Origin of the sequence: Pseudoxanthomonas kaohsiungensis (assembly GCF_010211765.1) — a bacterium.
Lineage (GTDB): Bacteria > Pseudomonadota > Gammaproteobacteria > Xanthomonadales > Xanthomonadaceae > Pseudoxanthomonas > Pseudoxanthomonas kaohsiungensis.
On sequence record NZ_PDWO01000010.1, the window covers coordinates 1 to 56,832 of the forward strand.

48 protein-coding genes and 3 tRNA genes (1 of these 51 only partly in view) are annotated in these 56,832 nt (G+C 70.3%); 33 read left to right on the forward strand and 18 right to left on the reverse strand.

From position 1 onward, the window contains the following. Positions 1 to 25: 25 nt before the first annotated feature. Both CSC66_RS17705 and CSC66_RS11295 read right to left on the reverse strand, forming a co-directional pair. Positions 26 to 157 (reverse strand): hypothetical protein, encoded by a 132-nt coding sequence (locus CSC66_RS17705; RefSeq protein ID WP_274381868.1) that lies wholly within the window; start codon positions 155 to 157, stop codon positions 26 to 28. A 163-nt stretch (positions 158 to 320) separates the two neighbouring features. Then, positions 321 to 1,538 carry an MFS transporter gene (locus tag CSC66_RS11295; RefSeq protein ID WP_202935637.1) on the reverse strand — a complete coding sequence of 406 codons (1,218 nt, stop codon included), beginning with the start codon at positions 1,536 to 1,538 and terminating at the stop codon, positions 321 to 323. A gap of 94 nt (positions 1,539 to 1,632) precedes the next feature. Here CSC66_RS11295 and CSC66_RS11300 point away from each other — a divergent pair, with 94 nt between their 5' ends. The 4 genes from CSC66_RS11300 to obgE all read left to right on the forward strand — a co-directional run bounded on the left by CSC66_RS11300 (position 1,633) and on the right by obgE (position 4,489). Further along, positions 1,633 to 2,550 (forward strand): LysR family transcriptional regulator, encoded by a 918-nt coding sequence (locus CSC66_RS11300; RefSeq protein WP_162377500.1) that lies wholly within the window; start codon positions 1,633 to 1,635, stop codon positions 2,548 to 2,550. Between the two features lie 122 nt (positions 2,551 to 2,672). Then, on the forward strand, positions 2,673 to 2,981 hold the full coding sequence (gene rplU, locus CSC66_RS11305) for a 50S ribosomal protein L21 (protein WP_162377501.1): 309 nt from the start codon (positions 2,673 to 2,675) through the stop codon (positions 2,979 to 2,981). A 19-nt stretch (positions 2,982 to 3,000) separates the two neighbouring features. Beyond that, a complete protein-coding gene (gene rpmA, locus CSC66_RS11310) occupies positions 3,001 to 3,261 on the forward strand; it encodes a 50S ribosomal protein L27 (RefSeq protein WP_052633028.1) in 261 nt (86 codons plus the stop codon). Between the two features lie 172 nt (positions 3,262 to 3,433). After that, positions 3,434 to 4,489, forward strand: coding sequence for a GTPase ObgE (obgE, locus tag CSC66_RS11315; protein ID WP_162377502.1), 1,056 nt, complete (start codon positions 3,434 to 3,436; stop codon positions 4,487 to 4,489). Positions 4,490 to 4,598: 109 nt separating this feature from the next. On the opposite strand, the gene rpsT is transcribed toward obgE, so the two are convergent. Then, positions 4,599 to 4,868, reverse strand: a complete 270-nt coding sequence (gene rpsT / locus CSC66_RS11320; protein ID WP_052633033.1) for a 30S ribosomal protein S20 — start codon at positions 4,866 to 4,868, stop codon at positions 4,599 to 4,601. Between the two features lie 131 nt (positions 4,869 to 4,999). Here rpsT and murJ point away from each other — a divergent pair, with 131 nt between their 5' ends. The 5 genes from murJ to ispH all read left to right on the forward strand — a co-directional run bounded on the left by murJ (position 5,000) and on the right by ispH (position 12,266). Continuing rightward, positions 5,000 to 6,610 carry a murein biosynthesis integral membrane protein MurJ gene (murJ, locus tag CSC66_RS11325; RefSeq protein WP_162377503.1) on the forward strand — a complete coding sequence of 537 codons (1,611 nt, stop codon included), beginning with the start codon at positions 5,000 to 5,002 and terminating at the stop codon, positions 6,608 to 6,610. A 100-nt stretch (positions 6,611 to 6,710) separates the two neighbouring features. Then, a complete protein-coding gene (locus CSC66_RS11330) occupies positions 6,711 to 7,754 on the forward strand; it encodes a bifunctional riboflavin kinase/FAD synthetase (protein WP_162377504.1) in 1,044 nt (347 codons plus the stop codon). A 5-nt stretch (positions 7,755 to 7,759) separates the two neighbouring features. Further along, a complete protein-coding gene (gene ileS, locus CSC66_RS11335; protein WP_162377505.1) occupies positions 7,760 to 10,606 on the forward strand; it encodes an isoleucine--tRNA ligase in 2,847 nt (948 codons plus the stop codon). Positions 10,607 to 10,608: 2 nt separating this feature from the next. Continuing rightward, positions 10,609 to 11,130, forward strand: coding sequence for a signal peptidase II (lspA, locus tag CSC66_RS11340; RefSeq protein WP_162377506.1), 522 nt, complete (start codon positions 10,609 to 10,611; stop codon positions 11,128 to 11,130). A 185-nt stretch (positions 11,131 to 11,315) separates the two neighbouring features. Continuing rightward, positions 11,316 to 12,266 (forward strand): 4-hydroxy-3-methylbut-2-enyl diphosphate reductase, encoded by a 951-nt coding sequence (gene ispH, locus CSC66_RS11345; RefSeq protein ID WP_162377507.1) that lies wholly within the window; start codon positions 11,316 to 11,318, stop codon positions 12,264 to 12,266. A gap of 113 nt (positions 12,267 to 12,379) precedes the next feature. Here ispH and CSC66_RS11350 read toward each other — a convergent pair whose 3' ends face one another. Beyond that, positions 12,380 to 14,722: a DUF3772 domain-containing protein gene (locus tag CSC66_RS11350; protein ID WP_162377508.1), complete on the reverse strand. Its 2,343-nt coding sequence runs from the start codon at positions 14,720 to 14,722 to the stop codon at positions 12,380 to 12,382. Between the two features lie 167 nt (positions 14,723 to 14,889). Next, a tRNA-Thr gene (locus CSC66_RS11355) sits at positions 14,890 to 14,965 on the reverse strand. 151 nt (positions 14,966 to 15,116) lie between these two features. Between CSC66_RS11355 and radA the strand changes: the two genes are divergently transcribed. Together radA and CSC66_RS11365 are read left to right on the forward strand one after the other, a co-directional pair. Next, a complete protein-coding gene (gene radA, locus CSC66_RS11360; protein WP_162377509.1) occupies positions 15,117 to 16,520 on the forward strand; it encodes a DNA repair protein RadA in 1,404 nt (467 codons plus the stop codon). Continuing rightward, on the forward strand, positions 16,517 to 17,098 hold the full coding sequence (locus CSC66_RS11365) for a hypothetical protein (RefSeq protein WP_162377510.1): 582 nt from the start codon (positions 16,517 to 16,519) through the stop codon (positions 17,096 to 17,098). Before radA ends, CSC66_RS11365 begins: the two co-directional genes overlap by 4 nt. Positions 17,099 to 17,146: 48 nt before the next feature. Here CSC66_RS11365 and CSC66_RS11370 read toward each other — a convergent pair whose 3' ends face one another. After that, a complete protein-coding gene (locus CSC66_RS11370; RefSeq protein WP_162377511.1) occupies positions 17,147 to 17,935 on the reverse strand; it encodes a cytochrome C assembly family protein in 789 nt (262 codons plus the stop codon). A gap of 229 nt (positions 17,936 to 18,164) precedes the next feature. Between CSC66_RS11370 and ffh the strand changes: the two genes are divergently transcribed. The 7 genes from ffh to CSC66_RS11405 all read left to right on the forward strand — a co-directional run bounded on the left by ffh (position 18,165) and on the right by CSC66_RS11405 (position 23,328). Continuing rightward, positions 18,165 to 19,538, forward strand: coding sequence for a signal recognition particle protein (gene ffh / locus CSC66_RS11375; RefSeq protein ID WP_162377512.1), 1,374 nt, complete (start codon positions 18,165 to 18,167; stop codon positions 19,536 to 19,538). Between the two features lie 43 nt (positions 19,539 to 19,581). After that, positions 19,582 to 20,406: an aminotransferase class IV gene (locus CSC66_RS11380; protein ID WP_162377513.1), complete on the forward strand. Its 825-nt coding sequence runs from the start codon at positions 19,582 to 19,584 to the stop codon at positions 20,404 to 20,406. A 122-nt stretch (positions 20,407 to 20,528) separates the two neighbouring features. Continuing rightward, positions 20,529 to 20,789 (forward strand): 30S ribosomal protein S16, encoded by a 261-nt coding sequence (gene rpsP, locus CSC66_RS11385; protein ID WP_162377514.1) that lies wholly within the window; start codon positions 20,529 to 20,531, stop codon positions 20,787 to 20,789. A gap of 53 nt (positions 20,790 to 20,842) precedes the next feature. After that, complete coding sequence (gene rimM, locus CSC66_RS11390; protein WP_162377515.1) at positions 20,843 to 21,373, forward strand: ribosome maturation factor RimM; 531 nt, start codon at positions 20,843 to 20,845, stop codon at positions 21,371 to 21,373. An 81-nt stretch (positions 21,374 to 21,454) separates the two neighbouring features. After that, the gene (gene trmD, locus CSC66_RS11395) at positions 21,455 to 22,222 is read left to right on the forward strand and encodes a tRNA (guanosine(37)-N1)-methyltransferase TrmD (RefSeq protein WP_162377516.1); all 768 of its coding nucleotides are present in this window, start codon (positions 21,455 to 21,457) and stop codon (positions 22,220 to 22,222) included. Positions 22,223 to 22,377: 155 nt separating this feature from the next. After that, positions 22,378 to 22,785, forward strand: coding sequence for a 50S ribosomal protein L19 (gene rplS / locus CSC66_RS11400; RefSeq protein ID WP_162377517.1), 408 nt, complete (start codon positions 22,378 to 22,380; stop codon positions 22,783 to 22,785). Positions 22,786 to 22,923: 138 nt separating this feature from the next. Continuing rightward, the gene (locus CSC66_RS11405) at positions 22,924 to 23,328 is read left to right on the forward strand and encodes an RNA-binding S4 domain-containing protein (RefSeq protein WP_162377518.1); all 405 of its coding nucleotides are present in this window, start codon (positions 22,924 to 22,926) and stop codon (positions 23,326 to 23,328) included. 124 nt (positions 23,329 to 23,452) lie between these two features. Here the strand turns inward: CSC66_RS11405 and CSC66_RS11410 are convergent, their stop codons facing one another. Beyond that, the gene (locus tag CSC66_RS11410) at positions 23,453 to 24,058 is read right to left on the reverse strand and encodes a DUF937 domain-containing protein (RefSeq protein ID WP_162377519.1); all 606 of its coding nucleotides are present in this window, start codon (positions 24,056 to 24,058) and stop codon (positions 23,453 to 23,455) included. Positions 24,059 to 24,227: 169 nt separating this feature from the next. Then, entirely contained in the window at positions 24,228 to 26,468 is a 2,241-nt protein-coding gene (katG, locus tag CSC66_RS11415; RefSeq protein WP_162377520.1) for a catalase/peroxidase HPI, read from the reverse strand. A 319-nt stretch (positions 26,469 to 26,787) separates the two neighbouring features. On the opposite strand from katG, the gene CSC66_RS11420 reads away from it, so the two are divergent. The 3 genes from CSC66_RS11420 to CSC66_RS11430 all read left to right on the forward strand — a co-directional run bounded on the left by CSC66_RS11420 (position 26,788) and on the right by CSC66_RS11430 (position 28,746). Further along, complete coding sequence (locus CSC66_RS11420) at positions 26,788 to 27,480, forward strand: helix-turn-helix transcriptional regulator (RefSeq protein ID WP_162377521.1); 693 nt, start codon at positions 26,788 to 26,790, stop codon at positions 27,478 to 27,480. A 202-nt stretch (positions 27,481 to 27,682) separates the two neighbouring features. Further along, complete coding sequence (locus tag CSC66_RS11425) at positions 27,683 to 28,327, forward strand: glutathione S-transferase family protein (protein ID WP_162377522.1); 645 nt, start codon at positions 27,683 to 27,685, stop codon at positions 28,325 to 28,327. Between the two features lie 14 nt (positions 28,328 to 28,341). After that, positions 28,342 to 28,746: a GFA family protein gene (locus CSC66_RS11430; RefSeq protein ID WP_162377523.1), complete on the forward strand. Its 405-nt coding sequence runs from the start codon at positions 28,342 to 28,344 to the stop codon at positions 28,744 to 28,746. 482 nt (positions 28,747 to 29,228) lie between these two features. Here CSC66_RS11430 and mutS read toward each other — a convergent pair whose 3' ends face one another. Beyond that, positions 29,229 to 31,790 carry a DNA mismatch repair protein MutS gene (gene mutS, locus CSC66_RS11435; RefSeq protein WP_162377524.1) on the reverse strand — a complete coding sequence of 854 codons (2,562 nt, stop codon included), beginning with the start codon at positions 31,788 to 31,790 and terminating at the stop codon, positions 29,229 to 29,231. 406 nt (positions 31,791 to 32,196) lie between these two features. Further along, entirely contained in the window at positions 32,197 to 33,156 is a 960-nt protein-coding gene (locus CSC66_RS11440) for a TerC family protein (protein WP_162377525.1), read from the reverse strand. A 362-nt stretch (positions 33,157 to 33,518) separates the two neighbouring features. Between CSC66_RS11440 and CSC66_RS11445 the strand changes: the two genes are divergently transcribed. From CSC66_RS11445 to CSC66_RS11495, 11 genes are all read left to right on the forward strand, one after another. Next, positions 33,519 to 34,730 (forward strand): dipeptidase, encoded by a 1,212-nt coding sequence (locus CSC66_RS11445; RefSeq protein WP_162377526.1) that lies wholly within the window; start codon positions 33,519 to 33,521, stop codon positions 34,728 to 34,730. 78 nt (positions 34,731 to 34,808) lie between these two features. Beyond that, a complete protein-coding gene (locus tag CSC66_RS11450) occupies positions 34,809 to 35,858 on the forward strand; it encodes a cation diffusion facilitator family transporter (protein ID WP_162377527.1) in 1,050 nt (349 codons plus the stop codon). A gap of 203 nt (positions 35,859 to 36,061) precedes the next feature. Continuing rightward, positions 36,062 to 38,608 (forward strand): TonB-dependent receptor, encoded by a 2,547-nt coding sequence (locus CSC66_RS11455; RefSeq protein ID WP_162377528.1) that lies wholly within the window; start codon positions 36,062 to 36,064, stop codon positions 38,606 to 38,608. 777 nt (positions 38,609 to 39,385) lie between these two features. Further along, positions 39,386 to 39,883 carry a CinA family protein gene (locus CSC66_RS11460; RefSeq protein ID WP_162377529.1) on the forward strand — a complete coding sequence of 166 codons (498 nt, stop codon included), beginning with the start codon at positions 39,386 to 39,388 and terminating at the stop codon, positions 39,881 to 39,883. Positions 39,884 to 39,917: 34 nt separating this feature from the next. After that, positions 39,918 to 41,600, forward strand: a complete 1,683-nt coding sequence (gene ubiB / locus CSC66_RS11465) for a 2-polyprenylphenol 6-hydroxylase (RefSeq protein ID WP_162377530.1) — start codon at positions 39,918 to 39,920, stop codon at positions 41,598 to 41,600. 49 nt (positions 41,601 to 41,649) lie between these two features. Then, entirely contained in the window at positions 41,650 to 42,303 is a 654-nt protein-coding gene (gene lexA, locus CSC66_RS11470; RefSeq protein WP_162377531.1) for a transcriptional repressor LexA, read from the forward strand. Positions 42,304 to 42,487: 184 nt separating this feature from the next. Beyond that, positions 42,488 to 43,516 carry a recombinase RecA gene (gene recA / locus CSC66_RS11475; RefSeq protein ID WP_162377532.1) on the forward strand — a complete coding sequence of 343 codons (1,029 nt, stop codon included), beginning with the start codon at positions 42,488 to 42,490 and terminating at the stop codon, positions 43,514 to 43,516. Positions 43,517 to 43,643: 127 nt separating this feature from the next. Then, positions 43,644 to 44,186: a recombination regulator RecX gene (gene recX / locus CSC66_RS11480; RefSeq protein ID WP_162377533.1), complete on the forward strand. Its 543-nt coding sequence runs from the start codon at positions 43,644 to 43,646 to the stop codon at positions 44,184 to 44,186. Positions 44,187 to 44,323: 137 nt separating this feature from the next. After that, positions 44,324 to 46,972 carry an alanine--tRNA ligase gene (alaS, locus tag CSC66_RS11485; RefSeq protein WP_162377534.1) on the forward strand — a complete coding sequence of 883 codons (2,649 nt, stop codon included), beginning with the start codon at positions 44,324 to 44,326 and terminating at the stop codon, positions 46,970 to 46,972. A gap of 179 nt (positions 46,973 to 47,151) precedes the next feature. After that, a complete protein-coding gene (gene csrA / locus CSC66_RS11490) occupies positions 47,152 to 47,358 on the forward strand; it encodes a carbon storage regulator CsrA (RefSeq protein ID WP_162377535.1) in 207 nt (68 codons plus the stop codon). Between the two features lie 80 nt (positions 47,359 to 47,438). After that, positions 47,439 to 47,531 (forward strand) — tRNA-Ser (locus CSC66_RS11495). 269 nt (positions 47,532 to 47,800) lie between these two features. Here CSC66_RS11495 and CSC66_RS11500 read toward each other — a convergent pair. Then, the gene (locus CSC66_RS11500) at positions 47,801 to 50,272 is read right to left on the reverse strand and encodes a hypothetical protein (RefSeq protein ID WP_162377536.1); all 2,472 of its coding nucleotides are present in this window, start codon (positions 50,270 to 50,272) and stop codon (positions 47,801 to 47,803) included. Positions 50,273 to 51,273: 1,001 nt separating this feature from the next. Between CSC66_RS11500 and CSC66_RS11505 the strand changes: the two genes are divergently transcribed. After that, the gene (locus tag CSC66_RS11505) at positions 51,274 to 51,828 is read left to right on the forward strand and encodes a DUF4136 domain-containing protein (protein ID WP_162377537.1); all 555 of its coding nucleotides are present in this window, start codon (positions 51,274 to 51,276) and stop codon (positions 51,826 to 51,828) included. Between the two features lie 65 nt (positions 51,829 to 51,893). On the opposite strand, the gene CSC66_RS11510 is transcribed toward CSC66_RS11505, so the two are convergent. The 7 genes from CSC66_RS11510 to CSC66_RS11540 all read right to left on the reverse strand — a co-directional run. Then, positions 51,894 to 51,970 (reverse strand) — tRNA-Arg (locus CSC66_RS11510). 40 nt (positions 51,971 to 52,010) lie between these two features. Beyond that, positions 52,011 to 52,874 carry an alpha/beta hydrolase family protein gene (locus CSC66_RS11515; RefSeq protein ID WP_162377538.1) on the reverse strand — a complete coding sequence of 288 codons (864 nt, stop codon included), beginning with the start codon at positions 52,872 to 52,874 and terminating at the stop codon, positions 52,011 to 52,013. Next, the gene (gene thiD, locus CSC66_RS11520) at positions 52,871 to 53,692 is read right to left on the reverse strand and encodes a bifunctional hydroxymethylpyrimidine kinase/phosphomethylpyrimidine kinase (protein ID WP_162377539.1); all 822 of its coding nucleotides are present in this window, start codon (positions 53,690 to 53,692) and stop codon (positions 52,871 to 52,873) included. Before thiD ends, CSC66_RS11515 begins: the two co-directional genes overlap by 4 nt. A gap of 50 nt (positions 53,693 to 53,742) precedes the next feature. Continuing rightward, positions 53,743 to 54,450, reverse strand: coding sequence for a YoaK family protein (locus tag CSC66_RS11525; RefSeq protein WP_162377540.1), 708 nt, complete (start codon positions 54,448 to 54,450; stop codon positions 53,743 to 53,745). Positions 54,451 to 54,466: 16 nt separating this feature from the next. Beyond that, positions 54,467 to 55,867: a PhoH family protein gene (locus tag CSC66_RS11530; protein ID WP_162377541.1), complete on the reverse strand. Its 1,401-nt coding sequence runs from the start codon at positions 55,865 to 55,867 to the stop codon at positions 54,467 to 54,469. Positions 55,868 to 56,012: 145 nt separating this feature from the next. After that, positions 56,013 to 56,489, reverse strand: coding sequence for a peroxiredoxin (locus tag CSC66_RS11535; protein WP_162377542.1), 477 nt, complete (start codon positions 56,487 to 56,489; stop codon positions 56,013 to 56,015). Between the two features lie 21 nt (positions 56,490 to 56,510). Next, a protein-coding gene (locus CSC66_RS11540) for a glycine cleavage system transcriptional repressor (protein ID WP_202935638.1) crosses the window boundary here: on the reverse strand, positions 56,511 to 56,832 show its 3' portion. It continues 254 nt past the right edge of the window; 322 of the gene's 576 nt are visible here — the last part of the coding sequence; its start codon lies beyond the right edge, outside the window; the stop codon is at positions 56,511 to 56,513.

Below are 56,832 nucleotides of genomic sequence, written 5' to 3' on the forward strand. Positions count from 1 at the left end.
CCACGTGGCTGCCGTGGCCCTTGCACTAGATCCGTGAGAAGGCCAGCGCCTGCGTGCCGGAGCCGGACCAGCCGGTGTCCGCGAGCAGCTTTTCGCCGGGCGGGTTGCGATCTATGTGCTTGAGGTTGTGGGTAGCGGCGCCGCGGATGGGGCTCATGTCCATGGCAATCGGGCAGGGGTTCCGTTGGGGGGCGGGGGAGGCCGTGCAGGACGACCAATCGATCAGCCTACCGGCCTCCCGATTTGGGGGCAATCACACCGGTTGCCAACCCTTGCCGGACCGGCGCTTCCGCTAAGGGCCGGAGCTGCCCGCCGCGTCCTCAGGCGCAGCCGCTGCCGTGCACGGGCAATGGCTGCGGCGCGCGCCGGGCCAGTGCCAGGCTCCACAGGGCCACGGCGAGCGCCGAGGCCGGGACCAGCGCGGCCACCCAGGGCAGGGAGGCCAGGCCGCCGCCGTGCGAGATCACCGCGCCGCCGAGCCAGGCGCCGAAGGCATTGCCGAGATTGAAGGCGCCGATGTTCAGGCTCGACGCCAGGCTTGGCGCATCCCCGGCCTGGCGCAGCACCCACAGTTGCAGCGGCGGCACGGTGGCGAAGGCGGCCGCGCCGAGCAGGCCGGTCGCCAGCACCATCGCCCACGGCAGGTGCAGGGCGAAGGCCATGCCGGCCATCACCAGCGCCAGCAGCGCCAGCGACGAAAGCAGGGCGGCTTCCAGGCGCCGGTCCGCCAGCCGCCCGCCGAGCAGGTTGCCGGCGATCATGCCGACGCCGAACACCAGCAGGATCGGCGACACCGCCGCTTCGGCGAACCCGGTCACTTCGGTGAGCAGCGGCTGGATGAAGGTGTAGACGGTGAACATGCCGCCGAAGCCCAGCACCGTCATCAGCAGGCCCAGCAGCACCTGCGGCCGCGCCAGCACGCGGAACTCGTCGCGGAACGCCGGCGCCGCGCGTTCGCCACGGTCGGCGGGCACCAGCGTGGCGATGACCAGCGTGGCGACCACGCCGATCGCGGCGACCGCCCAGAACGTGGCGCGCCAACCGGCCTGCAGGCCCAGCCAGGCGCCGGCGGGCACGCCGAGCAGGGTGGCCACGGTCAGGCCGGTGAACATGATCGAGATCGCCGACGCCTTGCGGTCTTCGCCGACCAGGCCGGTGGCGACCACGGCGCCGACCCCGAAGAACGTGCCGTGGGCGAGCGAGGTGACCACGCGCGCGGCCATCAGCACCGCGTAGTTCGGCGCCAGCGCGCAGGCGAGGTTGCCGAGGGTGAAGACCACCATCAGCGCCACCAGCACGGTCTTGCGCGGCATCCGGCCGGTCGCCGCGGTCAGCAGCGGCGCACCGAAGAAAACGCCCAGCGCATAGCCGGAGATCAGCAGCCCGGCGGCGGCGATGGAGACCCCCAGGTCGGTGGCGACCTGGGTCAGCAGGCCCATGATCACGAATTCGGTGGTGCCGATGCCGAACGCGCCGGCGGTGAGGGCGTACAGCGCGACCGGCATGCGGGAGCGGGGGGCGGCGGACAGGGAGGCCATGGCGGGACGGGTCCAGAGGGAGCGCCAGCCTGCGCCTTCCCTGTTATTCGAAAAACAGCGAACATGCCAATTCAATTTCAATGGGAAATTGATAATGGACCGAGTCGGCGACCTGGCCCTGTTCCTGCGCGTACTCGATCTGGGTTCGATCACCGCTGCCGCGCGCAGCCTGGACCTGTCGGTGGCGGTGGCCAGCCAGCGCCTGAAGCGGCTGGAGCGGGACCTGGGCGTGCGCCTGCTGCACCGGACCACGCGGCGCCTGCATCCGACCCCGGAAGGTGCCGAGCTGGCCCAGCGCGGCCGCCTGCTGGTGGAGGAGATCGAAGCGCTGGGCGCCGGCCTGCGCGAATCGGCGCAGCAGGTCGCCGGCACGCTGCGGGTCACCGCCTCGGCCTCCTTCGGCCGCCAGTACATCGCCCGGCTGCTGCCGGAATTCCTCGACCTGCATCCGCGGTTGCGGGTCAGCCTCGACCTGGACGACCGTTACGTGGACCTGGTCGGGGCCGGCTTCGACCTGGCGATCCGCATCGGCGCCCTGGGCGATTCCTCGCTGGTATCGCGGCAGCTGGCGGTCAACCGGCGGCTGCTGTGCGCGTCCCCGGACTACCTGGCGCGACGCGGCGCGCCGGCCACGCCCGCCGACCTGGCCGGCCACGACTGCGTCCTGCTGACCGGGCGGGATGGCCGCCAGGACGTCTGGACATTGCAGGGTACGGACGGACAGCGGATGGAGGTCCGGGTCGCCGGCCGCTTCGAGAGCAACTACGGCGAGGCGCTGCGCGACGCCGCCCTGGCCGGGCTGGGCATCGCCCTGCACTCGACCTGGCATGTCCACGAGGACCTGCGTGCCGGCCGGCTCCTGCCGGTCCTGTCCGGCTTCCCGGTCCCGTCCAGCGGCATCCATGCGGTCATGCCGGGTCGGCGCCAGGTCCCGCCCCGGGTCCGGGCCTTCGTCGAGTTCCTCGCCGGGCGGTTCGCGCCGCCGCCCTGGGAACCGGCCGGGGCAGGCTGAACAGCCGGACCGGCGGGGTGGGGGATGGTTGCGCGTAACCGACTGAATTCCCTATAATCCCGCTCCTGTCCGTCCTCGATGGCGGCAGAGCGACCACAATAACTACAGAGGAATGCCTGGTCATGTACGCAGTTCTGGTAACCGGCGGTAAGCAATACCGCGTGGCGCAGGGCGAAACGCTCCGCGTCGAGAAGCTCGAGGCCGATGCCGGCAGCGAGATCAAGTTCGACAACATCCTGATGCTGGGCGACAGCGACGGGATCAAGATCGGCGACGCGCTCAAGGGCGCGAGCGTGACCGCCAAGGTCGTGGCCCATGGCCGCGCCGACAAGGTCCGGATCATCAAGTTCCGCCGCCGCAAGCACCACATGAAGCGGCAGGGCCATCGCCAGCACTACACCGAAATCGAAATCACCGGCATCGCCGGCTAACTGCTAAGGAGAATCCGTCATGGCACACAAAAAGGGCGTAGGCTCCTCGCGCAACGGCCGCGATTCCAACCCGAAGTACCTGGGCGTCAAGATCTTCGGCGGCCAGGCCGTCGAGGCCGGCAACATCATCGTCCGCCAGCGCGGCACCCAGTTCCATCCGGGCGCCGGCGTCGGCCTGGGCCGCGACCACACGCTGTTCGCGCTGGTCGACGGCAAGGTCGAGTTCGGCACCAAGGGTGCGGCCAAGCGCCGTACCGTCAGCGTCGTCGCCGAAGCCTGATCCCCATGCCGCGCCCGGCGCGGCACGGTCCAGGCTGGGTTGGCGCAACGAAGGCCCCGCTCCGGCGGGGCTTTCCATTTCCGGCGGCCGCCTCCCATGGCGCGCCGCCGTCCGCGGCCGCCGCTAGACTGTGCCGGCCGCCGGCATCCCCCACTTTCCGGTCACCGCTCCCATGAAACTCGTCGACGAAGCTGAAATCGAAGTGATCGCCGGCAACGGCGGCAACGGCTGCGTCGGTTTCCGCCGCGAGAAGTTCATCCCGCTGGGCGGGCCGGACGGCGGCGACGGCGGCAGCGGGGGCAGCGTCTGGCTGGTCGCCGACGAGAACCTCAACACCCTGGTCGATTTCCGCCACGAGCGCAGCTTCCGCGCCCAGCGCGGCGAGAACGGCATGGGCCGGCAGATGTACGGCAAGGGTGGCGAGGACAAGGTGGTCACCGTCCCGGTCGGCACCGTGATCACCAACGTCGATACCGACGAGGTGATCGGCGACCTGACCCGCCACGGCGACCGCCTGCTGGTGGCCCGCGGCGGCAAGGGCGGGCTGGGGAACATGCACTTCAAGAGTTCGGTCAACCGCTCGCCGCGCCAGGCCACGCCGGGCGAGGCGGGCGAGCAGCGCACGCTGAAGCTGGAGCTCAAGCTGCTGGCCGACGTCGGCCTGCTGGGATTCCCCAACGCAGGCAAGAGCACCTTCATCCGCGCGGTCTCGGCGGCCACCCCGAAGGTCGCCGACTATCCCTTCACCACGCTCTATCCGAACCTGGGCGTGGTCAGCGTCGAGGCGCACCGCAGCTTCGTCATCGCCGACATCCCGGGGCTGATCGAGGGCGCGGCCGACGGCGCGGGCCTGGGCGCGCAGTTCCTGCGCCACCTGCAGCGCACCCGGTTGCTGCTGCACCTGGTCGACATCGCGCCGATGGAGGGTGGCGTCGAAGGCGTTTCGCCGGCCGAACAGGTGCGCGCGATCGAGCGCGAGCTGGGCAAGCACGATCCGGAGCTGCTGGCCAAGCCGCGCTGGCTGGTGCTGAACAAGGCCGACCTGATGTTCGAGGACGAGGCCGCCGAGCGTGCGGCGCAGATCGTGGCCGAACTGGGCTGGGAGCAGCCCTGGTTCCTGGTCTCGGCGCTGGGCCGCGAAGGCACCTGGCCGATCATGCTCGAGGTGATGGCGTTCCTGGACCGGCAGCGGGTGGCCGAACTCGAAGCGCGCGACGAGGCGCACTGAGTCCGTGCTCGGGATCGGGGTAGGACAGACGACGAAAAACCCGGCCGGAGCCGGGTTTTTCGTTGCGCCGATGATTCGCGGTCGCGGCCCGCAGGCCGGCGTGCGCGGATCAGGCGGCCTTGATCGCCTTGATGCGGGCGGTCAGGCGGCTCTTGTGGCGGGCGGCCTTGTTCTTGTGGATCAGGCCGCGCGAGCTGAAGCGGTCCAGCAGCGGCTGGGCGACGGCGTAGGCGGCCTCGGCGCCGGCGGCGTCGTTGGCGTCCAGGGCCTTGAGGACCTTCTTGACGGCGGTGCGGAGCTGCGAACGCTGGGCGGTATTGCGCGCGTTGCGCACGACCGTCTGCTTGGCGCGCTTCTTGGCGGACTTGATGTTGGCCACGGCGGTGGATTCCTGGAAAACTGTTGCGGATACGGTGTGGTGGGATACAGCGAACGCGAAATTATGGCGGATTCAATCACTTGGGTCAACAACCCCGGCCGGGGGCAGGCCCGGCCGGGGGAGGTCGGCCGATGAGCGGCCACCGCCTGCTGCGCTCGACCTCGGTCATCTCGGCCATGACCTTCCTGTCGCGGGTGTCCGGCCTGGTGCGCGACCAGGTCTACGCCCATGTGTTCGGCGCCGGCGGGGCGATGGACGCCTTCTTCGTCGCCTTCCGGGTGCCGAACTTCATGCGCCGGCTGTCGGCCGAGGGCTCGTTCTCGATGGCCTTCGTCCCGGTGCTGGCCCAGTACCGGGAAAAGCGCACCCACGCCGAGGTCAAGCAGCTGGTGGATCGGGTGGCCGGCACCCTCTCCGCGGCGCTGCTGGCCATCACCGCGCTGTTCCTGGTGCTGGCCCCGCAGATCGCCCGGGTCCTGGCGCCCAAGTTCGACGCCGGCCAGCAGGCGCTGCTGGCGCAGCTGCTGCAGGTCACCTTTCCCTACGCGCTGTTCATCTCGCTGGCCTCGCTGGCCGGCGGGATCCTGAACAGCTACCGGCGGTTCGCCATCCCGGCGCTGTCGCCGGTCCTGCTGAACCTGGCGATGATCGCCGCGGCGCTGTGGCTGGCGCCGCTGATGGGCGGCTCGGTGGTGGCGCTGGGCTGGGGCGTGTTCGCCGCCGGCATCCTGCAGCTGGCCTTCCACGTGCCGTCCCTGCTGAAGCTGGGCCTGCTGCCGCGGCCGCGCTGGGGCACGGCGCACGAGGGGGTGCGGCGGATCATGAAGCTGATGGTGCCGACCCTGTTCGGCGCCTCGGTGGTGCAGTTCAACCTGCTGCTCAACACCTGGGTGGCCGCGATCCTGGTCAGCGGCAGTGTCAGCTGGCTGTACTACAGCGACCGCCTGCTCGAGTTTCCGCTGGGCATGTTCGGCGTGGCGATCGGCACGGTGATCCTGCCGCACCTGTCCTCGCGCCACGCCGCCACCGACCCGGAAGGGTTCTCGCGCGGGCTCGACTGGGGCCTGCGCCTGTGCGTCCTGATCGGCGTGCCGGCGGCGCTGGGCCTGATCCTGTGCGCCGGTCCGCTGGTGGCGACCCTGTTCCAGTACGGCCGCTTCGGTGCCGACGACGCGCGCATGAGCGCCTGGAGCCTGATGGCCCAGTCCACGGCGGTGCCGGCCTTCCTGCTGGTGAAGGTGCTGGCCCCGGCCTTCTACTCGCGTCAGGACACCCGTACGCCGGTGCGCGCGGCGGTGGTCTCGGTGCTGGTCAATGCGGCAGCGACCCTGCTGCTGTTCGCCGGGCTGGTGTTCGCCACCGACGCCGGCCGCGCGGCGCTGGACGCCAATGCCGGCAGCCCGCTGCGGGCACTGGCCTCGATCGAGGGCGCGCATGCGCTGCTGGCCCTGGCCATCGCCATCGCCGGCTGGGTCAACGCGCTGCAGCTGGCGTGGCTGCTGCGCAGGGCGGGCGTGTACCAGCGCCAGCCGGGCTGGGGGCGGCTGCTGCGGCAGGTGGCCGTGGCGGCGCTGGGCCTGGTGGTCCTGGTGCTGGCCCTGCGCGGTGTATGGCCGGACTGGAGCGGCTGGAGCTGGTGGGCGCGCGGCTGGCGGCTGTCGCTGCTGGTCGGCGGCGGCGCGGCCGTCTACGTCGGGCTGCTGCTGCTGCAAGGGCTGCGCCCGCGCGACCTGCGCGGCTGAAGGCCGAAACGGCCAGGCGCCTCCCGCTATACTTCGGCGTTCGGTCCCGGACCGGCGCCGTGTCGGCGTCGCGGGCGCTCCAGCGATCATGACCAGATAGATGAGCAGGCTGTTCCGTGACGTCGATGGCGGGTCCTTGTACCCGCGCGGCAGCGTGGTCTGCATCGGCGCCTTCGACGGCCTCCACCTGGGCCACCGGGCGCTGGTGCGCCACGCGGTGGCGCGTGCGCAGTCGCTGGGCCTGCCGGCGGTGGCGCTGAGCTTCGAGCCGTTGCCGCGCGAGTTCTTCGCCCGCGACACCCCGCCGCCGCGGCTGACCCTGCCTCGCGACCGGGTCCAGGCGTTGCTCGGCCTGGGCATCGACCGGCTCGGGCTGCTGCGCTTCAACGCGGCATTGGCGGCGATGCCGGCCGAGGCGTTCGTCCGTCGCGTGCTGGCGGGGCGCCTGGGCGCGCGCGAGGTGTGGATCGGCCCGGAGTTCCGGTTCGGCAACCGACGCGGAGGCGACCTGGCCTTGCTGCAGGACATGGGCCAGGCGCTGGGCTTCGCCGCGGGCGAGATCGAACCGGTGCACGTGCACGGTGAGCGCGTGTCGAGCACGCGCATCCGCGAGGCGTTGCGCGCAGGCGATTTCGACAAGGCCGCCGCGCTGCTTGGTCGCCCCTACGCGATCGGCGGCCGGGTGGTGCGCGGCCGCCAGCTGGGCCGCACGCTGGGCTATCCCACCGCCAACCTGCGCTTTCCCAAGACCCCGGCGTTGTCCGGGATCTACGCGACCTGGGTGCATGGCGCCGGTCCGCGGCCGTTGCCGTCGGTGTCCAGCTTCGGCACCCGGCCGACGGTGGAGGGTGTCGAGCCGCTGCTGGAGGCCCACCTGTTCGATTTCAGCGGCGACCTGTACGGGCGCCACCTGCAGGTCGAGTTCGTCGCCAAGCTGCGCGACGAGGAAAAGTTCGCCGACCTGGAGTCGCTGACGGTGCAGATGCACCGCGATGCGGCGCAGGCGCGCAGCCTCCTTGCCGGCACCGCTGCTCCTTTCCCGTCGGATGTACAGGCGGGTGCGGATCCCGAGACCGCCAAACCCTTCCCCGACGCCACGCACGACGACGTGGCTTTCCCAACCAACGCCGCCGCGCGACGGTAGATGCCGTGACCCAAGACTACAAAGCCACCCTCCACCTGCCGGCCACGGATTTCCCGATGCGCGGCGACCTGCCCAAGCGCGAGCCGGACACCCTGGCGCGCTGGGAGGCCGACGGCCTGTACGCGCAGCTGCGCGCCAACGCCAAGGGGCGGCCGCTGTTCGTGCTGCACGACGGCCCGCCCTACGCCAATGGCGCCATCCACCTGGGCCATGCGGTCAACAAGATCCTCAAGGACATCATCGTCAAGTCCAAGTACCTGGCCGGCTTCGACGCGCCATACATCCCCGGCTGGGACTGCCATGGCCTGCCGATCGAGATCGCGATCGAGAAGAAGTTCGGCAAGGTCGGGGTCAAGCTCGACGCCACCGAGTTCCGGCAGAAGTGCCGCGAGTACGCCGAATCGCAGATCGAGATCCAGCGCAAGGACTTCAAGCGCCTGGGGGTGATCGGCGACTGGGACAACCCGTACAAGACGCTGAACTTCCGCTTCGAGGCCGACGAGATCCGCGCGCTGGCCAAGATCGTCGACAACGGCCACCTGACCCGCGGCGTCAAGCCCGTGCACTGGTGCTTCGATTGCGGCTCGGCGCTGGCCGAGGCGGAGATCGAATACCAGGACAAGGTGTCCCCGGCGGTCGACGTGGCCTACGCCGCGCGCGATGCGCAGGCGGTGGGGGCGGCGTTCGGGGTGCAGGTGCCGGCGGACGTCGAGGTCGCGATTCCGATCTGGACCACTACGCCATGGACGCTGCCGGCGTCGCTGGCGATCTCGCTCGGGCCCGACCTGGAATACGCCCTGGTCGAAGGTCAGGCGCATGGCGGCCAGCGTCGCTGGCTGGTGCTGGCCGACGCGCTGGCCGAGCGCGCGCTGCAGCGCTACGGCATGGCCGGTGTCACCGTGCATGGCCGGATCAAGGGCGCGGCGCTGGAAAACCTGCTGTTCGCCCATCCCTTCTACGATGACCGCGACATTCCGGCGATCCTCGGCGACCACGTGTCGGCCGACGACGGCACCGGCGCCGTGCACACCGCGCCCGGCCACGGCCAGGACGACTACGTGGTCGGCAAGGCCTATGGCCTGATCGACAAGTACACCGCCGCGCAGCTCAATCCGGTCGACGGACGCGGCGTGTACCTGCCGTCGACGCCGCCCGCGCACGGCGTGGAACTGGCCGGCCTGCACATCTGGAAGGCCAACGACACGATCATCGAGGTGTTGCGCGCCAGCGGCGCGCTGCTGGCGGCGACCAGGCTCGAACACAGCTATCCGCACTGCTGGCGGCACAAGACGCCGATCGCGTTCCGCGCCACGCCGCAGTGGTTCATCTCGATGACCCAGGCCAACCTGCGCGCCGACGCGCTGGCCGCCATCGAGACGGTGAAGTGGTATCCGGAGTGGGGCAAGGCCCGCATCGCCGGCATGGTCGACGGCCGCCCGGACTGGACGATCTCGCGCCAGCGCACCTGGGGCGTGCCGATCGCGCTGTTCGTGCACCGCGAAACCGGCGAGCCGCATCCGCGCAGCACCGAACTGATGCGCCAGGTCGCCGACAAGGTGGAGCAGGGCGGCGTCGATGTCTGGTACACGCTGGACCCGGCCGAACTGCTCGGCGCCGAGGCGGGCGACTACGACAAGATCACCGACATCCTCGATGTCTGGTTCGATTCGGGCGTGACCCACGAAGGCGTGCTGCTGGAGCGCGGCCTGGGCAAGCCGGCCGACCTGTACCTGGAGGGCTCGGACCAGCACCGCGGCTGGTTCCAGTCCTCGCTGCTCACCGGCGTGGCCATCGACAAGGCGGCACCCTACAAGCAGTGCCTGACCCACGGATTCACCGTGGACGAGCACGGCCGCAAGATGTCCAAGTCGCTGGGCAACGGCATCGAGCCGCAGGACATCATGAAGACCCTGGGTGCGGACATCCTGCGCCTGTGGATCGCTTCGGCCGACTACAGCAACGAGATGTCGCTGTCGCAGGAGATCCTCAAGCGCAATGCCGATGCCTACCGGCGCCTGCGCAACACCGCGCGCTTCCTGCTGGCCAACCTGCACGGCTTCGATCCGGCGCGCGACCTGCGCCCGCTGGAAGACATGGTCGCGCTGGACCGCTGGATCGTGCATCGCGCCTTCGAGGTGCAGGAGAAGATCAAGGACGCGTACGCGCGCTACGACTTCGCCGGCATCGTGCAGGCCCTGCTGAACTTCTGCAGCGTGGACCTGGGTTCGCTGTACCTGGACGTCACCAAGGACCGCCTGTACACGATGGGCGAGGATTCGCGCGGCCGGCGCAGCGCGCAGAGCGCGATGTACCGCATCGCCGAGGCCTTCGTGCGCTGGATCGCGCCGGTGCTCAGCTTCACCGCCGACGAGCTGTGGGGCTACCTGCCGGCGACCACCGAAAGCGGCGCGCGCGCGGGCAACGTGCTGTTCGCCACCTGGTACGAGGGCCTGGCTCCGCTGCCGGCCGATGCCCAGCTGGGCGCGGCCGATTTCGATCGCCTGCTGGTCCTGCGCGAGCAGGTGGCCAAGGTGCTCGAGCCGATGCGCGCCAACGGCCAGATCGGTGCGGCGCTGGAAGCGGAGATCACGGTGACCGCCGGTGCCGACACCGCCGCCCATCTGCAGCCGCTGGCCGAGGAGCTGCGCTTCCTGCTCATCAGCGGCGACGTTACGGTGGTGGCGGCACAGACGGACGACATCTTCGTCAGTGCCCAGCCCACGACCAAGGCCAAGTGCGTACGCTGCTGGCACCACCGTGCGGACGTCGGCGTGGACGCGTCGCATCCGGAGCTGTGCGGGCGCTGCGTATCCAACATCCAGGGTCCCGGCGAGGATCGCAGGTGGTTCTGAGCATGAAGACGACGCGACCCAAGCCCAATGCGATGTCCTGGCTGCTGCTGTCGGCGGCCATCATTGTCGCCGACCAGTGGACCAAGGCCTGGGTGCTGTCCAGCCTGCCCGAGTACACCGCCGTGCCGGTGATTGACGGCTTCTGGAACTGGTACCGCACGTACAACACGGGCGCGGCCTTCAGTTTCCTGGCCGACGCCGGCGGCTGGCAGGCCATCTTCTTCACCGTGCTGGCGTTCGCCATCTGCGGCCTGCTGGGCTGGTGGCTGTGGCGCACCCCGCGCGGCGACTGGCGCCAGGCGCTGCCGTATTCGCTGGTGATCGGCGGGGCGCTGGGCAATGTCATCGACCGCCTGGTCCACGGCCACGTGGTGGATTTCATCCAGTGGCACTGGCGCGGGCATTACTGGCCGGCATTCAACCTGGCCGACGCGGCGATCGTGGCCGGGGCCGTCGGTATCGCCTTGTTCGGGGTGTTCGACGGCAAGCGCAAGCCGTCGGCAGCGGGGAAGGCGGGGAAGTAAGCGCGGCCGGCTCGCCGGCAGCATTCCTCACAACCCCGCCGGCCCGGCGTCGCCTCCGCGTACGGGCCTGGGCCCTTCGGGGCGGCGCCGCTGGCTGGCGCCGGGTGCCGCTTCGCCCGCCGGGAGGAGCGCCTCTCCCACCCATTCAGCCCAGTGGCATGGCTCTCTTCGGTAGACTGGATTCCATGGACGTCATCCTCGCCAACCCCCGCGGCTTCTGCGCCGGCGTCGATCGCGCGATCGAGATCGTCAAGCGCGCCATCGAGACCCTGGGCGCCCCGATCTACGTGCGCCACGAAGTGGTGCACAACCGTTTCGTGGTCGACGACCTCAAGGCCCGCGGCGCGGTGTTCGTCGAGGAGCTGGACGAGGTGCCGGACAACGCCACGGTGATCTTCAGCGCCCACGGCGTCTCCCGGGCGGTGCGCGAGGAAGCGGACCGGCGCGGGCTCAAGGTGTTCGATGCGACCTGCCCGCTGGTGACCAAGGTCCATCTGGAAGTGTCGCGCCATTGCCGGGCCGGCCGCGACGTGGTGCTCATCGGCCACGCCGGACATCCGGAAGTGGAGGGCACCATGGGCCAGTGGAGCCGCGAGGGGGCCAGCGGCCGCATCTACCTGGTCGAGGACATCGACGACGTCGCCACGCTGCAGGTTGGCCAGCCGGAGAACCTGGCCTACACCACCCAGACCACGCTCTCGGTGGACGACACGCGCGGGATCATCGAGGCACTGAAGGCGCGCTTCCCGGCGGTCCAGGGGCCGCGGCACGACGACATCTGCTACGCCACCCAGAACCGCCAGGATGCGGTGCGCGAGCTGGCCGGGCGCTGCGACCTGGTGCTGGTGGTCGGCTCGCCGAACAGCTCCAACTCCAACCGGCTGGCCGAGCTGGCCCGGCGCGAAGGCGTGGAGTCGTACCTGATCGACGGCGCGCACGAGATCGACCCCGCGTGGGTGGCCGGCAAGCGCCATATCGGCCTGACCGCCGGGGCCTCGGCGCCGCAGGTGCTGGTCGACGGCGTCATCGCACGCTTGCGCGAGCTGGGCGTGCAGGGCGTGAGCGAGCTGGATGGCGAGCCGGAAGACATGGTCTTCGCCCTGCCCAAGGAATTGCGGCTGCGCCTGGTGTCGTAGAGCGGGGCTTGCCCCGCTGTTTGCCTCTTCGCCACGCGGGAGCAGCGGGGCAAGCCCCGCTCTACCACGTCACCGGCGACCACGGCCCCGCCGAAGCGGGCGACCGACCGCAGCTACACCATCCGGATGTTCAGCTCGCGCAGCTTGCGCAGGATCTCGAACAGCAGCGCGCTGCGGGTTGCCGCCGCCTGGCGCGGCGTGGCGACGAAGCCGGTCGCGCTGAACATGACCTGGCCCTTGTCGGAGATGCCGTCAATCAGAACGCTCGGCGCCGGCGCCTCGAGGATGCCCGGGTGTTCGCGGAATGCCTCCAGCAACAACTCGCGCACCAGGTCCGAGTCGGTCGTCAGCGGCATCGGCAGCACGATCTTCACCAGGCCCTCGGCATTGGAGAAGGTGCGGTTGCGCACGGTCTTGGTGATCAGCTCGGAATTGGGCACCAGCACCGTGGTGCGGTCGCCGGTCTGGATCTCGGTCGCGCGCACGTTGATTCGCCGGATGTCGCCCTCCGCATCGCCGACCACCACCCAGTCGCCGACCTTCACCGGCCGCTCCGCCAGCAGGATCAGGCCGGAGATGAAGTTCTGCACGATCGCCTGCAGGCCGAAACCGATACCGACCGACAGCGCGCTGGCGATCCAGGCGATGCGCTCCAGGCCCACGCCGATGGCCGCCAGGGCCATGGCCACCGCCAGCACCATGGTGGCGTAGCCGAACAGGGTGACGACCGAGGCACGCATGCCCTCGTCCATCTTCGTGGTCGGCAGGTAGCGGCGGGCGAGCCAGCGCTTGACCAGGTGGAAAACGCCGGTCGCCAGCAGGAACACCCCGATCGCGCGGACGACATTGGCCGGGCTGAGCACGAGCTGGCCGATGGTGATGCCGCGGGCGAGGCCGAGCGCGCGCTCGACCAGGCCCTCGCCACTGGCCCCATAGGGCATGGCGAGCGCGATCAGGCCCAGCAGCACCAGTAGCGTGCGCAGCAGGGCCGAGGCGACCACCGCGATGCGCTCGACATGGCGCGGGTCCAGTCCGAAGCGGTCGTTGATCCGGCGGCCGGCCACGCCCTTGGCGCCGAGCAGCGCGCACACCAGGTCGTCGATGAAGCGCATGCTCAGGTACAGCGTCGCCAGGACCACGCCGGCCCACAGGATCTGCAGGGCGATGAAGCCGGACAACGCCACGTGGCCGGTGAGCAGGCCGATCAGGCAGATCGATACGCCGACCCAGCCGATGCTGATGGCGACGTTGATCCACGGGCGGAAATGCGGCTTGGCCGTGGCCGGCGGCGATTCGCCTGCGGGTGCCGGCGCCCGTTCCGAGCGCGATTGCAGGCGATGCACGCGGACCAGTGCCAGCAGCACCACCGAAGTGGATGCCAGTGCCGCCAGCGCGGTGAAGGCGACGGCCAACGGCAGACTGGCATTGACCAGCTCGGCCAGCGCCTGAGGGAAGCGGGCGATCACGATCGCGAGCGCGGCCGCCAGGGGCAGCGGCCGCAGCGCACGCGCACCGGCATCGGAGATCGCAGGCAACCGCCACGAGGGGCTGCGGACGGCGAGCAGCACCGCGCCCAGCGTGGTCACGAAGGTCGCGAACACCAGCAGCCCGCCGGCGAGATCGGCCAGCTGCGCGACCGCCGGCGGGGCGTCCGCCGGCAGCAGGGCCGCCCGCAGGAGGCCGACGATCCACAACGCCGCCAGGGTCGAAAGCAGCAGCCGCGCCATCGCCGGTGCCGACCGGCGCAGCGGCCCGGCGGGGATGTACCTGCCCACCAGGCGCGGCACGCGGCGTGCGCCGAACCAGCCGATCGCCACGGCGACCAGGACCGCCAGCGCCAGGTAACCGAGCGACCTTTGCGGGCTGGCGCGCCAGTGCGTGGCCACCGCCTGGCTGGCGTCACGCCAAAGGGCGCCGAAGCGCGCTTCGTCGCGGGCTTGGCTGTCGGCCAGGTCGCGCCACAGGCGAGGACTCCACGGCGGCGTGGTCCGCACCGACAACCTCTGGTGGAAGCTGTCCTGGCGCGCGGCGGCGATGCGGTCCAGCAGCTGGGCGCTTTCCACCGAGGCCAGCCGGGCCTGGCGCAGTTCCGCGTCCACCTGGTTCCGTTGGCGCTGCAGGTCGCGGCGCTCGCGCGTGACTTCGGCCGCTTCCTGGCCTTGGCCGGCCGGGCTTTCGCCAAGCTCGGCCAGGCGTGCGTCCAGGCTCTGCAGCTCCGGGCTGCGCTCGGCGATGGTCTGCTCGGCCTGGCCCTGGATCTTCAGTACGGCCTCGCGCGTCTCCTGCAGTGCACGGTCGTCGTCCTTCCCCTTCTGCTCGTCGAGCCGGGCGCCGATCTGTTCCAACTGCTGGCGGGCCCGTTCCAGCGATGGCGCCTGCGCCGTCGCCGGCCAGGTCCAGGCCGCCAGCAGCAGCATCGTCAGCAGGGCCGGCAGGATCGGGAGGCGGTAGCGCATGCGTTACGCGGGAGGCGGGGGAAGGGGGGCTAAGTTAGCACCGCCCCGGTGATCCCCCGTGCAGGGATCGGGTTCGCCGGCGCCGCGGGGCACGCGCCGGCCGGTGCATGGGGCTGGCCGCCCCAGGAACGACAAGGCCCCGCCGAAGCGGGGCCTTGTCGCGCATCTGGTGCCGGAAACAGGAGTCGAACCTGCGACCTACGCATTACGAATGCGCCGCTCTACCAACTGAGCTATTCCGGCGTTGCCGGGCCGCGCGGGCGCGTCCGGGGGCGGAATTCTAACGGTTCGCGGACGGGCAGGCCAGCGGAACGATGCCGGCGGCGCTCGAGTCTCGCCAGTGGAGACGGTGCACCGCTACATTGGCCTCCCGCTTTCCCTGTCCGCCGGTACCGTGGCCAAACTCTCATCCAAGTCCGCCGCCCGCACCGCCTACGTCTGTGGCGAGTGCGGCGCCGAATACACCAAGTGGCAGGGCCAGTGCGGCGAGTGCGGCGCCTGGAACACGCTCTCGCAGGTGGTGCTGGAGCCGGCCGCCGCTGCGGGCGCCGGCGCCGGGCCGGCGGCAGCGCGGCGTTCCGGCTGGGCCGGCAAGGTCGATCCGCCCAAAGTCACCGCGCTCAAGGACGTCAGCCAGGCCGCCGAAGTGCGCGTGTCCACCGGCATCGGCGAGCTGGACCGGGTGCTGGGCGGGGGGCTGGTCGAGGGTGCGGTGGTACTGGTCGGCGGCGACCCGGGCATCGGCAAGTCGACCCTGCTGCTGCAGGCGCTGGCGAAGATGGCCGCGCAACTGCCGGCGCTCTACGTCACCGGCGAGGAATCGCTGGCCCAGGTCGCCGGCCGCGCCGTGCGCCTGGACCTGCCGCTGGACAACCTGCAGGCGCTGGCCGAGACCGGCATCGAAGCGATCCTGCAGCACGCCTCGGCAGCGCAGCCGAGGCTGATCGTGGCCGACTCGGTGCAGACCCTGTGGACCGAAACCCTGACCGCCGCCCCCGGTTCGGTCAGCCAGGTACGCGAGAGCGCGGCAAGGCTGGTGCGCTACGCGAAGGAGACCGGAACCGCCGTGTTCCTGGTCGGCCACGTGACCAAGGAGGGCGGCATCGCCGGCCCGCGCGTGCTCGAGCACATGGTCGACGCGGTCCTGTATTTCGAGGGCGAGAGTGGCAGCCGATTCCGGGTACTGCGCGCGTTCAAGAACCGCTTCGGCGCGGTCAACGAGCTGGGCGTGTTCGCGATGGGCGACAAGGGGCTGAAGGAAGTGCCCAATCCCTCGGCGATCTTCCTGTCCGGCAGTTCGCAGCAGCCCGGCAGCTGCGTGATGGTCACCCGCGAGGGCACCCGGCCGCTGCTGGTGGAAGTGCAGGCGCTGGTCGATGCCTCGCCGCTGTCGAATCCGCGCCGGGTCGCGGTGGGCCTGGAGCAGAACCGGCTGGCGATGCTGCTGGCGGTGCTGCACCGGCACGGCGGCGTGGTGGTCGGCGACCAGGACGTGTTCGTGAACGTGGTCGGTGGCATCCGCGTGCAGGAAACCGCGGCCGACCTGCCGGTGCTGCTGGCGGTGCTGTCGTCGCTGCGCGACCGGCCGCTGGCGGACAAGACCGTGGCCTTCGGCGAGGTCGGCCTGTCCGGCGAGATCCGGCCGGTGCCCAATGGCGAGGAGCGGTTGCGCGAGGCGGCCACGCACGGCTTCCGTCGCGCGATCGTGCCGAAGGCGAACGTGCCCAAGGCCGCGCGCTTCAAAGACATGGAAGTGATCGCGGTCGAGCGCCTCGCCGACGCGCTGGAACAGGCGTGAGCCACGCGGCGCCGCCGGCGGCGCCCGCGCGGTGGTGGGTGCGCTGGCCCTCGCTGCTGCTGCATCCGTTCGCGGTGTTCGCGTTGCTCACCCTGGTCGCCGCATGGCGCCTGGACCCGGCTGCGCTGCCGCGCGCGATGGCGGGCATGGCGGTGGTGGTGGCGATCGTGTGGGCGTTCGCGTGGTGGCGCTGGCGCAGCGGGCGCTGGAGCACGGTCGATGCTTCGCGCGCGCAGGAGCGGCCGCTGCTGTATGCGATCGCGCTGTCGCTGGCCGGCGCCTACTGGCTGTGGATCGGGGGCCGCGCCTCGGCGATGTCGACCGGAGTGCTGTCAGCCATCGCCATGCTGTGCATCGCCGGGCTGGCCAACCGCTGGATCAAGCTGTCGCTGCACATGGCCTGCCTGGTGTTCGCCGGCGTGGTGCTGCTCGGCCTGTGGCGACCGCTGGGCCTGGTGTTGCTGGCCTGCGTGCCGCTGCTGGCCTGGTCGCGGCTGCGCCTGGCCCGCCATACGTGGGTCGAGGTGCTGGGCGGTTCGGTGCTGGGTGCGCTGGCCGGCGCACTCCTGCTCCCGTAGAGCGGGGCTCGCCCCGCTGCTGGCGCATCCCGGAGCGGGTCGCCGCGGTCAGGGCCGGCCCAGCACCAGCTCCAGCACGAACTTGCTGCCGAAGAACGACAACAGCAGCAGCGCCATCGCGGTCAGCGTCCAGTGCACCGCGCGCACCCCGCGCCAGCCGTAGCGCCAGCGGCCCAGCAGCAGGCCGCCGAACACCAGCCACGACAGCACGCTGAGCACGGTCTTGTGGACCAGGTGCTGGGACAGGAAGTCTTCGACGAACAGCACGCCCGTCAGCAGGGTCAGGGTCAGCAGCAGGAAGCCGACGGCGATCGTGCGGAACAGCACCGTCTCGAGCTGGGTCAGCGGCGGCAGGGCGCGCAACCAGGCGTGGAACTCACGCCGGCGCAGCGCGCGTTCCTGCAGCCACAGCATCGTCGCCAGCAACGCGGCGATGGCCAGGGTGGCGTAGGCCAGCAGTGCCAGCCACGCGTGCAGCTGCAGGCGCCAGTCCAGAGCCGGCGAGGGCGCGTGGCCGTGGCCGTGGTAGATCAGCAGCATCGCGGCCGCCAGCGGAAACACCACCACGCCCACCGCCGCCGTGCCGCGCGCGCCGACCAGCACGGTCATGGCCGCCATGCCCAGCGCGACGAGCGACAGCGCCGAATAGAAATGCAGGTCCGGACCGCCGGCCGTCCGCCAGGCGACCATCGCGTGGTAGCCGGCATGCAGGACCACGGCCGCCAGCGCCAGCCAGCGCCAGCCCCCGCTACCATCCGGCCGCTCGCGCGGCACCGAACGCAGCAGCAGCCCGGTGGCCACGAAGTAGGCAAGCACGGCGATGAGAACGATTGTCATCGAACGAGTGTCGCACAAGGTCGCGAGGCGGCGGAATGGCCGCGTTGCCACGGGCCCCCGGCGGCCCCGGGGCCGGAAGCGTCCCGATCGTCGCGACCCCGGCTGGTGCCGGTGGCACGCCGCCCCGGCCGTCGAATCGCGGCGTCGCCAGAGCGGGCGCATGCGCGCCCGGGCCGGTTGCCGGCGCCGGCTATAATCTGCGGCCGCTTTCCCCGCATCGGTCCGCCCCATGTTCGAATCCCTGACCCAGCGCCTGTCCGGCACCCTAGAGCGCCTGCGTGGCCGTGGACGGCTGACCGAGTCCAACATCACCGAGGCCGTGCGCGAGGTGCGCATCGCGCTGCTCGAAGCCGACGTGGCCCTGCCGGTCGTCCAGGCCCTGATCCAGCGGATCAAGGTCCGCGCGGTCGGCCAGGAGGTGCTGAAGTCGCTGACCCCGGGCCAGGCCCTGATCAAGGTCGTGCGCGACGAGCTGACCGCGGTGATGGGCTCGGCCGCCAGCGACCTCAACCTCAACGTGCCCGCGCCGGCGGTGATCCTGATGGCCGGCCTGCAGGGCGCCGGCAAGACCACCACGGTGGGCAAGCTGGCCCGGCACCTGAAGGACAAGCGCAAGAAGAAGGTGATGGTGGTCAGCGCCGACGTCTACCGCCCGGCCGCGATCGAGCAGCTCAAGACCCTGGCCGAGCAGACCGGCGTGCTGTTCTTCCCGTCCGACGCCGGGCAGAAGCCCGAGGACATCGTCCGTGCCGCCATCGCCGATGCGCGCAAGTCCTTCGCCGACGTGCTGATCGTCGACACCGCCGGCCGCCTGGCCATCGACGCGGCGATGATGGCCGAGATCAAGGCGCTGCACGCGGCGGTCAATCCGGTCGAGACCCTGTTCGTGGTCGACGCGATGACCGGCCAGGACGCGGCCAACACCGCCAAGGCGTTTTCCGAGGCGCTGCCGCTGACCGGCGTGGTCCTGACCAAGACCGATGGCGACGCCCGCGGCGGCGCGGCGCTCTCGGTGCGCTACATCACCGGCAAGCCGGTCAAGTTCGTCGGTACCGGCGAGAAGGTCGACGGCCTGGATGTGTTCCACCCCGACCGCGTGGCCGCGCGCATCCTCGACATGGGCGACGTGCTCTCGCTGGTCGAGCAGGTCGAGCAGACCGTCGACCAGGAAAAGGCGGCCAAGCTCGCCGCCAAGGTCGCCAAGGGCAAGAAGTTCGACCTCAACGACATGCGCGACCAGCTCGAGCAGATGCAGAACATGGGCGGCATCGCCGGCCTGATGGACAAGCTGCCCGGCCTGGGCCAGGTGCCGGAGCACCTGAAGGCGCAGGTGTCGCAGAGCAAGGAAGTGCCGCGGATGATGGCGATCATCGGCTCGATGACGCCCAAGGAGCGGCGCAACCCGGACCTGCTCAATGGCTCGCGCCGGGCCCGCATCGCGCGCGGTTCGGGCACCACCCCGGCAGACGTCAACAAGCTGCTCAAGCAGTACCAGCAGATGGAAAAGATGATGGGCAAGCTGGGCCGCGGCGGCATGAAGGGGATGATGCGCGGGCTGCAGGGCATGATGGGCGGCGGCATGGGCCGCATGCCGTTCCGCTGAGCGGTCCGGTGCACGCGGCGGCTCCGGCGTTGGCTTCGCTGCGGTGAGCTCGCCGGGCGAACCTGTCGTCCTGCTCAACGGCCAGCAGGCCGGCGCCGACGCGCTGCGCGTCCTCGCCCAGTCCAACTACGGGCACTTCACTTCCCTGCAGGTGCGCGGCGGTGCGGTGCAGGGGCTGGACATGCACCTGGACCGCCTGCGCCAGGGCAATGCCGAACTGTTCGATGCCGGCCTGGATGCCGGTGCGGTCGTCGGCTGGATGCGCCAGGCCGCCCTCGCCCGGGGGGGCGACTGCTCGATGCGGGTGACGCTGTTCTCGCGCCGGTTCGACCATCGCCAGCCCTTGCGGCCGGTGGCGGTCGACGTGCTGGTGGTCGCCTCCGCGCCACTGGTGCCGACGGCTGCCCCGCTGCGCCTGCAGACCCGCTGCTTCGTCCGTCCGGTGCCGCAACTCAAGCACGTGGGCACGTTCCCCTTGTCCCACCACCGCCGCCAGGCGCTCAAGGCCGGGTTCGACGACGCCCTGTTCGTGGATGGCGAGGGCCCCGGCGCGGCGGTCTCGGAGGGATCGTTCTGGAACATCGGCTTCTGGGACGGCGACCAGGTGGTCTGGCCGCAGGCGCCCGCGCTGCGCGGCACCAGCGAGCGGCTGCTGCAGCAGGGCCTGGTCCAGGCCGGGATCGCCCAGGTGGTCCGGCCCGTGGCGCGGGCCGGGCTGGGAGATTTCCTCGCGGCCTTCGCCACCAACGCCAACGGCGTCCAGCCCGTCGCGTCGATCGACCGGATCGGCTACGCGGCGGCGGCGCAGGACGCGGTCCTGGCGCTGCTGGCCGATGCCGGGGGCAGGGCGCCCTGGGAGCCGCTGTAGGCGCCCAGGGCTGAATCCCGGGTGCCGTACGGGCGGGCGCGGGTTGTCCACCCCGGCCGGGTCCCCTACAATTGCCGGCTTACCTCGCCACCCTGGCGACTGGGCAACACCGAGAAACCACCATGGTCAAGATCCGTCTCACCCGCGGCGGCGCCAAGAAGCGCCCGTTCTACCACATCATCGTCACCGACTCGCGCAGCGCCCGCGACGGCCGCAACATCGAGCGCGTCGGTTACTACAACCCGGTCGCGTCCGGCAACGACCAGCGCATCGTGCTGGACATCGCCCGCGTCGACCACTGGGTCGGCAATGGCGCGCAGCTGACCGACAAGGTCCGCAACCTGTACAAGGAAGCGACCAAGGCCCAGGCGACCGCCGCCTGATCCGGCCCGGCCGCCGGTTCGCCGGTGGCCCTGTTCCTCCCGGAACGCACTGCATGAACGACGACGCGCGCTCCACCACGCCCCGCAAGCTGGTCCTGCTGGGTGCGGTGTCGGGCGCCGTCGGCGTGCGTGGCGACGTCAAGCTGCAGTCCTGGACCGAGCCGCGCGCGCAGATCCTCCGCTACCAGCCGTGGATCCTGCGCTCGGCCAACGGCGTCGAGCGCGAGGTGCAGGGCGTGCGCGGTCGTGACGGCGGCAAGCACGTCGTCGCGACGGTGCCCGGCGTCAGCGACCGCGACGCGGCCGAAGCCCTGCGCGGCACCGAGATCCTGGTCCCGCGCGAAGCCCTGCCGCCGCCAGCACCGGGCGAGTACTACTGGGTCGACCTGGAAGGCCTGCGCGTGGTCACCGTCGAGGGCGTGGCCCTGGGCGAGGTCTCGCACCTGCTGTCGACGGGCGCCAACGACGTGATGGTGGTGCGCGGCGAACGCGAGCGCATGCTGCCGTTCGTCCAGCCCGATTACGTGAAGTCGGTGGACTTCGAGTCCGGCACGATCACCGTCGACTGGGATCCCGAGTTCTGAGGGCGTCCGCCCGCGTGGCGGATCGCCTGTTGCCAGTACACCAGCCAGTACGCCATGCCGGCCTCGCCGGCGGGAGTCACGATGCGCATCGACATCGTCAGCCTGTTCCCCGAGTTCGTCGACCAATGCGCCGCGTTCGGCGTGGTCGGTCGCGCGCGCGAACGCGGGCTGCTGTCGCTGCACGGCTGGAACCCCCGAGACCACGCCGAGGGCAACTACCGCAAGGTGGACGACCGCACCTTCGGCGGCGGGCCGGGCATGGTCATGCTGGTCGAGCCGCTGCGCCGCTGCCTGGCGGCGATGCGCGGGGCCGATCCGGTGCGACCACGCGTGGTCTACCTGAGCCCGCAGGGGCGCCGGCTGGACCAGGCCAAGGCCCGCGAGCTGGCCGCGTTGCCGCGCCTGGCCCTGCTGTGCGGGCGCTACGAGGGCATCGACGAGCGCCTGGTCCAGGCAGAGGTCGACGAGGAACTGTCGATTGGCGATTACGTCCTGTCCGGCGGCGAACTGGCCGCGGCGGTGGTCGTCGATGCGGTCGCGCGGTTGCAGGACGGGGTCCTGAACGACGCCGGTTCGGCCGAGCAGGACAGCTTCGAGGACGGCCTGCTGGACTGCCCGCACTACAGCCACCCGGTCGAGCACGCCTATGGCACGGTGCCGGAGGTGCTGCGCTCGGGCAACCACGCCGCTATCGCCCGCTGGCGCCGGCAGCAGGCACTGGGCAGGACCTGGCTGCGGCGCCCGGACCTGCTTGAGGGCCGGATCCTGTCGAAGGCCGACCAGAAGCTGCTGGACGACTGGCGCCAGGAGCACGCCGGGGACGCGCCGGATGGGTTCCGGGGCAGGTAGCCCGCGGCCGCCAAAGCGGCTACAATACCTGGTTCCTGCGGGCGGCTCCGCCCTGGCTGGACCCCATAACAATCACGTGCGGCGCAATTCTGCGACCGCATCGGCCCGAGTTGTCGACCACGACACGCCCACCCGAACACATTGAGTCGGTCACCATGAGCAAGCTGAACAAGTCCATCGTCGCGGAATTCGAATCCGCCCAGATCACCCGCGAACTGCCGAAGTTCAGCCAGGGCGACACCGTCGTGGTGAACGTCAAGGTCAAGGAAGGCAACCGCGAGCGCGTGCAGGCCTATGAAGGCGTGGTCATCGCGATCAAGAACGCCGGCCTGAACTCCTCGTTCACCGTGCGCAAGATCTCGCACGGCTATGGCGTCGAGCGCGTGTTCCAGACCCACAGCGCCACCATCGACTCGGTCGACGTGAAGCGCCGCGGCAAGGTCCGCGCCGGCAAGCTGTACTACCTGCGTGGCCTGGAAGGCAAGGCCGCCCGCATCAAGGAAGACCTGGCCGCGGTGGCCAAGGCCAAGGCCGAAGCCAAGGCCGAGAAGGCCGCCGGCTGATCGCGCCCTTCCGCGCTGCGATACCGCGACGGCCGCCCCAGGGCGGCCGTTCGCGTTCAGGGTCGACGACGGCACCTGCCGCTACCCTGGACCCGGGCCCGGCGCGGCACGGCCGGCAAGGAACCCGCGGAGAACGAGATGACTGACGCGCTTCCTCCGAACCCGGTGCGGCTGGACGTGTGGCTGTGGGCCGCGCGCTTCTTCAGGACCCGCAGCCTGGCCAAGCAGGCGGTGGAAACCGGCAAGGTGGACGTGGCCGGCCAGCGCCCCAAGTCTTCGCGCGCGGTACGCGTGGGCGACACGTTGCAGGTCACCCGCGGCGAGGAAGTCTTCGATGTGGTCGTCCTCGACCTGAGCGACACGCGTGGCCCCGCCCCCGTGGCCCGGGCGCTCTACGCCGAAACCGATGCGTCCCGGGCGCGCCGCGAGCAGCAACGTTTGCAGCGCGCTGCCATGCGCGATGGCTACAGGCCGCCCGAACACAAGCCGGACAAGCGCGCCCGTCGCCTGATCCAGGCGCTGGGCGACATCGACGCGCTCTAGGCCCTCATCGGCCGGTGCCCGTAGAGCCGGGCTTGCCCGGCTACCCTGCGCGGCCCGGCGGCGAGTGGAAAGAGCCGGGGCGGCATAGCGGGGCGAACCCGCTGCATGCGGCACCGACAGGCCTTCAGCGTCTCCCGCCGAACAGTCCCATGCCCAGGTTGAGCAGGTCGCTGGCATCGACGTCGCCGTCGCCGTCCTGGTCGAGCAGCGCGTCGAGCGCGCCGCCGCCTGCGCGCTGGCGCACCTGCGTGCGCTCCTGGCCGAGCAGCTCGCCCAGGCCGCCGGCATCCAGGCCTTGGCGCGCGCTGCGGTTGGCCAGGAATGACATCACGATCGGCGCGAGCATCGCCAGCAGCTGCATCGCCTGGCCGCTCCCCAGGCCGGTGGCCTGGCCCAGGCCCTGGGCGGTGCGCGGCTCCGCCCGGCCCAGGACGTGGCCGAGGATCGCGGCGCCATCGGTCTGCCGCGAAGTGCCGCCGCCGAGCACGGCCCCCAGCACGCTGCCCAGGTCCATGCCACCGCCATGGTCGCGCTGGAGCGCTCCGTACAGGGCTTGCGCGCCCTGCGGCTGGGCGCTGTTGCGGCCCAGGGCGCCAAGCAGAAGCGGCAGGGCGGCGGCGACCGCGTTGCCGGTCTGGTCCGGGTCGGTGCCCAGTTGGCGCGACAGCTGCTGCAGCGGGGCGCCCTGCAGCTGGGCGAGCAGTTCTTCGGTGAGCAGGGGCTGGTTCATGGCGTTCTCCTTGCCCGGTCGGGAGGCCAAGATACGCCTGCCGCACCGGCCGATGGGGCGCGCGCCGACCGGCGGGCGGTGCGGTTGGCGCTGCCCGCGCGGGCGGGAGGCGAATGGCGTGGCCCAGTGCGTTGCACGCGCCGGGCCACGCCGCTGTGGTCGCCGGGTGTCAGCGCAGGTCGAAGCGGTCGAGCTCCATGACCTTGTGCCAGGCGGCGACGAAGTCGTCGACGAACTTCCTTTCGCCGTCGCTGCTGGCGTAGACCTCGGCCAGCGCGCGCAACACCGAGTTGGAACCGAACACCAGGTCCACGCGGCTGCCGGTCCATTTCACCTGGCCGGTCCTGCGGTCGCGTCCCTCATAGGCGTTGGCGCCGGTCGCCCTCCATTCCGTGCCCATGTCCAGCAGGTGGCGGAAGAAGTCATTGCCCAGTACGCCCGGGCGCTCTGTGAACACGCCGGCCGACGAGCCATCCACATTGGCGCCGAGCACGCGCAGCCCGCCGACCAGCGCGGTCATCTCCGGTGCGGTGAGGGTGAGCTGTTGCGCCTTGTCGACCAGCAGGTGCTCGGCCGGCACCGCCGAGGTTCCGCGCAGGTAGTTGCGGAAGCCGTCGGCATACGGCTCCATCACCGCGAAGGACGCCACGTCGGTCTGGTCCTGGCGCGCGTCGGTGCGGCCCGGCGAGAACGGCACGCGGACCTCGAAGCCGGCGGCCTTCGCCGCCTGCTCCACGCCCGCGCCGCCGGCCAGCACGATCAGGTCGGCCAGGGAAATCTTCCTGCCGCCGGGCGCGTCGATGTTGAAGTCGGCCTGGATGCGCCTGAGCGCCCTGAGCACCTTGTCCAGTTGCGCCGGCTGGTTGACCGCCCAGTCCTTCTGCGGCGCCAGCGCGATGCGCGCGCCATTGGCGCCGCCGCGCTTGTCGCCGCCGCGGAAGGTCGAGGCCGAGGCCCAGGCGGTGGATACCAGTTCGGCGACCGACAGGCCGGCGTCGGCGATCTTCTTCTTCAGCGCGTCGACGTCGCCCGCTTCGACCAGCGGGTGGTCCACGGCCGGGACCGGGTCCTGCCAGATCAGTTCTTCCTTCGGCACTTCCGGGCCGAGGTAGCGCGCGCGCGGCCCCATGTCGCGGTGGGTCAGCTTGAACCAGGCGCGGGCGAAGGCATCGGCGAACGCCTGCGGGTTCTCGAGGAAGCGCCTGGAAATCGGCCCGTAGATGGGGTCGAAGCGCAGCGACAGGTCGGTGGTGAGCATCTTCGGCCGCTGCTTCTTCGCCGGGTCGTGCGCGTGCGGCACGTCTTCCGGCGCGTCCTTGGCCACCCACTGGTGGGCGCCGGCCGGCGACTTCTCCAGCTCCCACTCGAAGCCGAACAGGTTCTCGAAGAACTTGTTGCTCCACAGCGCCGGGGTTTGGGTCCAGGTGACCTCCAGGCCGGAGGTGATGGTGTCGGCGCCCTTGCCGCTGCCGTGGCGGTTGGCCCAGCCCAGCCCCTGCAACTCGAGGTCGGCCGCTTCGGGCTCGACGCCGACGTTCTCGGCGCTGGCCGCGCCGTGGGTCTTGCCGAAGGAGTGGCCGCCGGCGATCAGGGCCACGGTCTCCTCGTCGTCCATCGCCATGCGGCCGAAGGTATCGCGGATGTCCTTGGCGGCGAGCAGCGGGTCGGGATTGCCGTCCGGGCCTTCCGGGTTCACGTAGATCAGGCCCATCTGCACTGCGGCCAGCGGGTTCTCAAGGTCGCGGGTGTGCTTGACCATGCTGTCGTCATCCTTGACCAGCACGCCGTGCTTGTCGTCCACGCCGGGCGAGCCGCGCGAATAGCGCTCGTCGCCGCCCAGCCACTTGGTCTCGCGGCCCCAGTACACGTCCAGGTCCGGCTCCCAGGTGTCCTCGCGGCCGGCGCCGAAGCCGAAGGTGCGGAAGCCCATCGTCTCCAGCGCGACGTTGCCGGCCAGGATCATCAGGTCGGCCCAGGAAATCTTCTGGCCGTACTTCTGCTTGACCGGCCACAGCAGGCGGCGCGCCTTGTCCAGGCTGACGTTGTCCGGCCAGCTGTTGAGCGGGGCGAAGCGCTGCTGCCCGCGGCCGCCGCCGCCGCGGCCATCGCCGATGCGGTAGGTGCCGGCGCTGTGCCAGGCCATGCGGATCATCAGCCCGCCGTAATGGCCGAAGTCGGCCGGCCACCAGTCCTGCGAATCGGTCATCAGCGCGCGCAGGTCCTTCTTCAGCTCGTGGTAGTCGAGCTTCTTGAACTCGGCGGCGTAGTCGAAATGGCCGCCCAGGGGGTTGGATCGCGCGGAGTGCTGGTTGAGCAGGTCCAGGCGCAGCTGGTTGGGCCACCAGAAGCGGTTGCTGGTGCCGCCGCCGGCGGCGGCGTGGTTGACCGGGCACTTGTTCTCGGTAGACATGGCATCGTTCCTTGGTTCGCGTGTGCGCCGGCCCGGTCGCGATCGCGACCGGGGACCGTACGATGGAATCGCCTGGCGATGACGGTTCAGGGTCGGGGTTGTCCTCCCTTGCGCCCGGCGTTGCGTCGCCCGTGCGTGTGTAAGCCAGCCCACCTTATGCCGGCGGTGCAGGCGAGGTGAAATCGAATGATCCTAAAGATCCCATGTGCATTGACTATCGCTATGCGTGGCATCCATTCGTGCGACCGATGAGCCGACCAGGATGCGGGGTGGACGCAGGTCATGCTGCGTCGCGGCATGCGCGCGGAGCCTGCCGACCATGACCACCCGCGCCACCCGCCTTCTCCATCTGCTGGACGACCTCCGCCGCCGGAGGCGGCCAGTCCGCGGCGCCCAGCTTGCAGACCAGCTCGGGATCAGCCTGCGTACGCTCTATCGCGACATCGATGCGCTGCGAGCGCAGGGCGCCGTCATCGCCGGCGACCCGGGCGTGGGCTACCAGCTGCGCGCCGGTTTCATGCTGCCGCCGATGATGTTCTCGCCCGACGAGTTGGAGGCGCTGGTGCTGGGCGCGCGCTGGGTGGCCTCGCATGCCGATCCCGAACTGGCCGAGGCGGCCGGTCGTGCGCTGGACCGTGTCGTCGGCGTGCTGCCGGAGGGGCTGCGCCTGCAGGTGGAGACCAGCGGCCTGTTCGCGCCGGACTGGAGCCCGGTGCCGCCGGAGCCATGGCTGCCGGCGCTGCGCCGCGCGATCCGCGAGGGCAACGCGGTGCGCCTGTGGTATCGCGATGCCCAGGGCCGGGCAAGCGAGCGCCTGGTCTGGCCGTTCGCGATGGCCTTCCTCGCCGACATGCGCTTGCTGGCCGCGTGGTGCGAATCGCGCGCGGACTTCCGCCATTTCCGCGCCGACCGCGTGCTGGGGCTGGAGGACACCGGTCGGCGCTATCCGGAGCAGCGCCAGCGGCTGATCCGGCGCTGGGAGCGGCAGCGCCTGCGCCGGCCTGGCGACTGACCGCGGCCGCTGGCGCCGGGTCGCCGCCGGAGCCCGCATCCGCGCGCCGGTCGCAGCCACCGATCGCGCGTTCCAGTCATCGCGCTCCGGCGCGCGGTGCCCGCGTGCGCACTGCGCGCCGGCCACCGGGACTCCACTGCTGACACCTGCTGTCAGCAGGCGCGGCGCACACTGCCGGCTCCCTTCCAGTGACGGAGCGACCATGAGCAAGACGCTGACCTTCTACACCCATCCGATGTCCCGCGCCCGCATCGCCCGCTGGATGCTGGAGGAGACCGGCCTGCCGTACGAGGAGGTGGTGCTCGACTTCGGCACCACCATGAAGGCGCCCGACTACCTGGCGATCAACCCGATGGGCAAGGTCCCGGCGATCCGCCACGGCGACACCGTGGTCACCGAGAACGCTGCCGTGTGCGCCTACCTGGCCGAACTGGTGCCTGAGAAGGGCCTGGCGCCGCCGGCAGGTTCACCCGAACGCGGTGACTACTACCGCTGGCTGTTCTTCCTGGCCGGGCCCGTCGAAGCGATGTTCACCGCCAAGCACGCCGGTGCGTTCGCCGCGCCGATGAACGCCGGCTACGGCAGCGAGGCCGACGTGCTGCGCGTGCTCGAACAGGCCGTGGCCGGCCGCGAACACCTGGTCGGCGACCGCTTCACCACCGCCGACCTGTACATGGCCGCGTTCCTCGGTTACTACATGATGATCGGCGTGCTGGAGAAGAAGCCGGCATTCGTGGAATTCGCCAGCCGGCATGGACGGCGACCGGCGGCCATCGCCGCCAACGCGCGCGACGACGCGCTGGCGCCGGCGCATCCGCATCCGGCCATGGCCGGCGCCGGGAACTGACGGGAGTCGACGACATGGAAAAGACCTACCACGGCAGCTGCCACTGCGGAGCGATCCGCTACCGGGCCACGCTCGACCTGGCCGCCGGCACCGGCAAGTGCAACTGCACCTACTGCAGCAAGATCCGCAACTGGAGCGCGCGGGCGACCGACTTCGAACTGCTCGATGGCGAAGCGCTGCTCGGCGACTACGGCAAGGACTGGGGCGAGGGCAACATCCACCATCGCTTCTGCAGCCGCTGCGGGGTCAACCTCTACGGCCACGGCTACATCGCCGAAGCCGGCGGCGGGTTCGTCTCGGTGCTGGTCAACACGCTCGACGATGCCAGCATCGACGAACTGGTGTCGGGCCCGGTCCGCCATGCCGATGGCCGCCACGACAACTGGATGAATCCGCCAGCGGACACGCGCGCGATGTGATCGCGCGGTGGCACGGGGATGAAAGGCGTCGGTCAGCTGCGAGCCGCGATGGCGGTAGGGCGCGCGGAAAGCGTCGGCTCTGGTGGAAGGCGCGATGGCGGCAGGGCGTATGGAAAGCGTCGGCTCCGGTGGGAGCCGCGGCGGGCCGGGTGGGTCGTGGCCGCTCGGGCGCACATCCATGTGCGCACTCGCTACCGCGGACATCCATGTCCGCTGCCACGACCCACCCGACCCGCCACGTCTCCGCGCGGCTCGAGGGTCGTCGCTTCTTCGGGATGAGAGCCGTCGGCTCTGGCAAGCGCCACGACGGCGGTAGCCCGTGCTGTCGTAGAGCGGGGCTTGCCCCGCTGCTTTGACGCGACGTCGCTCCACGGAAGTGCGCAGCCGGGCAAACCGGCTCTATCCGAGGAAGCAGCCGGGCAAGCCCGGCTCTACGGGGCAGGGCATTTGCGGTCGCTACGCCACGCCGTGCTCCGGCATCGTTACAGCAGCGACTTCAGCCGGTACAGCGCTTCCAATGCCTGCTTCGGCGTCAGCTCGTCGGGGTCCAGCGCGGCCAGCGCTTCCTGCGCCGCCGAAGGCGCAGCGGCGAACAGGCCGAACTGCTGCGGCGCGTCCAGCGCCTGCGGCGCCATTTCCGAGGCATGGCTTTCGCGGCCACGCTGCTCCAGCTCGGCCAGCCGGCGCCGCGCCTGCTGCAGCGTGGCCTTCGGCAGGCCGGCCAGCGCCGCCACCTGCAGGCCGAAGCTGCGGTCGGCCGCGCCGTCCTTCACTGCGTGCATGAACACGAGCGCATCGCCATGTTCGACGGCATCGAGGTGCACGTTGGCGATGCCGCTGTCCGGCGTCGCCAGCGCGGTGAGTTCGAAGTAGTGGGTCGCGAACAGGGTCCAGCAGCGGTTGACCGCGGCCAGGTGGCGCGCCACCGCATCGGCCAGGGCCAGGCCGTCGTAGGTCGAGGTGCCGCGGCCGATCTCGTCCATCAGCACCAGCGACTGGCTCGTCGCGTGATGCAGGATGTAGCTGGTCTCGGCCATCTCGACCATGAAGGTCGACTGGCCGCGGGCGAGGTCGTCGCCCGCGCCGATCCGGGTCAGGATCCGGTCGATCGGGCCGATCTGCGCGCGCGACGCGGGCACGAAGCTGCCGATGTGGGCGAGCAGCACGATCAGCGCGTTCTGGCGCATGTACGTGCTCTTGCCGCCCATGTTCGGGCCGGTGATCACCAGCATCCGCCGCGGCGGCAGTTCGGGGTTGTCCACGCTTTCGGCGTGCAGGATGAGATCGTTCGGCTCGAACGGCTCGTCGCGTACCGCCTCGACCACCGGATGGCGGCCGCGCTCGATCCGCAGGCAGGGCGCCTCGACCAGTTCCGGGCGCGACCAGTCCAGCGCCTGCGCGCGCTCGGCGAAGCCGGCCAGCACGTCCAGCTCGCTGAGTGCGGCGGCGCAGCGCTTGAGCGGCTCGAGCACGCCGTTGAGCGAATCGAGCAGCGCCTCGTACAGGAACTTCTCGCGCGACAGCGAACGGTCGCGCGCCGAGAGTACCTTGTCCTCGAACGCCTTCAGTTCCTCGGTGATGTAGCGCTCGGCGCCGGTCAGGGTCTGGCGACGGGTGTAGTGCACCGGCGCCTTGTCGGCCTGGCCTTTGCTGATCTCGATGTAGTAACCGTGGACGCGGTTGTAGCCGACCTTGAGGGTCGCGATCCCGCTGCTCTCGCGTTCGCGCGCCTCCAGGTCGACCAGGAACTGGTCGGCGTGGGTGGACAGCCGGCGCAGTTCGTCGAGCTCGGCGTCATGGCCTTCGGCGATGACGCCGCCGTCGACCAGTTTCAACGGCGGCTGCGGCGCGATCGCCGAAGCCAGCAGGTGCGCGGTCTCGTCGTGGCGGCCCATCTCGTCGGCCAGCGCCTGCAGCCGCGGCGAATCCAGCGGCGCCAGCGCCTCGCGCAGCGCCGGCAGCATCGCCAGGCCGTCGCGCAGGGTGGACAGGTCGCGCGGCCGCGCCGATCGCAGGGCGACGCGGGTGAGGATGCGTTCGATGTCGCCGAGGCCGCGGAAGCTTTCGCGCAGGTCGCGGTCGGCGCCACGTTCGACGAGCGTCGCCACCGCATGGTGGCGCCCGTCCAGGACCGCGCGATCGCGCAGCGGCCGGTGCAGCCAGCGCCGCAGCAGGCGCCCGCCCATTGGCGTGATCGTCGAATCGAGCACGCCGAGCAGGGTGTGGCGGGTGTCGCCGTCGACCCGGCTGTCCAGTTCCAGGTGGCGGCGGGTGGCGGCATTCATCGCGATCGCGTCGCCCGCGGTCTCCACCGAGATCGAGGTCAGGTGCGGCAGCTGCTGCTTCTGGGTCTCCTCGACATAGCCGAGCAAAGCGCCGGCGGCGGCCACGGCCAGCGACTTGTCCTCGATGCCGAAGCCGGTGAGGTCGTGCAGGCCGAAGAAGCGCAGCAGCTGGCGCCGGCCGCTGTCGGGGTCGAACAGCCAGGGCGGACGGCGGCGCAGCGCGCCGGCGCTCATCGGCGGCAGGCCTTCCTCGTCGGGGACCAGCAGCTCGGCCGGCTCCAGCCGCGCCAGTTCGGCCAGCAACTGGTCCTCGCCGTCGACCTGGTTGACCAGGAAGCGGCCGCCGGCCAGGTCGGCCCAGGCCAGGCCGTAGCCGCTCTTTCCTCGCGATACCGCCATCAGCAGGGTGTCGCGGCGTTCGTCCAGCAGCGCCTCGTCGGTGACCGTGCCGGGCGTGACGATCCGCACCACCTTGCGTTCGACCAGGCCCTTGGCCAGCGCCGGGTCGCCGATCTGTTCGCAGATGGCCACCGATTCGCCCAGCGCGACCAGGCGCGCCAGGTAGCCCTCGTAGGCATGCACCGGCACGCCGGCCATCGGGATCGGCGCACCGCCCGAACTGCCGCGCTGGGTCAGGGTGATGTCGAGCAGGCGCGCGGCCTTGCGCGCGTCGTCGTAGAACAGCTCGTAGAAATCGCCCATGCGGAAGAACAGCAGCAGGTCCGGATACTCGGACTTGGCCGCGAAGAACTGCTTCATCAGAGGCGTGTGTTCGGGCGCGCCCGGCGGTTTCCGCGCCCCTTGTTCCTTTTCAACGACTTGCGGCTGTCTTGGGTCTTGCATTACGGGCTCGAAGTGGGCGTGAGCGATCTGGAGGCGATCTCGACGGTCGGAAGATCGACCCTCGCTGGCCGGCGCAGGTCGCGCGTGGCGAGGTCGAACGCCAAGGGTGGAAGTATCGCCGACGCTGGCCGGCTGCGTGCATGCGCAGCGCACGCCGGCCAGGCCACCGGAGCGGCGGCATGGCCGGTCGACCCGATCCCTGCGGCAAGCGGCGCCCGCCAGACGCCGCCCTTGCCCGGCGCTGCCCGGCACGCATCGACCGCCTGCCGGCACGAGGGCGTGGACCCACGCGCCGGCAGGGCAGGCGCTGCCCGTCCGGGCGTCACCCGTCCGCGGCGCGCCGGGCCGGGCGGGCCAGGCTCAAGGCGATGGTCGTCCCCAGGATCAGCGCCACCACGCCGAGCGACCAGAGCACGGGAATCTTGTAGACGTCCACCACCAGCATCTTGGCGCCGATGAAGCCCAGCACGACCGCCAGCCCGTACGGCAGCAGGTGGAAGCGATCGGCCATGCCGGCCAGCAGGAAGAACATCGCGCGCAGGCCCAGCACCGCGAACACGTTCGACGTCAGCACGATGAACGGGTCGTAGGTGATCGCGAAGATCGCCGGGATGCTGTCCACCGCGAAGATCACGTCGGTGATGCCGATCATCACCAGCACGATGAACAAGGGAGTGAACTTGCGCCGGCGGCCGCTGCCCAGCCACAGCGCGCCGCCGTGGTAGCGGCGCACGAACGGCACGTGCGCGGTCAGCCAGCGCAGCACCGGGTTGTTCTCCAGGCTCGGTTCCTTGCCGGCGGCGAACCACATCTTCACCCCGGTCAGCAGCAGGAACGCGCCGAACACGTAGAGCATCCAGTGGAACTTCGCCAGCAGCGCCGCGCCGGCGAAGATCAGGATCGCGCGCAGCACGATCGCCAGCAGGATGCCGATCACGAGCACGCGCTGGCGCTGCTCCTCCGGCACCGCGAAATAGGTGAACAGCATCAGGAACACGAAGATGTTGTCGACCGCCAGCGACTTCTCGACCAGGTAGCCGGTCAGGAACTCCAGGCCGACGCGGTTGGCCTGGGCCAGCCCGGCGGTCTCGTGGACGTACCACCACAGTCCGCCATTGAAGGCCAGCGCCAGCGCCACCCAGCCCAGGCTCCACCACATCGCCTCCTTGAACGTCACCTTGTGTGCGCCGCCGTGGCGCATCAGCACCAGGTCGACCATCAGGGCGACCACCACCAGGCCGCCGAAGCTGGCCCACAACCAGGGATTGCCAATCGTTTCCATCGAGATTCCCGCGCATGAAGTGGAGGACGGCCGCGGGCGCGGACATCTCGGGAACCGTGGGAACGGGGATCCGGGGACATGCCTTCGCCGTCGCGGCGAAGGTCTCGCTCACAGCCCGTCGGGCTGCCGTGGGACCGGAGCACGCAGGCTCGAAATGACGGTCGACACGTCGGGAGCTACTCCCCTTCGGCAACGATTGTTCATCGCCGGCGCGGTCCGGTCAACCGGGGCGATGCCGGTGGTTCACGGGCCTGGCCGCGCTGCCGGCAGCTCGGGCTGCCGCGCAGCCCGTGACCGGCGGCCTCGATCGGCAGGCCGGATAGGCGATAGCATCGGGACCCCGCATATCCGCAGGAAGTCCCATGCCCCATCGCCTCTCCGTCTGCCTGGCCGTGCTGTTGGCCACGGGAAACCTGTTCGCCGCCGAAGCTCGCACCGATCCGCGCCAGCTCGCCCGCGAGGCCCTGATCGTCGACACCCACATCGATGCGCCGGGTGAACTGATGGATGGCTGGCGGGACCTGGGCGCGCTCACCCCGGACCGCGAGTTCGACTACCCGCGGGCGCGCGAAGGCGGGCTGGACGTGGCCTTCATGTCGATCTACACCTCGCCCGGGCAGGACCGGGCCGGCACCGCCCGCGAGATCGCGCACAAGCAGATCGACGCGGTGGAGGCGATGGTCGGCCGCCATCCGGACAGGTTCGCGCTGCTGGCCTCGCCCGGCGACGTCGGCCGCCTGCGGGAGGGTGGCCGGGTGCTGCTGGCGCTGGGCATGGAGAACGGCGCGCCGGTGGGCGACGACCTGGCCGAACTGGAGCGCTTCCACGCGCGCGGGGTGCGCTACATCACCCTGGCCCACAGCGAGAGCAACCGGATCAGCGATTCGTCCTACGGCCGGCAGCGCCAGTGGCAGGGGCTGAGCCCGTTCGGCCGGCAGGTGGTCGCGGAGATGAACCGGCTCGGGATCATGGTCGACGTCTCGCACCTCTCCGACGACGCGGTGCGCCAGGCGGTCGCGCTCAGCCGGGTGCCGGTGATCGCCAGCCATTCCGGCTTTCGCCACTTCACCCCCGGGTTCGAGCGCAACCTGAGCGACGAACTGGCCAAGGCCATCGCCGCCCGCGGCGGCGTGGTCCAGGTCACCTTCGGCAGCGCGTTCGTCAATCCGCAGATGGCCGCCGACACCCAGGCCTATTTCGTCGCAGCCGCCGCGCTGGAGCAGCGCAATGCCGCCGCGCGCGCGGCCGGCAGGCCGGAAGAAGACAAGGCCGCGTTCGAGGACGAATGGGAACGCACCCATCCCCCGCGCCCGACGGCGATCGACGCGGTGGCCGACCAGATCGACTACGGGGTCAAGCTGCTGGGCATCGACCACGTCGGCCTGGGCTCGGACTTCGACGGCGTCTCGGGCAACCTGCCCGAAGGCCTGCGCAACGTCGCCGACTACCCCAACCTCGTCGCCGCGCTGCAGGCGCGCGGCTACTCGGACGAGGACCTGGGCAAGATCCTGGGTGGCAACCTGCTGCGGGTCTGGTCCGCGGTGGAAGCGGGCAGTGCGCGTCCGCGGGATTGATCGCCGGCATGGCGGCCGCCGGTCGCATGCCCCGGCGGTGTAATAGTCTCCGGCGGGGCGGGCCGCAATAGTGTCGGCATGACGCACGAGCACGACGCCCACCCCGCAACGCCGCCCGCGCGAGCCGGCCACCACAGCGGCCATGCCCATGGCAACGGCCATGGTGGCCACACCCATCCCGCCGAGTGCGGACCCACGCACTCACATGGCCACGGCCACGACCACGGCCACGGCGGGCACAGCCACGTGCCCACGGAGATCCGCTTCGAGCGACCGCTGTGGTGGGCGCTGGGGCTGACGGCCACGGTCCTGCTGGTGGAGATCGCCGGCGCCTGGCTGACCAACAGTCTGGCCCTGCTTTCCGACGCGGCGCACATGGCCACCGACACCCTGGCGCTGGCCATCGCCCTGGTCGCGGTGCGCCTCGCGCGGCGCCCGCCGGACGCGCGGCGTACCTACGGCTATGCGCGTTTCGAAGCACTGGGCGCGCTGGCCAACGGCATGCTGCTGTTCGCCCTGGCCGGCTACATCCTCTGGGAGGCGTGGCAGCGCTTCCGGGTGCCGTTGCCGGTGGCGAGCCTGGGCATGCTGGTGGTGGCGGTGGTCGGCCTGGCCTGCAACCTGGTGGCGATGCGCCTGCTGCATGCCGGCAGCGGCCAGAGCCTGAACCTCAAGGGCGCCTACCTGGAAGTGTGGAGCGACATGCTCGGCTCGTTGGCCGTGGTCATCGCCGCGCTGGTGATCCGCTTCACCGGCTGGCTGTGGGTGGACCCGCTGCTGGCCGTGCTGATCGGCCTGTGGGTGCTGCCGCGGACCTGGGTACTGGTGCGCGAGGCGCTCAACGTGCTGATGGAAGGGGTGCCGCATGGCGTGGACCTGGCCCGCCTGCGCGCCGATCTCGGCGCGCACCCGCAGGTGGCCGGCATCCACGACCTGCACGTCTGGGCGCTGGCCTCGCGCACCCCGGCCATGACCGCGCACGTGGTGGTCGCGGACGGGAGCGACCCGGCCGTCGTGAGGCAGGAACTGGCGGGCCTGCTGGCCCGGCATGGGGTCGCGCACGTGACCCTGCAGATGGAACGGCCCGGGGAAGCCGCTTGCGCCGGGGTGCGCTGCGGCCACCCCTGAGCGTCGCAGGCTCCATCCCGAAAAGGGCATCGCCGTATCGTCGCAGCGCAAAATGCGGTATTTGTAAAGCGGGTTTAACGTCCGTGACGTGGATACCGGTCCGAATGGACGCCGGGCCGCCGCCTGGGAAGGGCGCCTGCAGCATCGACATCGACATCGACATCGACGACACATCGCCATCACACCACCCTGGGGAGGGAACCATGGCCTGCGCAACCCTGAAACACACCGGACTTTCGATCGCGGTGCTCGCCGCGCTGGCGGTCGTTCCCGCCGCGCACGCACAACAGGCGGCAGCCACGCCGACGGCGGAGGACGAGGAACCGGTCACGCTCTCGGCGCTCACCGTCACCGCGCAGAAGCGCGAGCAGGCGCTGCAGGAAGTGCCGATCACGGTCAACGTGCTCAGCGAGCAGCTGCTGCAGGACACCGGCGTGCGCGACATCAAGGACATGCAGGTGCTGGTGCCGGGCCTGACCGTGACCAGCACGCAGAGCGCTGCGCAGACCGTGGCCCGCATCCGCGGCATCGGCACGGTCGGCGACAACGCCGGCCTGGAGTCGTCGGTGGGCATCGTCATCGACGGCGTCTACCGGGCGCGCAACAGCGTCGGCTTCACCGACCTGGGCGAGCTGGAGCGGATCGAAGTGCTCAAGGGTCCGCAGGGCACGGTGTTCGGCAAGAACACCTCCGCCGGCGTGATCAGCGTGGTCACCCGCCGCCCGAGCTACACCCAGAGCGCCGAGGGCGAGCTCACCGTCGGCAACTACGGCGCGGTGGGCGTCTCCGGCGCGTACAACGACGCGCTCGGCGAGAACAGCGCGTTCCGCATCTATGCGGCCCAGCGCACCCGCGACGGCGTCGATGACGTGCGCGTCGCCAACGGCCCGCGCCGGGAGACGGACGACGGCGACCAGAACATGCATACGCTGCGCGGCCAGCTGCTTTGGGAGCCGGCCGATACCGTGGAGGTGAACTTCGCCGCCGACTACACCAGCCGCGAGGAGAACTGCTGCGTCACCGTGACCACCGTGCGCGGCCCCACCGCGGCGATCCTCAATGCCCTGACCCCGGGCGGCGAAGCGGTGATCCCGGTGGCCGATCCCGACCGCCGCCTGGCCTACAGCAACCGCAGCACCGAACAGGACATCAAGGACAAGGGCTTCCAGGCGGAAGTGAACTGGACCACGCCGTGGGCCAACGACGCGGTGCTGACGTCGATCACCGGCTGGCGCGAGTGGCAGGCGATCAACGGCCTGGACTTCGACTACAGCGCCGCCGACGTGCTGTACCGCGCGCCGGACGAGGACGAGTCGCTGACCAAGTTCGAGACCTTCAGCCAGGAATTCCGCCTGACCGGTTCGAGCGAGACGATCGACTGGATGGTCGGCCTGTTCTACTCGAACGAGGACCTGGACCGCAACGAGACCTACCGCTACGGCGCCGCCTACGAGCCGTACCTGTCGACCGCGCTGCTGGGCCAGATCAACCCGGCGCTGGCCGCGCGCCCCGATGCGCCGCTGTTCCTGTCGCAGGCCACCGGCCGGCCGTTCGGCACGCTGTTCCCGGGCCTGGCCACGCTCGACACCTACAAGCAGAACGCCGAAAGCACCGCGATCTTCACCAACAACACCTGGCACGCCACCGACGCGTTCGACGTCACCGTCGGCCTGCGCTACACCAGCGAGAAGAAGACGCTGGAGTCGGACTACACCAACCCCAACGGCAGCCAGGCCTGCGCCTCGTATTTCCTGCCCAACGGCCAGGTCAACCCGGCCGCGCTGCAGCGCATCGGCGCGGCCCTGGTCTCGCGCGGCGTGCCGGCCGCGGCGGTGCCCACGATCGCCCCGCAGGTGATCGGCTTCACCTGCCTGCCGTGGGCGAACGTGGCCCACAACGGCCGCTCCACCGAGCAGGAACGCGACGAGAAGGAATGGTCCGGCACGCTCAAGCTGTCCTACAACTGGACCGACGACGTGATGACCTACGCCTCGTACGCGCGCGGCTACAAGGCCGGCGGCTTCAACCTCGACCGCGTACAGTCGTCCAACGGCCTTTCCAGCGGCACCCAGGGCATCATCCCGGTGGACGACACCTCGTTCCCGGGCGAGTTCGTCGACAGCTACGAGCTGGGCACCAAGACCACCTGGGCCGACGGCAACCTGCTGCTGAACGCGGCGCTGTTCTACCAGGAATACACCGACTTCCAGCTCAACAGCTTCCTGGGCACCAGCTTCGTGGTGCGCTCGATCCCGGAGGTCACCTCGCAGGGCGTGGACGCCGAGCTGCTGTGGAATACCCGCGTCGACGGCCTCTCGCTGCAGGCCGGCCTGGTTTACGCCGACACCAAGTACGGCGACGACCCGCTGCCGGACGCCGGCCTGGTGCTGCTGCCGGGCAGCCAGATGAGCTTCGCGCCGGAGTGGTCGGGCAACGTCAACATGACCTACGAGTGGGACATCGGCGCCAGCCTGGTGGGCCGGTTCAACATCGGCGCCAAGTACATGTCCGAGTACAACACCGGCTCGGACCTGGATCCGGAGAAGCTGCAGGACGCCTACACCCTGCTCAACGCGCGCGTGGTGCTGGGCGACCAGGGCGGGCGCTGGACGGTCGAGCTGTGGGGCCAGAACCTCACCGACGAGACCTACAAGCAGGTCGGCATCGACGCGCCGATCCAGACCGGTTCGTGGAACGCCTTCCTCGGCTCGCCGCGGCTGTACGGCGTGACCCTGCGCGTGCGCTACTGAGCGCAGGCGGGGAAGGCAAGAAGGGGCCGCCATTGGCGGCCCCTTTTCTTTGTGGGTGCTTGTCCTGCTTGCCGACCCGGTGCGTTGCAAGGTGGCCCGCAGCAGTGCCAGGCCGGATCAGAAGTGCACAGTGTTTCGCGGGAGCATCGGAGATTGAACCGGTTCTCTTCGGGAGTATCCAAGAGCGTCGGCTCCGGACGGGGCCGCCGTCCTGCCGCCATGGGGGTCGTCGCTCGCGCCGGCGTCCCTGCCTCAGCTCGCGACCGCGGCACATCCCTGTGCCGCTCGACCCCCATGGCGACAGAACGGCGTCCTTTCGGCGCGTCACGGGCGTGGCTTCGATCATTGCAACGCTTCGAGCGATCAGGTTTGGCGCGAAGAATGAGGTAAACGGCAAGGGGCAAAAGCGGCACGCCCTGTCCTTGTCCGAAGACCCGCCATCAATCGAAGCCACGACCCCGAAGATCCCCGAGGACGCCGTGTCCTGGGGAGAGGGCCCAAGTGGCACATGGATGTGCCACGACCCGAGTAAAGACAGGATGTCGTCCCGAGGGATGGGCCCTCTCCCCAGGGCACGGCGGCCCCTTCCGAAGCCGACGCTTCGACCCATCAGGTCCGAAGCCGGCGCTTCAACCCGCCAGCTCCGACTGCGGCGCTTCAGCCAGCCGACTCAAGGCCGACGCTTCGCCGCGCCATCGCCGACCGCCGCCGCACCGGCAGACACGCGGCGGCGTTTGGGCTAAAAGGTGGGGCATTCCCCCTGCGGTACCCCGGACAATGCCGATCCCTTCCGATGCGCAGCTGCGCGAACAGGCCGATGCCCTCGGCGAGCGCCTGCGCGCCACCCGCGACCACCTGGTCACCGCCGAAAGCTGCACCGGCGGCTGGATCGCCAAGAGCCTGACCGACATCGCCGGATCCTCGGACTGGTTCGACTGCGGCATGGTCGTCTACAGCTACGAAGCCAAGCAGGGCCTGCTCGGCGTGCGACCGCAGACCCTGGAAGAGCACGGCGCGGTCAGCCGCGAAACCGCGATCGAGATGGTCTCCGGCGCGCTGGTCCACTCCGGCGCCAGCGTGGCGGTGGCGGTGACCGGCATCGCCGGGCCCGGTGGCGGCAGTCCCGACAAGCCGGTGGGCACGGTGTGGATCGCCTGGAAGCGCCGCGGCGGGTACGCGCGCGCGCAGGTGTTCCATTTCGACGGCGACCGCGAGGCGGTGCGGCGGCAGACCGTGGGCCAGGCGCTGGCCGGGATCGCGGAGCTGCTGCCGTGAACGCGGGCCGCGTCCGCACGGCGAGGGCCCGCTGATGTGGGAGACCCTGGGCACCGTCCGCGACCTCGGCCGCCTGCAGCAGATCGCCTCGGTCCTGGTCGGTTACGGCTTCGGCGACATGGTCCGACGCATCGGCCTGGCCGGCGCGCTCGAACGCGCCGGCCGCCTGCTGCACTGGCAGGACCCGCAGGCGATGGCGCACATGGCCCCGCCCGAGCGCGTGCGTCGCGCGCTGGAAGACCTCGGCCCGACCTTCGTCAAGCTCGGCCAGGTGCTGGCCACGCGCGTGGACCTGTTCGGCCCGGAGTGGATCGCCGAACTCGGGAAGCTGCAGAACGCGGTGCCGCCGCTGCCCTTCGAGCGCGTGCGGCCGCAACCGGTCGAGGACCTGGGCGCCGAACCGGAGGCGGTATTCGCGCAGCTGGATGAAGCGCCGATCGCCGCCGCCTCGCTGGCCCAGACCCATCGCGCCTGGCTGGCCGACGGCACCGCGGTGGTGCTGAAGATCCGCCGCCCCGGCATCCGCGATACCGTCGAGGCCGACCTGAGGCTGCTGGCGCGGCTGGCCGAGATCGTCGAGGCGCAGGCGCCGGACCTGCACCGCTACCGTCCGCGCGAGGTGGTCCAGCAGTTCGCCCAGTCGCTGCGCCGCGAGCTGGACTTCGCCGCCGAATGCCGCAACGCCGAGCGCATCGCCGCCAACTTCGCCGGCCACGACGAGATCGTGGTGCCGCGCGTGCACTGGCAATGGACCTGCGAGCGGCTCAACGTGCAGGACTTCGTCGCCGGCATCCCCGGCCCGGACCTGGCCGCGGTCGATGCCTCGGGCATGGACCGGAAACGCCTGGCCCAGGTCGGGGCCGGCATCGTGCTGAAGATGGTGCTGGAGGACGGCTTCTTCCACGCCGACCCGCATCCGGGCAACATCTTCTACCTGCCGGGCGAGCGCATCGGCGTGATCGACTTCGGCATGGTCGGGCGGGTCTCGGAGCAGCGCCGCATCCAGATCGTGCAGCTGCTGCACGGGCTGGTGGAGCGCGAAGCCGAAGCGGTCACCGACGTGCTCATGGAATGGGGCGAGGGCGCCTGGGAAGCGGATGAGACGCGCCTGCAGGCCGACATCGGCGCCTTCGTCGACCAGTACCGCGGCGTGCCGCTGAAAGACCTGCGCATGGGCGCGATGCTGCTGGACGTGACCACGATCCTGCGCGACCACGGCCTGAGCCTTCCGCCCGACTTGGCGTTGATGATCAAGGCGTTCCTGACCCTGGAAGGCTTCGGTCGCCAGCTCGACCCGGACTTCGACATGGCCGGCGCCGCTCGCCCGTACGTGGAAAAGGTGCTGCTGGCCCGCTACTCGCCGCGCGCACTGCTGCGGCGCGGGCGGCGCGGTGCTATCGACGCGCTGGAGCTGGCCGGCGATTTGCCGCGCGAGCTGCGCCGCCTGCTGCGCGCCGCGCGCCGCGGGCGGTTGAACATGCAGATCGAGGTCACCTCGCTGAAGGCCTTCGGCGAGCAGGTCGACCGCGCCGCCAACCGCCTGACCATGGGCGTGGTCACCGCCGCCCTGGTAATCGGCTCGTCGATCGTGATGAACAGCGCAGGGGGCGGGGTTCCCAGCCGCTGGCTGCTGGCGCTGGGCGTGGCCGGCTTCGTCGGCGCCGCGCTGACCGGGTTATGGATCCTGCTGTCGATCTGGCGGAGCGGGCGGCGGTAGGAGCTGGGGCAGTTGCACGCGGCGGGTGTTAGTAGTATTACTACTAACCATGGACCTGACCGACACCCAGCAAGCCATCCTCGCCCTGATCGCCGAGCGGATCGAAGCGGAGGGCATGCCGCCCTCGCAGGCCGAGATCGCCCGTGCCTTCGGCTTCAAGGGCGTGCGCGCGGCGCAGTACCACCTGGAGGCGCTGGAGGCGGCCGGGGCGATCGAGCGCCTGCCGGGACGTGCCCGTGGCATCCGGGTCAAGGTCGCACCGCAACTGCCGCAGGGCGAGCTGGCCCTGCCGCCGGCCATGAACGACGACGCGCTGCGCCTGCCGGTGCTTGGCCGGGTCGCCGCCGGCGCGCCGATCGGCGCCGACGTGCCGGCCGACATGGCCGAGAGTTTCCTGGTGTTGGACCGGGTGCTGTTCTCGCCCTCGCCCGATTACCTGCTCAAGGTGCAGGGCGACTCGATGCGCGACGAGGGAATCTTCGACGGCGACCTGATCGGCGTGCACCGTACCCGCGACGCGCGCTCGGGCCAGATCGTGGTGGCGCGGGTGGACGACGAGATCACGGTCAAGCTGCTCAAGGTCGGCAAGGACCGCATCCGGCTGCTGCCGCGCAACCCCGACTACGCGCCGATCGAGGTGCTGCCCGACCAGGATTTCGCCATCGAGGGCCTGTATTGCGGCCTGGTCCGGCCCAACCGCTGATGGCCGCGCCGGCTGCCCGCAATCCGGCCGGCGGCGCGGCGTTTTCCCACAGCCGGGCGCGTCGCCGGGCGATGGGAAGGCCGCATCGGCTCGCCTAGTTTTGTGTTCCCCGGCCACCGTCGCAGCCTGTGCGACCACGGCCCGCCAGACTTCACGCCACACCACTGACACCGAGGATTCCACGATGGACGAGAACAAGAAGCGCGCACTCGCTGCGGCCCTGAGCCAGATCGACAAGCAGTTCGGCAAGGGCTCGGTGATGCGCATGGGCGACAAGGTCATCGAGCCGACCGAGGTCATTCCGACCGGTTCGCTGATGCTGGACATCGCCCTGGGCATCGGCGGCCTGCCCAAGGGGCGCGTGGTCGAGATCTACGGTCCGGAGTCCTCGGGCAAGACCACCCTGACCCTGCAGGCGATCGCCGAATGCCAGAAGCAGGGCGGCACGGCGGCCTTCATCGACGCCGAGCACGCGCTCGACCCGATCTACGCGGCCAAGCTGGGCGTCAATGTCGACGACCTGCTGGTTTCGCAGCCGGATACCGGCGAGCAGGCGCTGGAAATCGCCGACATGCTGGTCCGGTCCGGCTCGGTGGACATCGTGGTGGTCGACTCGGTCGCCGCGCTGACCCCCAAGGCCGAGATCGAAGGCGAGATGGGCGACCAGCTGCCGGGCCTGCAGGCCCGCCTGATGAGCCAGGCCCTGCGCAAGCTGACCGGCAACATCAAGCGCTCCAACACCCTCGTGGTCTTCATCAACCAGCTGCGCATGAAGATCGGAGTGATGATGCCCGGCCAGAGCCCGGAGACCACCACCGGCGGCAACGCGCTGAAGTTCTACGCCTCGGTGCGCCTGGACATCCGCCGCATCGGCGCGATCAAGAAGGGCGACGAGATCATCGGCAACCAGACCAAGATCAAGGTGGTCAAGAACAAGCTGGCGCCCCCCTTCAAGCAGATCGTCACCGAGATCCTGTACGGCGAAGGCATCAGCCGCGAGGGCGAGCTGATCGACATGGGCGTGGAAGCCAAGCTGGTCGACAAGTCCGGTGCCTGGTACGGCTACGGCGGCGAGCGCATCGGCCAGGGCAAGGACAATTCGCGCCAGTACCTGCGCGAGAACCCGGCGGTGGCGGCCAAGCTCGAGGCCGAGCTGCGCGAGAAGTTCCAGCCGGGCGAGGCCCCGCGCAGCGAAGACGGCGGCGAGGACTGAGCACCCACGCGGGTGCAACGGGTAACCGTTCCCCGCCGGAGTGCTGTCAGTGGCGCGATGGCGGGGAGCGGTCTTTGAAAGCCAGGAGGGCAGGCGCCATGGATGGCGCATATTTCCCGGGCGAACAATGAGTCAGGAGTTCCGCGATCCGAAGGGCGGCCCATCGGGCGACGGCGATGGCGCGCAGATTGATGGGCCCGCTCCGGCTGGCCGCAAGCGTCGCCCGGAACCCACCCCGGCGCAGCGCGCGATGGGCTTGCTGGTCCGGCGCGAGCATTCGCGCAAGGAACTGGCCCGCAAGCTGGCAGCCAAGGGCGTGGACTCCGGTGAGGCGACGGCCACCGTCGACCGGCTCGCGGGCGAGGGCTGGCAGGACGACGCGCGTTTCGCCGAGTTCCTGGTGCGCAGCCGTGCCGCCAACAGCTACGGTCCGCTGTTCATCCGGGCCGAACTGGGCACCCACGGGCTGGGAAGCGACGCGATAGCGACTGCCCTCGCAACCTTCGAGGGCGATTGGATGGAAGTGGCCCGGGATCTCGTGCGGCGCCGCTTCGGTCCGGCCGACTCCCTGGACCTGGCCCGGCGACGCAAGGCCGCTGACCTGCTGGCCCGGCGCGGATTCGACGGCGACAGCATCCGCCGGGCGACCCGCTGGGACCCCGACGACTGAGTGCACGGACCCGGGACGCCCGGCCCCGGGCCAGCCGTCCCGGCCCCCGGCTCTGCTACCCTTTGCGGGTCCCATTCCCGTCCAGCCGGGCCGCTAGCGCGCCTTCCCGGCCCGGACCCGTCCGCCAGCGAAGCCCGATGACCTCCACACCGTTCAGCACCGCCCGTATCCGCAGCGATTTCCTCGAGTTCTTCCAGGGCAAGGGCCACACCATCGTGCCCTCGGCCCCGCTGGTGCCGGGCAACGATCCGACCCTGCTGTTCACCAACTCGGGCATGGTCCAGTTCAAGGACGTGTTCCTGGGCGCGGAGAAGCGCAGCTATGTGCGCGCGGCCGACGTCCAGCGCTGCCTGCGCGCCGGCGGCAAGCACAACGACCTCGACTCGGTCGGCTATACCGCGCGCCACCACACCTTCTTCGAGATGCTGGGCAACTGGTCCTTCGGTGACTACTTCAAGAAGGACGCCATCGCCTGGGCGTGGGAGCTGCTGACCGGCGTGTGGAAGCTGCCGGCCGAGCGCCTGCTGGTCACCGTCTACCACACCGACGACGAGGCCTACGCGCTGTGGCGCGACATGGTCGGCGTTCCGGAAGAGCGCATCGTCCGCATCGGCGACAACAAGGGTGCGCCGTTCGCCTCCGACAACTTCTGGCAGATGGCCGACACCGGCCCCTGCGGGCCGTGCACCGAGATCTTCTACGATCACGGCGCCCACATCGCCGGCGGCCCCCCGGGCTCGCCCGACGAGGACGGCGACCGCTACATCGAGATCTGGAACCTGGTGTTCATGCAGTTCGACCGCCAGCCCGACGGCACCCTGGTGCCGCTGCCGGCCCCGTGCGTGGACACCGGCATGGGGCTGGAGCGCCTCGCGGCGATCCTGCAGCACGTGCACAGCAACTACGAGATCGACATCTTCCAGGCGCTGATCGGCAAGGCCGCCGAGCTGACCGGCACCGCCGACCTGGAAAACAAGTCGCTGCGCGTGATCGCCGACCACATCCGCGCCAGCGCCTTCCTGATCGTCGACGGCGTGCTGCCGTCCAACGAAGGCCGTGGCTACGTGTTGCGCCGGATCATCCGCCGCGCGCTGCGCCACGGCTGGATGCTGGGCGTGCGCCAGCCTTTCTTCCACCAGTTGGTCGGAACCCTGTCGGACCTGATGGGCGAGGCTTATCCTGAACTGCCGGCCGCCCGCGAGCTGGTCGAGCGCGCGCTCAAGGCCGAAGAGGAGCGCTTCGCCGAGACGCTGGACTCGGGCATGCGCATCTTCAACGACGTCGCCACCCGCGCCACCGGCGGAATGATCCCGGGCGTGGATGTGTTCCGCCTGTACGACACGTACGGCTTCCCGGTGGACCTGACCGCTGACATGGCCCGCGAGCGTGGCATGTCGGTGGACATGGACGGCTTCGAGGCGGCGATGGAGCAGCAGCGCGAGACCGCGCGCGCGGCCGGCAAGTTCGGCGGCGGCACCACGTTGCCGGCCGAGCTGGTCGCCCAACTGCAGCCAACGGCCTTCCTCGGCTATGACCGCCTGGAGTCCGATGGCCTGCAGGTCGTGGCGATCCTGCGCGATGGCCGGCCGGCCGGCGCACTGGAGGCCGGCGAGGAGGGCATCGTGTTCCTCGACCGTACTCCGTTCTACGCCGAGTCCGGTGGCCAGGTGGGCGACACCGGCGTGCTGGCCGAGGCGGAGACCCGCTTCGCCGTGGCCGATACACAGAAGTTCGCCGGCCAGTTCCATGGCCATGTCGGCCGGCTGGAGCAGGGCCGCATCGCGGTGGGCGACACGCTGGCGGCGACGGCCGATGGCCAGCGCCGCGCGGCGACCGTGCTCAATCATTCGGCGACCCACCTGCTGCACGCTGCACTGCGCGAGGTGCTCGGCACGCATGTGCAGCAGAAGGGCTCGCTGGTCGCGCCGGACCGCCTGCGTTTCGACTTCTCCCACTTCCAGCCGATGACGGCGGCCGAGCTGGCCGAGGTCGAGCGCCGCGTGAACGCGCAGGTGCGCGCCAACCACGCGGCCGAAGTGCACCACATGGCGATGCAGGAAGCGCTGGACTTCGGCGCGATGGCCCTGTTCGGCGAAAAGTACGGCGAACACGTGCGCGTGCTGCGCATGGGCGACACCTCCACCGAACTGTGCGGCGGTACCCATGTGGGCCGTACCGGCGACATCGGCGTGTTCAAGATCACCGGCGAAGGCGGCGTGTCGGCCGGCGTGCGCCGGATCGAGGCGGTGACCGGGCAGGGTGCGCTGGATTACATCGCCGCCGAAGAGCGCAGCCTGGACGAGGCCGCCGCCGCGCTGGGCGGAAACCGCGGCGACGTGGCCGACAAGGCCCGCGCCCTGGCCGACCGCATCCGCCGGCTCGAGCGCGAGATCGAGTCGTTCAAGGCCAAGGCCGCCAGCAGCGCGGCCGCCGACCTGGCCGCGGCCGCCGTCGACGTGGCCGGCATCAAGGTGCTTGCCGCCCGCCTGGAGGGCATCGATGCCAAGGGCCTGCGCGAGGCGGTGGACCGGCTCAAGCAGCAGCTGGGCGATACCGTGGTCCTGCTGGCCGGTGCCCAGGACGGCAAGGCCGCCCTGGTCGCAGGCGTGAACGGCAGCGCAACGGGTCGGGTCAAGGCGGGCGAACTTCTGGCCCACGTGGCCGGTCGTATTGGAGGCAAGGGCGGCGGTCGCCCGGACCTCGCCCAGGGTGGTGGCGAGGACGGGCCCGCCCTTGCCCTTGCCCTCGACGAGGTCCCGGCATGGGTCGGCCAGCGCCTGCAGTGACTGGCCGGGTCGCGCGCCCGGACCCGGCCCTGCGGACCCGGCCCTTGCCGGCCTACAGCTGGGAGAAGTACGATCCGAAGCCATTTGACCCTTCCATACGCTGCTGAGTGGACGCGCGTGGCCTTTTCCGGAAGGCCTCGCGGGCCGGCGAAGGCATGCCGGCGCCATGGAGAAAGACAATGCTGATTCTGACCCGCCGCGTAGGCGAAACCCTGATGATCGGTGATTCGATCACCGTCACCGTGCTCGGGGTCAAGGGCAACCAGGTGCGCATCGGCATCACCGCGCCGAAGGACGTGTCGGTGCACCGGGAGGAAATTTACCAGCGGATCCAGCGGGGCGAAGCTCCCGGAAACGCAGGCGGCGAGGGCGATCCGGCCGGATGACGGCAAAACGTTTGCCGCGAAACGGCGCAGACGGTATCCTTTCGCGGCCCGCGGGCACCGAGGTGCGGTGCGGGTCGAACGGAGTGATGCCCGAGAGGCCGAAGGGGCTCCCCTGCTAAGGGAGTATAGGGTCAAAAGCTCTATCGAGGGTTCGAATCCCTCTCACTCCGCCAGCTGCGAAAAGCCCCCGAAAGGGGGTTTTTTTGCATCTGGAGGAGCTGGATGAGAGCCATAGGTTCGACAACCTTGCAGCGGTTGCACGGCGCAGCCGCCCGCACGGTGAGCCGCGTAGCGGCGAAGCAGTGGTGACGGATCTCGCTGCCCATGCCGGACGGGGGCCCCGGGCGGGAGCTCAGAGCCGCCCGGCCGGGATAACCCGCCGGGCGGAATCACGTCGCAGCACGACCTCGCGGTATATGCAGTTCCGCAGTGGCGCAGCCATTCAGCGCCGGCGACCGCCGCCTCCCATGGGCCTGGAGAAGCCGCCGGCAGGCCGCGAATAACCGCCGGCCGGGCGTGAGTAGCCGCCTGCCGGCCGTTGCACGCTGCCGCTGCTCGAGCGCTGGTAGCCGCCCTCGCGTGCCGAGCGGTCGCGGATCAGGTCGTTGCGGGTCTGGCCGTCGGGGTTGCCGCGGTGTTGTTCCGGCCGGCCCACCTGCTGCCACTCGCCGTCGTCATAGCGGTAGACGTTGCCGTCCTTGCCCGCGTACACATCGTCGTTGATCTTCGCCACGCCGCCGCGGTCGAACTCGCCGGTGTCGGTGTTGTAGCGGTAGCCGCCCGCGCCGCTGATGTCGACCCGCTGGCCATCGCTGTTGATGGCGCCCGCGCCTGCCGCGCCCTCCGGCCCGGAAACCTTGCCGGCGGCCATTTCGGTGGTGCGACCGGTTTCGGTATTGATCACGGTGCGGGTGCCGCCCGCCGCCGACTGCCCGGTATACGGGTTGTAGGCGGCGGCACCGGTGCCGCCGACCACGCGCCCGGTTTCCGGGTTGTAGCGGATGCCCTGCGCGCCGGCGCTGGTGGTGCCGGTGTAGGCATTGGTGTTGACGTAGCCTCGGCCGGCGCCGCGCCCGCCGGTGCGCTCGTTGTAGTAGCCGCCGCGGTACCCGCGGCCGATGTTGCCCGTGTACGGGTTGGCCCAGGCCGCGCCGGTGCCCGCGACCACCGCATTGCCCCAGCGGCCGTAGAAGTTCCAGGCGCCCGCGTCGCCCCACCAGCCGCCCGGATAGCCCCACCAGGGGCCCCACCACGGGTACCAGGGGTAGTAGCCCCAGCCGAAGCCGAAGCTCCAGCCCGCGTAGGTGCTCCAGCCGAAATACACGCCCATGCCATAGGTCGCGGGGCAGCCGTACCAGTAGTTGTACACCCACGGATCGCAGTAGTAGCCGGTGCCGTAGACGACCACGCCGCTGCTGGCCACGGTGCCGTAGTAGCCGGGCGTGTAGCCGACGTAGACATCGTCGCCTTCGCCGCCATAGATGCGCACGTAGGTCACGTAGTGCAGCGGTGAGCTGGTCGGGATCGAATAGATCTCGGATGGCACGCTCTCGGCCACGCTCCACGGCCCGTTGGCGGCCGGGCCGGTGAACCAGACGCCCTTGTCGACCGCATAGAAGGCGCCCCCTGGCACCAGGATCACCGGCACCGGGGTGTTGGCTGCGTATTGCAGTCGGGTGCCGGCGATGGCCTCGAATTTCGGTTCGCCGTCGTACTGCACTTCCAGCTTCGCCTTGGTGCGGTCGACCGTGGCCGTTTGCGGGATGCTGTTGGCGATCAGCGATTCGAACGCTTCCGGAGTGCCGGCGATCGATGCGAGCACGCTGCCTTTCGCGCTGTCCGGCGGGATCTTGGCGAAATCCACCGGCAACTTGTCGGGTGCGACGTGCTGCCAGGGGCCGCGACTGGTCGCGGCGGTGAACCATCGCCCGGACACCAGCACGTACCAGGCGTTGTTCTTGGCGCCATTGATGATCACGTCGGCGCGGGTATTGGCGATATAGCTCAGTGCGGTGCCCGGAAGCGGTGCGAACTGCGGATCGCCGTCGACCACGATCAGTTCGGCCGGGCCGGTGCGCACGACGATGTCGGGAAAGCCGCCGGACGCCAGCAATGCCTGCAGCGACTCGGGTGGGTCGTCCAGCGCATCGACCAGATGCGCGCCGACGGCCTGGTCGGCCGCCGCCTGCAGCGCCTTGTCCACCTTGTCGACCCGGCTCCAGGGCCCTTCCAGGGTCGCCGCGCTCGCCCAGCGCCCGCCGAGGCGGGTGTAGTAGCGCCCATCGTCCTGCAGCAGCAGCGAACGGCTGTTGATCACCCGCTTCACCCCCTCCATCGGGGTCGGCCTGAGTGCGGGCTTGCCGTCCACCAGTATCAGCTGCGAGGGCTTGAAAACGATCAGGATTTCCGGCGGGACGTTCTTCACCGGAAGCGTGGCCGGCTTCTTTTCGGCCTGGGTGATCGCCAGCGCGGACTCGAGCTGGTCCAGGTCGATGGTGAACGTCGCGCCTTCGCGGACCAAGCTGCGCACCAGGCCGAGGTACCTGTCCTGGCTGGAGATCGCGGTCGGGAAGCTGGCACGCTCGAAGCTCGGATTGCGCAGGACGACTTCGCGCGCCTGCTTGTCCACCTCGGTGAGTGCGCTGAACCAGACCACGCCATAGTCGAGGCTGTCGACGGTCTTTCCGTCGGCGCCGGTCTCGACCCCGGTCTTCACCGACACGGCGAAACGTCCCCTGAGCCGGTTGCCCTCCCAGCTTTCCATCTGTGGCTGGTAGACCGTGAACGGCGTGCCGGAGGCGCTGTACTGGCGCGGGAACGGTCGCGCGTCGATCGACGTGGGGGCGGCGCAAGGAGCGGGCAGCGACATCACGGCCAGCAACAGGCCGGCGATCATGGTGGACATGCGACGCATGGCGTTCTCCAGCATAGCCTGATGGACTTCATTCCCGGGTACTGTTCAAGGCACCGCGGCAGCCGCGCACACCGGGAGGCGCCACGCTACCGCAGCTGCAACGGCGCCGCGGCCGGCACACGCTATCGCAGGAGCAGGCGGCCCGCGCGCGGCGCAACCGCGCGATCCGGACGGGGCCCGCCGGGCTTTCCGGCTCGCGGCGCAACGGGGAAGGTCGAGGGTCGAAGCATCCGGTGGATGCGGGGATCGCTCCTGTCCTTCGCCTGGTCGCCGCCGCTCCGGCGATTGCAGGGACCCATCATCGTAAGCCTGCGGGTCGGACAGCATTGGGCCTTGGGCCTACGCGGACGCCGGTGCCGGGCTGTGGTCCGGTGACGTTGACGATGCCGCCCGGCGATGACGGGCGTTCCGGCTGGCCCGCGGATCCACGGAGCCCGCATGCCCGACAACGATCGAGCAGCGAAGTGTGAATGGTTCTGTTGCGGGTGCCGGATGGACTGGTCACTGGCCGCCCACATCATCGAATCGGCGGTGGCCTCCGTTGTGGGAGGCGATCGGCATGCCGGGTGCTATCGCGGTGATCCGCACCTTCCTCAACCACTGCCTCGAGCGCGACGTCGCGGACTTGCGGGAACGCCAACGTGAGCCGCGCACGAAAACGATGATCTCTACCGGACCCCGTTCCTGCAGGCTGGCGGCGAGGGGGCGTGCCGCTCAGGACATGGGTCCTTGGGGTAATAGGTCTTCGTGATAAAGGGAAATACGATGCCCGCAGCCGTGGCGACCCGACCTCTGCACGACGGCATGCCGCGCCTGGCAATGCACGCCCTGGCCAAGCGGGTCACTGCCGGGTGGCGCCTGCCGGCCGTGGGGCCGGGCCGCGCGGCCTGCATGGATGCTTCACGCCGCCGGGGTATGGTCGGCCTGCCTCACCGGTTTCCGTCGGGCAGGTCCGTTGCGAGGTCCCGTCCAGCCTGCTTCAACCACAGAGGAGTAGTGAGATGACACGCCTGGTTCTGATCGTGCTGTCGACCCTGCTGCTGGCCTCGTGCGCCAGCACCCCGACCGTGCATACCGACGCCGACCCGTCGGCCAACTTCAGCGCTTACCGCACCTATACGTGGCTCAACAAGCCCGACCAGAACGGCGTGCCGCCGCTGGCCGCGCAGCGGATCGTGGAATACGTCAACGCCCAGCTCAATGCCAAGGGCTGGCGCGAGACGCCCGAGGGCGACGTGGCGGTCGTCGCGCACGTGGCCACCCAGCAGCAGCAGAGCCTGGACACCATGTACTCCGGTCCGATGTACGGCGGCTGGGGCTGGGGGCCGGGCTGGTACGGCGGCATGGGCATGGGCAGCGCGACCACGCGCGTGCGCACCTACACGGTCGGCACGCTGGTGGTGGATCTGTTCGACACGAAGACCAAGCAGGCGATCTGGCGCGGCACCGCCAGCGACACGGTGCCGGATGATCCCGCCAAGGGGGACGCCCTCCTGCGTGCCGGCATCGCCGAGATGTTCGAGGGCTTCCCGCCGGGCAACGTGCCGGCCAAATAACGGCGGCCGGCGGGTACCCGGTGATGAAAAAAAAGGGCCTGCGACAAGTCGCAGGCCCTCTGAAATGGCGCGCCCGGAGAGATTCGAACTCCCGACCGCCTGGTTCGTAGCCAGGTACTCTATCCAGCTGAGCTACGGGCGCGTTTCAAGGCGCGGAATTATGCGCGAGCCGCTGGCGGCCGTCAACGCTTGTCCGCAGGTTCGTTCGGCAAGCCTGTCGTGGCGAGGGTCGCGGCCACCGTTGCCGGTTGTTTCATCCAGCCGAAGTGGTCGGCCGGCGCCTGCAGCGCGACCGAATCCAGCTGCACGACCCGGGCCGGCGCATGCGGCAGCTTGGCCAGCAGGGCCTCCATCGAAGTGGACGGTGCCAGCCAGTCCGACGCCAGTACCACCCCGCAGGCCGGTGCACGCACGCGCGCCATGTCCGCTTCCAGGTCCGCGTCGAAGCCGGCAGCGCGGTAGCGGTTGCTGAGTCCGACCCGGGCCCAGTCGGCGATCAGGCCCCGCGCCTCGGTGCCGCCGAAGCCCAGCGTCCGGCCGGGCAGGGTGCCTTGCTGCCGGGCCAGCCACGGCAGGAAGCGGTACACCAGCGGCAGGAGCCAGCCGCGCGGTGCCGGGAAGGTGCGCCAGTAGGGCGTGCCGCTGGCGACCAGCCACAGGCCGGACACCGCGTCGGGATTCTGGCCGGCGAAGCAGCACGCCAGCTGCCCGCCCAGGCTGTGGCCACCGAGCAGCAACGGGACCTCGTCGCCACCGAGGGCGGCCACGCTGGCCGGCAGGTCCAGCGCCAGCAGTTCGCGATAGCCCCAGTCCTGCGTTCGCGAGGGACGCAGCGTGCTGCTGCCGTTGCCGCGCCATTCGTGCAGGTGGGTCGCGACGCCGTGCGTGGCCAGCGCCTGGGCCAGCGGCAGGTAATGGCGCGCCGCCACGCCCAGCGCCGGCAGCCACAGCAGGCGCGCGCGCGGCCGCACCGGTTCATGCGCCAACAGGGTCCAGCGGTGTCCGTCGGTCGCGGTGGCGGTCGTCTCGGTGGGCGTGGACGTCATCGGCCGGGCATCGCCGCGAAGTGATCGAGTACGTCCACTTCACCGCGGCCGGGGCGGTAACCGCCACGCAGCGCGGCGTGCACGTAGTCGGCCGCCGCCGTGCAGGCCGCGCGCAGGGCCAGGCCGCGTGCCAGGTTGGCCGCGACCGCCGACGCCAGCGTGCAGCCGGTACCGTGCGCCTCCAGGCGCAGGCGCGGATGGGCCGTGCGCTGTTCGCCGTCGGCGTCGGCGAGGATGTCGACCACCTCGCCCGGCCCGGCCAGGTGGCCGCCCTTGAGCAGGACCGCCGGAGCGCCCAGCGCGCGCAGCGCGGTGGCGGCCTGCGACATCGCCGCAAGGCTGTCGATCCGCCAGCTCAGCAGCAGTTCGGCTTCCGGAAGGTTGGGCGTGATCACCGTGGCCATCGGCAGCAGGCGCGTGCGCAGGGCATCCAGCGCATCTTCGGCGAGCAGCCGCGCGCCGCTGGTGGCGATCATCACCGGGTCGACCACCACCTGCGCGGGTCGATGCCGCGCCAGGGCACGGGCGACGGTCTCGATCACCCCGGTGCTGGCGAGCATGCCCAGCTTGACCGCGCCGATGCGGAAGTCGTCGAAGCACGCATCGATCTGCGCGTCGAGGAACGCCACGTTCGGCACCTCCACCGCGGTCACCCCCCGGGTGTGCTGCGCGGTCAGCGCGGCGATCGCTGACAGCCCGTGCACGCCGTGGGCGGCGAAGGTCTTGAGGTCGGCCTGGATGCCCGCTCCGCCACCGGAATCGGAGCCGGCGATGGTCAGGACGGAAACCGGGCGCGAATCGGCGCGATGATCGTTCATGCGGCTATTGTGCACCGCCGCCACTGCGCCGCGCGGGCGCGTCGAGCCGGTTAGGGGGCATCCTGCGAAGCCGGCCCGTTCCCCGCGCGGCGTTGCCGTACCAGCACCGCATGCCGGTAGGCGACGTAGCCCACGCCCGTCAGTCCGGTCAGCGCGGACGGCACCAGCAAGGCGTGGTACCGCAGGAGGGAGAACAACCAGGCGCCGAGGATGCCGCCGCCGAGGAACCCGCTGATGATCAGTCCGCTGAGCGTCAGCCGCCGCATCGGCAGCGGCAGGCCGCGGATCAGGTGGCCCAGGCCGATGCCCAGGTCGGTGAACATGCCGCTGAGGTGGGTGGTGCGCACCAGCGCGCCGCTGTAGGCGGTGACCATCGCGTTCTGCAGCCCGCAGGCGATCGCCGCCAGCAGGGCGCCGGACAACTGCTGGCGCACGAACAGCGGGACGGCCGCGGCCAGCAGCAGCGATTCCAGCGCCAGGACGACGCCGTAGCGCCGTCCGAGGCGCAACGTGCCGTCCTGGATGATCAGGCCGCTGAGCATCGCGCCGACGCAGAAAGCGATCAGCACGCCCCACAGGTGCGCGACCGCACGCCAGTCCCCCGCCGCCAACGCTGCGCCCAGCAGGCTGGTGGTTCCGGTCAGGTGGCTGACCGCTTGGTGCTCGAAGCCCAGGTAGCCGACCACGTTGACCATGCCGGCGATGCACGCCAGCGTGACCGCCCCGACCCAGACCCAGCGCGGCAGCTGCAGGCCCATGCCCGTGGCCTCTGCGCTACAGCACTTCCGACGCGAAGTCGGCCAGGCGCGAACGCTCGCCGCGGCGCAGCGTGATGTGCGCGCTGTGCGGCCAGTTCTTGAAGCGGTCCACGGCGTAGGTCAGGCCCGAGGTGGTTTCGGTCAGGTAGGGGGTGTCGATCTGCTCCACGTTGCCCAGGCAGACGATCTTGGTCCCCGGGCCGGCGCGCGTGATCAGCGTCTTCATCTGCTTGGGGGTGAGGTTCTGCGCCTCGTCCAGGATCAGGTAGCGCGACAGGAACGTGCGGCCGCGCATGAAGTTCATCGATCGGATCTTGATCCGCGAGGCGAGCAGGTCGTTGGTCGCCGCGCGGCCCCACGCACCGCCTTCCTGGTTGTGCGTCAGCACTTCCAGGTTGTCGGTCAGCGCGCCCATCCACGGGGTCATCTTCTCTTCCTCGGTGCCGGGCAGGAAGCCGATGTCCTCGCCGACGCTGACCGTGGCGCGGGTCATGATGATCTCGCGGTAGCGCTGCTGGTCCATCGCCTGGGCCAGGCCGGCGGCCAGCGCCAGCAGGGTCTTGCCGGTGCCGGCGGTGCCGAGCAGGGTGACGAAGTCGATGTCCGGGTCCATCAGCGCGTTGAGCGCGAAGTTCTGCTCGCGGTTGCGCGCGCTGATGCCCCACACCGCGTGCTGGCCGCTGCGGAAATCGTCGACCAGGGCGAGGGTGGCCTTGCCGCCTTCGACCTTGACCACCCGCAACTCGACCTCGTCCTCGCCGGGCAGGTACAGGTACTGGTTCGGATGCCAGTCCTCGTCGTCGCGCAGCACCACCTCGTAGCTGGTGCGGCCCTTGTCCGACCACGAGCGCAGGTCCTTCTCGTGGCGGTCCCAGAAGTCCTCCGGCAGCTCGGTGGCGCCGGTGTAGAGCAGGCTGAAGTCGTCCAGCGCGCGGTCGTTCTCGTAGTCCTCCGACACGATCCCGGCGATGGCCGCCTTGATCCGCAGGTTGATGTCCTTGGAGACGAACACCACCGGGATCTCGGCCGGCGTCTGTTCCTTCAGCGCCAGGATCGCGCCGAGGATGGCGTTGTCCGGGATGACCGCGCCGAAGCTCTTGCCGGCCTCGAAGTGGCTGGTCTGGAAGCGCAGCAGGCCCGCGCTCTGCCGGCCGCGCAGCTGCACGCCCTGCGGCTGGACCAGCGGGATGCCGTCGGCCAGCCGCTCCAGCCCGGCGTTCTCGACCAGCTCGTTGAGGAACCGGCTGACCTGGCGCGCGTTGCGGCTCGCCTCGGAGGTGCCCTTCTTGGCGTTGTCCAGCTCCTCGATGACCTGCATCGGCAGGAAGATGTCGTGCTCGTCGAACTTGAACAGCGCGGTCGGATCGTGCATCAGCACGTTGGTATCCAGCACGTAGATGCGCTTGCCTCGGGTCATCGTGGCTTCCTGGTGGATGGTGCGTTGCATGGGGGTGGAACGCGGTCGCACGCAACGGCGCCGATCGCGCGCACCGGTGCCGGACAGGGGCGAGCCGCCGCGGCCTGCGGGGCAGGGCGACGGAGGCTCTGGATCGGGGCGGCGGTCACTGGGAGGCTTCGGCCTTCAGCGCGTCGAGCACGGCCTGGGCGTGCCCGGGGACCTTGACCCCGCGCCATTCGCGCACGATGCGCGAGTCGGGCGAGACCAGGAAGGTGCTGCGGACCACGCCCAGCACCTTGCGGCCGTACATGTTCTTCTCGTGGATGACGTCGAAGGCGCGGCACAGGGCTTCGTCGCCATCGCTGACCAGCGCGAAGTCGAAGCCCTGCTTCGCGCAGAAGTTGTCGTGCGACTTCACCGAGTCGCGCGACACCCCCAGCACTTCGGCGCCCAGTTCGTGGAACCGCGGCAGCAGCGCGTTGAAATCCAGGCCCTCGGTGGTGCAGCCGGGCGTGCTGTCCTTGGGGTAGAAATACAGCACCAGCCAGCGGCCTGCGTAATCGGCGAGGGAGGCGGTGCGGCCGCCGGACAGGGCCAGCGGCAGTTTCAGGGTGGAGCGGTCGAGCCTGGGTTGCTTCATCGTGCCGGAACCGCGCTCCCGTCAGAACTTCATCGGATCCATGATCGCGTCCAGGTTCAAGTGGTCGCAGAACTCGAGGAAATCGTCGCGCAGCGCGGCGATGTGCATGTTCGCGGGCACGCCGATCGTCACCTGCGCCGAGAACATCTCCGCGCCGGTCTGCATCGCCCGGTAGCGGGTGCTCTGCAGGTTCTCGATGGTGATGCCTTGGCGGTCGAAGAAGTCGGCCAGCTGGAACAGGATGCCGGGCTTGTCGGCGGCCACGACCTCGACGATATACGGCAGCAGGTTGGACTGGATCTGCTTGGCGCCGGTGCGGTACCAGTTGAGCTTCAGGCCTTCC

Coding starts and splice junctions, on each gene's coding strand:
- CSC66_RS11295 (WP_202935637.1), bottom strand. CDS start 1,538: ATGGCCTCCCTGTCCGCCGCCCCCCGCTCCCGCATGCCGGTCGCGCTG.
- CSC66_RS11515 (WP_162377538.1), bottom strand. CDS start 52,874: ATGACGTCCACGCCCACCGAGACGACCGCCACCGCGACCGACGGACAC.
- CSC66_RS11450 (WP_162377527.1), top strand. CDS start 34,809: ATGACGCACGAGCACGACGCCCACCCCGCAACGCCGCCCGCGCGAGCC.
- rplU (WP_162377501.1), top strand. CDS start 2,673: ATGTACGCAGTTCTGGTAACCGGCGGTAAGCAATACCGCGTGGCGCAG.
- CSC66_RS11505 (WP_162377537.1), top strand. CDS start 51,274: ATGACACGCCTGGTTCTGATCGTGCTGTCGACCCTGCTGCTGGCCTCG.
- recA (WP_162377532.1), top strand. CDS start 42,488: ATGGACGAGAACAAGAAGCGCGCACTCGCTGCGGCCCTGAGCCAGATC.
- CSC66_RS11350 (WP_162377508.1), bottom strand. CDS start 14,722: ATGCGCTACCGCCTCCCGATCCTGCCGGCCCTGCTGACGATGCTGCTG.
- CSC66_RS11425 (WP_162377522.1), top strand. CDS start 27,683: ATGAGCAAGACGCTGACCTTCTACACCCATCCGATGTCCCGCGCCCGC.
- CSC66_RS11370 (WP_162377511.1), bottom strand. CDS start 17,935: ATGACAATCGTTCTCATCGCCGTGCTTGCCTACTTCGTGGCCACCGGG.
- CSC66_RS11445 (WP_162377526.1), top strand. CDS start 33,519: ATGCCCCATCGCCTCTCCGTCTGCCTGGCCGTGCTGTTGGCCACGGGA.
- obgE (WP_162377502.1), top strand. CDS start 3,434: ATGAAACTCGTCGACGAAGCTGAAATCGAAGTGATCGCCGGCAACGGC.
- alaS (WP_162377534.1), top strand. CDS start 44,324: ATGACCTCCACACCGTTCAGCACCGCCCGTATCCGCAGCGATTTCCTC.
- csrA (WP_162377535.1), top strand. CDS start 47,152: ATGCTGATTCTGACCCGCCGCGTAGGCGAAACCCTGATGATCGGTGAT.
- CSC66_RS11430 (WP_162377523.1), top strand. CDS start 28,342: ATGGAAAAGACCTACCACGGCAGCTGCCACTGCGGAGCGATCCGCTAC.
- CSC66_RS11525 (WP_162377540.1), bottom strand. CDS start 54,450: ATGGGCCTGCAGCTGCCGCGCTGGGTCTGGGTCGGGGCGGTCACGCTG.
- rimM (WP_162377515.1), top strand. CDS start 20,843: ATGAACGACGACGCGCGCTCCACCACGCCCCGCAAGCTGGTCCTGCTG.
- recX (WP_162377533.1), top strand. CDS start 43,644: ATGAGTCAGGAGTTCCGCGATCCGAAGGGCGGCCCATCGGGCGACGGC.
- CSC66_RS11405 (WP_162377518.1), top strand. CDS start 22,924: ATGACTGACGCGCTTCCTCCGAACCCGGTGCGGCTGGACGTGTGGCTG.
- trmD (WP_162377516.1), top strand. CDS start 21,455: ATGCGCATCGACATCGTCAGCCTGTTCCCCGAGTTCGTCGACCAATGC.
- lexA (WP_162377531.1), top strand. CDS start 41,650: ATGGACCTGACCGACACCCAGCAAGCCATCCTCGCCCTGATCGCCGAG.
- CSC66_RS11530 (WP_162377541.1), bottom strand. CDS start 55,867: ATGACCCGAGGCAAGCGCATCTACGTGCTGGATACCAACGTGCTGATG.
- CSC66_RS11500 (WP_162377536.1), bottom strand. CDS start 50,272: ATGCGTCGCATGTCCACCATGATCGCCGGCCTGTTGCTGGCCGTGATG.
- lspA (WP_162377506.1), top strand. CDS start 10,609: ATGAAGACGACGCGACCCAAGCCCAATGCGATGTCCTGGCTGCTGCTG.
- murJ (WP_162377503.1), top strand. CDS start 5,000: ATGAGCGGCCACCGCCTGCTGCGCTCGACCTCGGTCATCTCGGCCATG.
- rpsP (WP_162377514.1), top strand. CDS start 20,529: ATGGTCAAGATCCGTCTCACCCGCGGCGGCGCCAAGAAGCGCCCGTTC.
- rpmA (WP_052633028.1), top strand. CDS start 3,001: ATGGCACACAAAAAGGGCGTAGGCTCCTCGCGCAACGGCCGCGATTCC.
- ubiB (WP_162377530.1), top strand. CDS start 39,918: ATGTGGGAGACCCTGGGCACCGTCCGCGACCTCGGCCGCCTGCAGCAG.
- CSC66_RS11535 (WP_162377542.1), bottom strand. CDS start 56,489: ATGAAGCAACCCAGGCTCGACCGCTCCACCCTGAAACTGCCGCTGGCC.
- ffh (WP_162377512.1), top strand. CDS start 18,165: ATGTTCGAATCCCTGACCCAGCGCCTGTCCGGCACCCTAGAGCGCCTG.
- CSC66_RS17705 (WP_274381868.1), bottom strand. CDS start 157: ATGAGCCCCATCCGCGGCGCCGCTACCCACAACCTCAAGCACATAGAT.
- katG (WP_162377520.1), bottom strand. CDS start 26,468: ATGTCTACCGAGAACAAGTGCCCGGTCAACCACGCCGCCGCCGGCGGC.
- mutS (WP_162377524.1), bottom strand. CDS start 31,790: ATGAAGCAGTTCTTCGCGGCCAAGTCCGAGTATCCGGACCTGCTGCTG.
- rplS (WP_162377517.1), top strand. CDS start 22,378: ATGAGCAAGCTGAACAAGTCCATCGTCGCGGAATTCGAATCCGCCCAG.
- thiD (WP_162377539.1), bottom strand. CDS start 53,692: ATGAACGATCATCGCGCCGATTCGCGCCCGGTTTCCGTCCTGACCATC.
- CSC66_RS11460 (WP_162377529.1), top strand. CDS start 39,386: ATGCCGATCCCTTCCGATGCGCAGCTGCGCGAACAGGCCGATGCCCTC.
- CSC66_RS11440 (WP_162377525.1), bottom strand. CDS start 33,156: ATGGAAACGATTGGCAATCCCTGGTTGTGGGCCAGCTTCGGCGGCCTG.
- CSC66_RS11410 (WP_162377519.1), bottom strand. CDS start 24,058: ATGAACCAGCCCCTGCTCACCGAAGAACTGCTCGCCCAGCTGCAGGGC.
- CSC66_RS11455 (WP_162377528.1), top strand. CDS start 36,062: ATGGCCTGCGCAACCCTGAAACACACCGGACTTTCGATCGCGGTGCTC.
- CSC66_RS11300 (WP_162377500.1), top strand. CDS start 1,633: ATGGACCGAGTCGGCGACCTGGCCCTGTTCCTGCGCGTACTCGATCTG.
- CSC66_RS11330 (WP_162377504.1), top strand. CDS start 6,711: ATGAGCAGGCTGTTCCGTGACGTCGATGGCGGGTCCTTGTACCCGCGC.
- CSC66_RS11420 (WP_162377521.1), top strand. CDS start 26,788: ATGACCACCCGCGCCACCCGCCTTCTCCATCTGCTGGACGACCTCCGC.
- ispH (WP_162377507.1), top strand. CDS start 11,316: ATGGACGTCATCCTCGCCAACCCCCGCGGCTTCTGCGCCGGCGTCGAT.